This is a genomic window from Pseudomonas sp. FR229a (assembly GCF_030209115.1).
GTDB lineage: Bacteria > Pseudomonadota > Gammaproteobacteria > Pseudomonadales > Pseudomonadaceae > Aquipseudomonas > Aquipseudomonas moraviensis_A.
Map to the genome: position 1 here is coordinate 54,988 of NZ_JARVSP010000021.1, position 57,137 is coordinate 112,124.

Genomic DNA, 57,137 nt, shown 5'->3' on the forward strand with positions numbered 1-57,137 from the left:
CGGCTCCCGCTGACACGGCGGAAAAACCTGCCGAACCGGAACCGCTGGTGCAGGGCGGTCTGCTCGGGGCGATCAGTTCGAGCATTGACGACGTGCAGGAAAAACTCGACCTCAATGAACATCTGGTTGATGCCTGGCGCCTGCGTGCCGACCGCGCGGCGGATGAGGTCGATCGGCTGGTCAAGCAGCCGTCGAACCGTTCGGGCTGGAGCGTGGCCGGGGATTTCCTCACGCTGTCGGGTGTGTGGCTGGGCAGTTTCGCCCTGTTGACCGTGCTTGGCAGTCTGCTGGCCAAGCGTCTGCGCGAGGGGCGCTGGTTGCGCACTCGCCAGCGCAGTCAGGACCTGCTCGGCTATGTGCTGCCGTACACCGTGCCGGCACTGATCTGCCTGCCGCTGACGCTGTATGTCAGCCATTTTCTTCAAGGTTCGGTGGGGCGCGCGCTGGCGCTGTGTCTGGCCTACGCCACCAGCAGCGGTATCTTTTCCACGTCGATGTTGTTGTGCGTCGTGGTGATGTTCAACGTCGGCCACAAACGCACCGCCGCGCGAATCATCCGTGAATACTGTCCGCGACCGCTGTTCCTGATCGGCTTTCTCGCTGCTCTCAGTGATGCCCTGACCAGCCCGCAGATCGCCCGGCAACTGGGCGGCAATATCACCAGCAGTATCGCCGTGTTCACCGGGCTGATCGCCTCGGTGATTTTCGGTTTGCTGGTGATCCGCTTGCGCCGGCCGGTGGCCCATCTGATCCGCAATCGCCCGTTGGCCCAGCGTTTGAAACAACCGTCGCTGCAAGAGTCGCTGCGGATATTTTCCGGGTTGTGGTATTGGCCGATCGTGCTGATGGTGCTGGTCTCGGCGGTCAGTCTGATCGGCATCGGCGAGGACAATCAGAAAGCCCTGCGCTGCGCCTTGTTCACCACCGTGCTGCTGATCGCCACGGTATTTCTCAGCACCGTGTTGCAGCACCTGTTCAAGTCGCGCAAGGCCGAGGCGCTCCAGCGCAGCAGTGCCTACAAGGAACGCTTTCTCAGCCTGTTGCACGCGTTGCTGCGTATCGTCATGGCGATTGTGTTCATCGATATTCTCGGGCGGATCTGGGGCGTGTCATTGCTCGATTTCGCCCAGAGCAGCACGGTGGGCCGAGCGATCAGCAATGCCTTGAGCAGTATCGGCCTGATCTTCCTGGTGACGTGGTTGCTGTGGGTCGTGCTCGACACGGCGATTCAGGAAGCGCTGAAACCGCCGGTCAGCAAACGCGCGGCACGCCAGCCGAGCACGCGGGTGAAAACCATCCTGCCGTTGTTGCGCAATGCGATCAAAATCATCCTCGTGGTGATCTGCGCGATCACTACCATGGCCAATCTTGGCATCAACGTCGCGCCGCTTCTGGCTGGTGCCGGTGTGGTCGGTCTGGCCATCGGTTTCGGTTCGCAGCAACTGGTGCAGGATGTGATCACCGGGCTGTTCATCATCATCGAAGACACCCTGTCGATTGGCGACTGGGTGGTGCTGGATTCCGGCCATGCCGGCACTGTCGAAGGCTTGACCATCCGCACCCTGCGCCTGCGTGACGGCAAGGGTTTTGTGCACTCGGTGCCATTCGGTCAGATCAAGGCTGTGACCAACCAATCGCGGCAGTTCGCTTTTGCATTTTTCTCGGTGCAGTTCACTTACGACACCGACGTCGACAAGGCCATCGAGCTGATCCGCGAGGCCGGCGATTCGATCCGCGAAGACCCGTTCCTCAAGTACAACCTGCAAGGGCCGCTGGATGTGTTCGGGGTGGACAGGATGGATCTCAACGGCGTGGTACTGACGGCGCAATTTCGCACGGTATCCGGTGGGCAATATGCGGTGAGCCGGGCGTTCAACCAGCGCTTGAAGAAGCTTGTGGATAACACTGCAAATGTGCATTTTGCGCAGACTTATCCACAGCAGGTCTTTTTGCCGAAGCGGCAGCAGGAGGGGGCGGTGGTGGCGGCTGAGGTGCCGCAGGAGTCGCGGACCTGATCTGAGCTCTGCGTTGAATGTCCCGGCCTCATCGCGAGCAGGCTCACTCCTACAGGGGAATGCATTCCAGAATGTAGGAGTGAGCCTGCTCGCGATGGCGCTAGAACAGACACCCTCAATGCCGGATCAACTTCCGGCCTATCTGCTCCATGGCCACTTGATCCAGTTCCACCCAGATCTGCTGTTTGCCGGCAATCACCGCCGCCACGGGCACGCCATCGCGATACACCAGCCGATTACTCACCAGCGCCGGCACTTTCACCCCGGGCAACAGTGTCCCCGCCAGGTTCAGCGGATCAACTCCACATACCGCCACCAGGCTGCCGTCCTGCGGGCGCCGGCGCAATTCGCGCAATAGGGGAATCGCCTCCGGCAGCGCGAATTGCTCGCCCGCCAGACCACTGACAAAGCGCCCGCCACGAATCTCGCCCCGCGCTTCCAGTCGATGGAAGGTGCGCAGCAATTCGCGCCAGCTCGGCAGCCAGTCTGCTTCCCGTTCCAGCAAGCGCCACAACACCACGCCGTAGCGGCGCAGCAGGGTCATGGCCACATGTTCGAGCGTCTCGGCTGTGTCTGCTGACGAACCACGGCGCAGCAACGCCCAGCGCCCGGCATCGTCCATCCCGCCGATAAACGCGCCGCGCCCGCGTCGACTGCTGCGCTGCTGACGCTTGCTTGCCGGGGTGATCAGCGCGCGCAGGCCGGCGAAGCTGTCGGCATTCACCAGCCCGGCGGCGACCAGTTCCTGCAGGGCGATTTCCAGTTCGCTGCGCAGCAGGCGCGCTTCATGAATCAGCTCATCAAAAAACAGCGCGCCATGCTGACTCAGCGCCTCGAAGACTTTCTGCGTTTTCAGCGATAACTCACTCACTGGGGTTTGCTCAGCCAGCGCACTCCACAAACCCACCTGACTGCGCGGCAGCAGGACAATCGGCGTGCTGCGCAATGCCGAGCCGCTGACTTTCTGTCGCGCGCTGATCCGCGTCCACACCAGTTTGCCGTTGCGGCACAGCTCATCCAGCCAGCTCGGCGAATAGTCCTTGAGGCGTGCCGGCAGGATGTCGCTGTCCCACGCCGAAGCTGCCGCCGGGTAACCTTCGAACTGGCCGACAATCGCTGGCAACACTGCGCTGCCCTGACCTTGGGTGGTCGGTGACAAATGCTGCCAGTCGAATAGAAAGCGCGTGAAGTCCTGCAACGCCACCGGTTCGATTTCCCGACGCAGGCGCTTGACCGTGTAGCGATGGATGCGCGCGAGCAGATGGCGTTCGCACCATTCTTCAATCGCGCTTTTCGGCGTGAACTGCCCGCGCAAGACGTAACCTTCACGCTCCAGTCGGGCGAGGGCCTGACTCACTTGCGCGGCGGGCAGGGCGAGCGGCTCGGCAATGGCTGGCAAAGGGGTCGGCCCAAAGGCACCGAGGCGGGCGCGGATCACTTCGACCAGCGCTTCATCGAATGTCCACGCCTCGTCGAATCCGGGTAGCGCCACTGCTGCGCTCGCCAACGTCGCCTGTGGATAAAGTGCCTGCAGACAACTCAAGCGTTCGCGGGCCAGCCATAGCTGATGCTCGGCGTCGATCCGCAGCAGGCAGGCGCGCCCGCTGGCCATCAGCGCGTGCAACCAATCCAGCCAAGCCGTGTTGGCTCGCGCTTCGGCGTCACTGATGCAGGCAAGGCTCATCAGTGCTTCGTGCATTTCATCCATGGAATTGGGCGACGGCCAGGCTTCTTCGCGCACCGCCGTGATCGCATCGGCGTCCAGCGCGCCGAGGTCATCGGTCGATTGCGGATCGCTCCAGCGCCGGTTGATCACCGCTTGCGTGCGCCGTTCTTCCAGCGGCGCGTCATCAAGAAACGTGTACGGCCGGGCGCTGAGGATTTCCGCCGCCAGCGGCGACGGTGCCGGCAGGTCGCGGCTGATCAGCCGCACCTCGCCACGCTCCATGCGCCGCAGCAGGGTCAGCCAGCCTTCGCTGTCCATCGCTTCGTGCAGGCAATCGTCGAGGGTCTGTTCCACCAGCGGATGCTCGGGGACTTCGCGCTCGCCGGCGAGGTTTTCCAGGCAGGCGATCTGGTCGGGAAACACGCTGGCGATGAGGTCTTCGCTTTTCATCCGTTGCAGCTGCGGGGCGACTTTGCGTCCGCCGGTAAAGCGCGGCAGCGCCAGCGCCACCCCGGCATTCCAGCGCCAGCGCACGCCGAATAACGGCGCATCGAGCACGGCCTGAATGAGCGTGTGTTCGGCGCTATTACTGTGCAGATAACGCCAGACTTCATCGAGCTCGAAGCTGTGACTGGTGGACAGCGACAGCACGATCGCGTCTTCGCTGGCGGCGGCCTGCAACTCGAAGTTGAAGGTGCGGCAGAAACGCTTGCGCAGGGCCAGGCCCCAGGCGCGGTTGATGCGGCTGCCGAACGGCGTATGGATGATCAGTTGGGTGCCGCCGGACTCGTCGAAAAACCGCTCCATCAACAGCGTGTCCTGCGAGGGCAGGGCGCCGAGGGTTTGCCGGGCGCGAGCGAGATATTCGACCAGTTGCTCGGCGCTGGCGAGGTTGAGGCCAAGTGTCGTGGTCAGCCAGTCGAGCGCCGGTTGCAGATTACCGGGGCTGGCGCTGAGCAGCTCATCCAGATGCCCTTGCAGACGCGCGACGGCGGCCGACAGTTCATCGCTGCGCCCCGGGGCTTCGCCGAGCCAGAACGGAATGGTCGGTGGCATGCCCTGCGCATCCTCGACGCGGACCTTGCCGCTCTCCACCCGCAGGATGCGGTACGAGGTATTGCCGAGCTGAAACACGTCGCCAGCGATACTTTCCACGGCGAAATCTTCGTTGACGCTGCCGATGCTCAAGCCCTGCGGTTCGAGCAGCACGCTGTAGTCGGCGTTGTCCGGGATGGTGCCGCCACTGGTCACGGCGGTCAGTTGCGCGCCGCGCCGGCCGCGCAAAGTGCGATTGACGACGTCGCGATGCAGGTACGCGCTACGGATGCCCTGACGGCCGTTGTACCCTTCGGCGAGCATGCTCAGCAGGGCCTGATAGTGCTTTTCGTCGACATCGCGGTAAGGCCAGGCGCGACGGAACATCGCCAACAAGGCGTCCTCCGACCATTCCTGGCAACTGACTTCGGCAATGATCTGCTGCGCCAGCACGTCGAGCGGTTTTTCCGGGATGTGCAGCGTATCGAGCTCGCCCCGGCGCACGCAGTCGAGCAGAGCGGCGCACTCGATCAGGTCGTCGCGGGTGGTGGCGAACAGACGGCCCTTGGGCGTACCGCCGACCTGGTGGCCGGAGCGGCCAACCCGTTGCAGAAACGCGGCAATCGAACGCGGCGAGCTGATCTGGCAGACCAGGTCGACTTCACCGATATCGATGCCCAGCTCCAGCGACGCGGTGGCGATCAGTACCTGCAACTCACCGCGCTTGAGGCGCTGTTCGGCGTCGAGGCGAAACTCCTTGGCGAGGCTGCCGTGGTGCGCCGCCACCGCCTGCTTGCCGAGGCGTTCGCTCAGATGCCGGCTCAGGCGTTCGGCGAGGCGTCGGGTGTTGACGAAAATCAGCGTCGTGCGGTGCTCGCGAGCAAGTTCAGCGAGGCGGTCATACACCAGTCCCCAGACATCGGTGGCCATCACCGCCGACAACGGCACCGGTGGCACCTCGATGCCCAGGTCTCGTGGGCGGGCGTGGCCGATGTCGACGATTTCGCAGGGGCGTTCGTGACCGACCAGAAACTGCGCCACCGCCTCCACCGGTTTCTGTGTGGCGGACAGGCCGATCCGGGTCAGCGGCTCGGCGCAGAGTGCTTGCAAACGCTCCAGGCTCAACGACAGATGACTGCCGCGCTTGCCGGCGGCCATGGCATGGATTTCGTCGATGATCACCGTGCGCGTGGTGCCGAGCATCTTGCGCCCGGATTCCGAGCCGAGCAGCACGTACAGCGATTCCGGCGTGGTGACCAGAATGTGCGGTGCGTTCTTGCGCATGGCGGCGCGATCTTTTTGCGGCGTGTCGCCGGTGCGTACGGCGGTGGTGATCGTCAGCTCGGGCAGGCCCAGTTCGCGCAATTGCGCGGTAATGCCGGCCAGCGGATTCTGCAGGTTGATCTGGATGTCGTTGGACAGCGCTTTCAGCGGCGAGACATAGACCACCAGGGTTTCGGCGGGCAGGCCGTCGGGGTGTTCGAGGCCGCGGTGCACAAGCTCATCGAGCACGGCGAGAAACGCGGTCAGGGTTTTCCCCGAGCCGGTGGGCGCCGCGATCAGCGTCGACCGGCGCTGCTGGATCAACGGCCACGCACGGGCCTGAGCGGCGGTGACCGCCGGGAAAGTCTTGCTGAACCAGGCGCTGACGGCGGGGTGAAAGCCTGCCAGAGCGCTGTTGGCGGGGAGGGGCAGATTCATGACAGAAGTTATGCGGGCGGGGGCGGGAAGATGCAAGTACCGTTCGGACCCCTTCGCGAGCAGGCTCGCTCCCACCTTGGAATGCGGTCTCCTGTAGGAGTGAGCCTGCTCGCGATAGCACCAGTGGGGGCGATACAAATCCCGGCATCTACACTTTACGGGTGACGGTTGCGCACTAAACCCGCAAAATGCAACGATTCCGGCAATGATCGACCACGGCGCCACGCGTGCCGTCGTCAAAACCATCGTTCCAATCAGACTGGGCCTGCTGACTCTATGCGAATGCGCCTTATGTTACTGGGCGGCGGAAATGCCCTTGGGCAGGCGCTGATTCGCCTCGGTGCGGAAGAAGACATCGGTTTCCTCGCCCCCCGCCCGCCCGAAAACGGCTGGGATGCCGCGAGCCTCACACAATTGCTCGACGACACCCGTCCCGATGCGTTGATCAACCTCGCCTACTATTTCGACTGGTTCCAGGCCGAAAGCGTCAGCGAAAGCCGCATGACCGGCCAGGAACGCGCCATCGAGCGTCTGGCCGAACTGTGCCAGCACCACAACATTGTCCTCGTGCAGCCGTCGAGCTATCGCGTGTTCGACGGCTCGCGGGCCACGGCCTACAGCGAAAAAGACGAACCGGTGCCGCTGGGCCTGCGCGGTCAGGCTTTGTGGCGCATCGAACAAAGCGTGCGCGCGACCTGCCCGCAACATGTGCTGCTGCGCTTTGGCTGGCTGCTCGACGACAGCCCCGACGGCACCCTCGGGCGCTTTCTCGCCCGTGCGGAAAAACCGGAAGAATTGCTGCTGGCCGATGACCGTCGCGGCAACCCCACGCCGGTCGATGACGCGGCGCGGGTGATCATTTCCGTACTCAAGCAACTCGACTGCGCCGCGCCGCTGTGGGGCACTTACCATTACGCCGGCCACGAAGCGACCACGCCGCTGGCGCTGGGCCAGGCGATTCTGACCGAAGCACGCAGCCTGCACGCGCTGGCCATCGAAGCACCGACTGCGCAGGCACATGCCGCGCGCCCGGATGCTGCCGAAGAGCCACAACATGCAGTACTGGCCTGCAAGAAAATTCTCCACACTTTCGGGATCAAGCCGCGCGCCTGGCGTGCCGCCCTCCCGGGCTTACTGGACAGGTTCTACCGACATGGCTGAAGGAACGGTTTTAATCACTGGCGGAGCCGGATTCATCGGTTCGCACCTGACCGATGCCCTGCTCGCCAAGGGCTATTCGGTGCGCGTGCTCGACGACCTGTCGACCGGCAAACGCAGCAACCTGCCGCTGGACAATCCCAAGGTCGAATTGCTGGTTGGTGACGTTGCCGATGCCGCATCGGTGGCCCGCGCCATGCAGGGCTGCAGCGCTGTTGCGCATCTGGCTGCCGTGGCCTCGGTGCAGGCCTCGGTGGACGATCCGGTGAAAACCCACCAGAGCAATTTCATCGGCACCCTGAATGTCTGCGAAGCCATGCGTCTGGCCGGGGTCAAGCGTGTGGTGTACGCCTCCAGCGCGGCGGTGTACGGCAACAATGGCGAAGGCGAGTCGATCGACGAAGACACCCCGAAAGCCCCGCTGACGCCGTATGCGTCGGACAAACTGGCCGGTGAGCAGTACTTCGATTTTTACCGTCGCCAGCATGGCCTGGAGCCGGCGATTTTTCGCTTCTTCAACATCTTCGGCCCACGCCAGGATCCGTCCTCGCCGTACTCCGGGGTGATCAGCATCTTCAGCGAACGCGCCTCCAAAGGTTTGCCGATCACCGTGTTTGGCGATGGCGAGCAAACCCGCGATTTCCTGTATGTCGGCGATCTGGTCGATTTGCTGGTGCAGGCGATTGAAAAGCCCGAAGTGCAGGAAGGCGCGGTCAACGTTGGCTGGAATCAGGCGATGAGCCTCAAGCAGATGCTCGAAGCGTTGAAATCGGTAGTCGGCGAGCTGCCGCCCGTGAGTTACGGGCCGGCACGTTCGGGTGATATCCGCCACTCACGGGCTGACAACCGACGCTTGCTGCAGCGCTTTGAAATGCCGCCGCAGACGCCGATGAGTGTGGGCTTGGCGCGGCTGCTCGGGCGTGCCTGATAAAGCCCTCACCCTAACCCTCTCCCAAAGGGAGAGGGGACTGACCAGGGTGACTGGGCGAAATACGCCGAGCTGAAATACCGAGCCGAACTCAGGTTTTGAACAACACACAAATCGGCTCCCTCTCCCTCGGGAGAGGGCTGGGGGTCAGGGGCCCCGATCTCGAACCCACCACACGACTCAGCACCAAATGAAAAAGGCGCCCTGCAACAGGCGCCTTTTTCACGGCCGGAATATCGCTATCCCTGTGGCGAGGGAATCTTATCCCCCGATCGACTGCGTACGGTCGTCGTCAGGTCTGTGCCTGCCCGCCACCAAGCCTCATTCACCACCACGTGAACGTTCGGTCAAAGTCAGCCTAGAACTTATAGCCCAGACCGACCATGTAGATGAACGGATCGACGTCCACATTCACCCGTGCACGGGTGCCGGGTGCGACGGCGTTGTTCTCGACGGTCGCGCGGGTGTCGATATCGATGTAGCGCACCTGGGCGTTGAGCATGATGTTGTCGGTGATCATGTAGTCGGCGCCGACCTGCCAGGCCAGGCCCCAGGAATTTTTCGCCTTGAAGTTGCTGAAGCCGTTGGCGCTGGCTTCGCTGCCGACGTGTTCGTCGTAGATCCAGGTGTAGTTGATGCCGCCGCCGACATAAGGCTGAAACGCCGATTTCGAATCCAGCGGGTAGTAGACGACGCTAAGGGTCGGCGGCAGGTGTTTCAGGGTGCCGAGCTTGCCATTGGCAGCGGGCAGGGCGGTGCCCTTGAGCTTGACGTCATGCTCGAACGGCGTGGCTGCCAGCAGTTCGATGCCGATGTTATTGGTGAGCATGTAGGCGAAGTTCAGACCCAGTTGGGTGTCGCTGCTCATGGTCGCCTTGCCGCCCAGATTGGTGCCGCTCAGCGGACCCTGATCGACCTTGACGCTGGAGCTGTCGGCCTTCGGGTTGACGGTGATCGCGCCGGCGCGCACGAGAATGTCACCCGCCTCATGGGCGTGGGCGAGCGGGGCTGCGAGCGCAAGGGCAAACAGCGAGGCGCTGAGCAAGGACTTGTTCATGGGGGCTCCGAAAGACATGAAAATATTCGATGTCCAAGGGTACGAAGCCGTCTGATACGGTGTTTTGACTCAGCTCAATGAAACCGTGATACCCCCAAAAAGATCGCAGCCTTCGGCAGCTCCCACAGTTGAAATGCGATCCCATGTAGGAGCTGCCGAAGGCTGCGATCTTTTGATCTTGAAATCTACCGGAGTCTACTCCGGCAGCTCATACGCATAAATCTTCTCCGCCTCCATCTGATACCCGGCATCGGCCAGCTCACTGCTCGACGCTTTCACCTGTAACGGTCCTTCAACCCAGTACGGCTGATACAGCTCATCGAGCTTCACCCCCAGCTCGCTTTTCACATGAACGATCTGGTTCGACGGCGGTGGCGGTACGTGGATGCAGGCGCCGAAATACGGCACCAGCAAGAAGTCCGTGGTGCGTCCCTCTTCGCTGACTTCCAGTGGCACGATGTAACCCGGCAGGCGAATGTTCTGCCCGTCGAGGCTCTTCACCACCGGTGCGTTCGGCATGTCCTGCTTGGCCGCCGGCGCGGATTCGGCGGAGAGTGCGTCGCCCATCTTCGACAGGTCATGCAACGGCGTCATGTTCGGCACTTCCGGCGCAGCGTCCGGAGGGATCATTTCCGACCAGGTCAGGTCTTTCGGCGCCGCGGCCCACACGGGCAGGGCGACCAGCATCAGCAGCGCAAGCAGGGCGCGGGGCATGGTGAACATCCTCATAAACGGATCGACAGGCCATCGGCCAGGGATTGGCGATACGCGCGCCAGGCCGGCACGCTGCCCATCAGCAGCGCGGCCGCCAGAATGCCACCGAGCAGCGTCCATTCATACTCGCTCGGCCACGCCAGTGGCAGGTACAAGCCGTAGTTGGCCTGCACGTAACCTTGCGCAGCGGCGATGCCGATGTACAACAACGCCAGCCCGGCGATCACCCCGGTCAGCGCCAACGCAAAGGCTTCCAGCACCAAAAGGCTTGCGATGTGCCACGGTCGCGCGCCCACCGAGCGCAGAATCGCCATCTCGCGCCGACGCTCATTGAGGCTGGTGAGAATCGCCGTGAGCATGCCGATCAATCCGGTCAGCACAACAAACAGCGAAACCACGAACAGGGCTTTTTCAGCGGTGCTCATCAGGCTCCACAATTCCTGCAAGGCCACGCCCGGCAGGATCGCCAGCATCGGCTCGCCGCGGTATTCGTTGATCTCGCGTTGCAGCGCAAAGGTGGAAATCTTGCTGTTGAGACCGAGCATGAACGCGGTGATCGCTTGCGGCGTCAGGTCCATATTGCGTGCCTGATCGGCGCTGATCCGCCCGTTGCCGCGCGCCGGCACGCCGTTGTGCCAGTCGATGTGAATCGCCTCCATGCCGCCGAGGCTGATGTGCAGCGTGCGGTCTACCGGGGTGCCGGTGCGCTGGAGGATGCCGACCACGGTGAACGGTTTGTCGTCGTGCTTGACCAGGCTGATCGCCGCCACGCCGTGGGCCAGTACCAGTTTGTCGCCGAGCTTGTAATGCAGCGCTTCGGCGACTTCGGCGCCGAGCACCACTTCGAAAGGATCATTGGCAAACGCACGTCCGTCTGCCAGCGCCAGATGTTGCTGGCGCCCGTACTGGTAGTGCTCGAAATAGGCTTCGGTGGTGCCCATCACGCGATAGCCGCGATGGGAGTCACCGAGGGACATGGGGATCGCCCACTTCACTTTCGGGTTGCTGGCGAAATGTTCGAAGCTGTCCCAGCGAATGTTGTTGGTCGCATTGCCGATGCGGAACACCGAATACAGCAGCAGATTGACCGAGCCGGAGCGGGCGCCGACGATCAGGTCAGTGCCGCTGATGGTGCTGGCGAAACTGGCTTTGGCTTCGGTGCGTACGCGCTCGACGGCGAGCAGCAGGCATACCGAAAGAGCAATGGCGAAAGCGGTGAGCAGGGCAGTGAAACGGCGGTTGGCCAGGCTGGCCATGGCCAGACGAAACAGATACATCTCAGACCTCGGCAGACGTGGCGGCGCGGTTAAGCTCGGCCAGGGACAGGTGACGGTCGAACAGCGGCGCCAGGCTCTGATCGTGGCTGACGAACAACAGACTCGATCCGGCCTCGCGGCATTCGGCGAACAGCAGGCGAATGAAATTTTCGCGGGCGTCGTAATCCAGCGCCGAGGTCGGTTCGTCGGCGATCACCAGTTCCGGTTGGCCAATCAATGCGCGGGCGGCAGCGACCCGTTGTTGCTGGCCGATGGACAATGAATCGGCGCGGCGACTGAGCAGGCTTTGGTCTTTCAGACCCAAGTGGGCAAGCAACGTGGCGGCGGCTTGATCGACGCTGCCGTGGCGCTGTTTCGCTCGTTGCGCGCGCAGTTTCGAGAAGTGACAGGGCAACTCGACGTTCTCGCGCACCGAGAGAAACGGCAGCAGATTGAATTGCTGGAAAATGTAGCCAGTGTGATCGACACGAAACGTATCGCGCTTGCCGGCGGAGAGTTCGGTCAGCTCCTGGCCGAGCAGGCGAATGCTGCCGCGATTGGGCTTCTGCACCCCGCCAAGCAGGCCGAGCAGGGTGGTCTTGCCGCTGCCGCTGGGGCCTTTGAGAAACAGGGTTTCGCCGGCTTCCAGACGAAACGCCGGGATGTCCAGCAGCGTCGGGTGACCGGGCCAGTTGAAGCCAAGGTCGGAAAGTTCGATGAGTGCTTGGGTCATTTGAAACCGATCGGGTAGTTGCGTGGCCACTGTGTAGGAGCGAGCCTGCTCGCGATGGCGGTGGGTCAGTCAGCATAGATGCTGAATGTGCTGGCCTCATCGCGAGCAGGCTCACTCCTACAGGGCGTCTCTACAATATTCAGAATTTCAGCGCAGCCGATTTCGCCGTCACTTCCGTGCCTTGCTGGCCGCTGGCGCTGATCAGTTGTACCTGAATCTTCTGCGTCGCCGGGAAGGTCTTGAAGACGTTCGCCAGATCCAGCGTGTTCAGCGCGCCCGGTGTGGCGCAGTTGAACTGGTAATGCGCATGGATTTCGCTGTGGTCGTGGTGATGCTCGTGACCGTCCTTGTCCGCTTCATCTTCGTCGTGATCGTCGGCGTCCGGCTTGTCGCCGAACAGCGGGCTTTCCAGTTCCTGGCTGACCACTTTGCAACCGGCCGCAGCGGGCAGACTGAACAGCGCCAATGGTTTTTCCAGCTGCGCCCGGGCGGCAGCGACTTTGGCCTTGTCCGCGTCCGACGTGGCCGCATGTTCGAAACCGACCAGGTTCATCGCCGGGCTTTCCAGTTCCAGCTCCAGGGTCTGACCGTCGAGCGCGGCATTCAGGCGACCCACACCATGCTCATGGGCGCCGAGGCTGCCGTGCTCATGGTCGTGATCGTGCTCATCAACCGCATGGGCAGCGGCCAGCGGCAACAGGGCAAACGGCAAAGCGAGCAGCAAACGACGCATGGCGGACTCCGAAAAATGAAAAGTTTGTTATGTGATCTTATAACGAAAGTGCGCAGAGTGTGCCCGTGCGCTTGGCGTTGCACAAGTCCCGTGGGAGCATGCAGGTCAGAAAAATGCAGGAGCGAACTCGATGTTGCGGATACGCGGAACGGTCGGCGAGGTGCCGGTGGATTTGACGGTGGAGCTGGATGACAGCGATTGGGCGAGGCTCGGTTCGGCGCTGAGCGGGCAGGCGCCGGTTGCGCAGTCTGAGGCGGTTGCGCCAGCTCCGGCGGCGAACCCGGTGAATCAGGACGATGCGCTGTGGCAAGTGGCCAAAGACTTGCTGCGCAAGGCCGGGCAACTCAGTGGACCGGATCTGCTCGATCAACTGGAAGCGCTGACTGGCAGTGCGGCGGCGGGCAAGCGTTTGCTCGTGCGCTTGCGCCACAGTTCCGATGTGAAAGTGGCGAGCGGCGGGGATACGCCGCTCTACAGCTGGATCGAGTGAACCGCTAAAGATCGCAGCCTTCGGCAGCTCCTACAGAATCAGCGTTCCTCCGCAAAAACCGCGGTGAACACGATCCGATGTAGGAGCTGCCGCAGGCTGCGATCTTTTGCTCTCAATAAAGCGCAGCAAACATCTTGCGGCGATACACCGTCACCAACGGGTGATCATTGCCCAGCAGCTCGAACACCTGCAGCAAGGTCTTGTGCGGCAAGCCTTCGCCATAGTTGCGGTTGCGGATGAACAGTTTGAGCAGGGCGTCCAGCGCCGCTTCGTATTGCTGGCGTGCCAGTTGCTGGATCGCCAGTTGATACACCGCTTCATCGTCCTGCGGATTTTGCGCCAGGCGGCTCTTCAGGTCGGCGGCGTCCGGCAGGTCCCGGGCGAGGCCGAGAAACTGGATCTGCGCCTTGGCCCCAGCGAGTGCGGCTTTGTGCTCATCGCTCTTGACCGCGTCGAGCACGGTTTGCGCTTCGCCCAGCTCACCGCGTTCGGTCAGGCAGCGTGCGTAAAGGATCAGCGCCCTGGCGTTGGTATTGTCTTCATTGAGCAGGGCGACCAGCGCCGCTTCGGCCTCGGCGAAACGACCGTCGTCGAACATCGCCTGAGCCTGTTCGAACGGGTCGGCAGCAGCCGGTGGCGGCATTTGCACATGCGGTTCGAGCAGGGCGCGCACGGCAGATTCCGGTTGAGCGCCGGCAAAGCCATCGACCGGCTGACCGTCCTTGAACAGCACCACGGTCGGCAGGCTGCGAATGCCGAAGCGGGCGACGATGTCCTGCTCGATGTCGCAATTGACCTTGGCCAGCAGCAGCTCGCCCTGATAGCTCTCGGCAATGCCTTGCAGCATCGGCATCAACGCCTTGCACGGCGCACACCATTCGGCCCAGAAATCCACCAGCACCGGCTTGTTGAAGGAGGCTTCGATCACCGACTGGTCGAAATCGGCAGTCGTGGCGTCGAAGATGTACGGCGTTTGCTGACTCATGGGGGATCTCTCTAAGCGTCAATGAACGCACTATAAGGGGTGGCGCAAAAGATCGCAGCCTTCGGCAGCTCCTACATGGGAACGCTATCCAGAGTAGGAGCTGCCGAAGGCTGCGATCTTTTGGCGGCGTCAGTCACGCCGCGCATGGTAGAGGCTGACATGTCGGAATTCTTCCGGCTCCGCCAGATCCGGCAAGGTCATCGCCTCGAGCATTTCAATCCGCTCATACAGCGGATGACGAAAATCGCGCACCCGCGAATCCGCCACCAGCGCCTCGCGCCCTCGACTGAGAAACGCATCGAGCAGCGGCAGATTGGCCCGGTCGTACAACACGTCGGCGACCAGAATCAGATCGAAGCGATCGGCCTCGGCAAAGAAATCCGTCGAGTAGTTCATCTGCACATCATTGAGCTCGGCATTCGCCCGGCACGCGGCGATCGCCAACGGATCGAGATCGCAGGCCACCACTTCCAGCGCGCCGGCCTTCACCGCCGCGATCCCGGCAATCCCGGAACCGGCGCCGAAATCCAGCACGCGTTTGCCCCGCACCCAGTCGGGGAACCGCGCCAGATAGCGCGCCACCGCCAGACCGCTGGCCCAGCAAAAACTCCAATAGGGCGGTTCATGCAGGATGCGCTGGGTTTCTTCCTGGCTGAACTCGCGCGCCATGTTATCGCCGTCGATCAGCCACAGCTGCAAATCGGTGCCGGGCAACGCGCAGGCTTTCAGTCTGGCGTCGCCGAGCAATTCGCCCAAGGCCTGTTGCAGGTCGAGCGGTCCCTTCATGGCGCTTTGACGAATTGCAGCTGGCCCAAAGCCTGAGTGGTCGGTTGGGTGATGGTCTGCGACGGCAGGTGCAGAATCAGTTGCCCGGACTGGCTGGCGCGCCCACGCAGTTCAACCCGTGCGCCGGCCGGAAACGCCTCAGGGTTGAAGCGCAGGTGAAACGGCAGGATCTGGTTGTTGCCGATCAGGCTGGAACTGGCGAGCAGTTGCTGCGGGCGGTCCTTTTCGTCGATCACCAGCAGCGCCAGTTCGACTTCGGCGCCGGCCGGCAGGCCTTGCAGGGTGCCGCTCAGTTCGCGCTGATGCGCCGGCAGCGGGCCGAGTTCGGCGGCTTCCTTGGCTTTTTTCTGCGCCTGCTGCGGCGCAGGGCCTGGCGTCGGCGGTTGCGGCTTGGGTGCGTCGCTGCCACAGGCCACCAGCAGGCTGAAAAGACTGAGCAAAACGAGCGGACGTAACGGCATTGGAGGCTCCGGCAGAATGAATTCCATGGATCAGACGATCATGCCGTTCTGTATACCGTAAAGCCTATGGCTTGTCTTGCCACGGGGATGCGCTACCATGGCCCTCCCATTTTTTGTTGCCAGCCACCATGCACTGTCCCTTCTGCGGTGCCAACGACACCAAGGTCATCGACTCGCGTCTGGTCGCCGAGGGCGAACAGGTGCGCCGCCGGCGTGAATGCCTGGCCTGCGGCGAACGTTTCACGACGTTCGAGACGGCCGAACTGGTGTTGCCGCGCCTGATCAAAACCGACGGCAGCCGCCAACCGTTCGACGAAGAAAAACTCCGCGCCGGCATGCAGCGCGCGCTGGAGAAACGTCCGGTGAGCGTCGAGCGCCTCGAATCCTCTCTGGTCCACATCAAGCACAAATTGCGCGCCACCGGCGAGCGCGAGGTCAAATCCCTCGTGGTCGGCGAACTGGTGATGGCCGAGCTGCAAAAACTCGATGAGGTCGCGTATATCCGTTTTGCCTCGGTGTACCGGCGCTTTCAGGACCTCAATGAATTCCGCGAAGAGATCGACCGCCTCGCCCGCGAACCGGTGAAAGAATGACCACCGCCGCCGAGCAGGCGATCCTCGACGCGCATTTCATGGCGCGCGCGCTGGAACTGGCGCGCAAGGGCCACTACACCACTCATCCCAATCCACGGGTCGGTTGTGTGCTGGTGCGCGACGGGCAGATTGTCGGCGAAGGCTGGCATGAGCGCGCAGGCGAACCCCATGCCGAAGTCCACGCCCTGCGCGCCGCCGGCGAGCAGTCCCGCGGCGCCACGGCGTACGTGACTCTCGAACCCTGCAGCCACCACGGGCGCACGCCGCCGTGCGCCGATGCCTTGGTGACCGCCGGCGTTGCCCGGGTCGTGGCGGCGATGCGTGATCCCAATCCACAGGTCGCCGGACGCGGTTTGCAGCGCTTGGCCGAGGCCGGTATCGCCACGCAAAGTGGTGTGCTGGAAGCGGAAGCGCGCAAGCTCAATCAAGGTTTTCTGAAACGCATGGAACACGGCTTGCCGTTCGTGCGGGTCAAGTTGGCCATGAGCCTCGACGGTCGCACAGCGATGGAAAGCGGCGAGAGCCAGTGGATCACCGGCCCGGCGGCGCGTTCTGCGGTGCAGCGGTTGCGTGCAGAAGCGGCGGTGGTGCTGACCGGCGCCGACACGGTGCTGGCCGATGGCGCACGGCTGACCGTGCGCGCTGACGAACTCGGTCTCGACAGCGAACAAACTGCGCTGGCCACGAGTCGTCCGCCGCTGCGCGTGCTCATTGACGGCCGCCTGCGGGTGCCGCTGGATGCGCCGTTCTTCAAGGCCGGGCCGGCGCTGGTCGCCACCTGTGTTGCGGTCGAAGAGCAATACGCCAACGGCCCGGAATGCCTGATCGTGCCGGGTGAAGACGGCCAGGTCGATCTGCATCGGTTGCTCATCGAACTGGCCAATCGTGGCACCAACGAGGTGCTGGTCGAGGCTGGTCCGCGTCTGGCCGGCGCCTTTGCGCAACTCGGTCTGGTCGACGAATTCGTGATCTTCATCGCCGGCAAGTTTCTCGGCTCCACGGCGCGTCCATTGCTCGACTGGCCGCTGGCGCAGATGAAGGACGCGCCGGAGCTGAAAATCACTGAAATTCGCGCGGTGGGCGATGACTGGCGAGTCACTGCAATCCCTGTCCCATCAGCCCGCGTATAATTCCCGGCCATCGCGTTAGCGCTGGCCCCCGTTCTCAAGGAGAACCCCATGTTCACCGGCATCATCGAATCCATCGGCAGTATCCGCGCACTGACCCCAAAGGGTGGTGATGTGCGGGTGCACGTCGCAACCGGCAAACTCGACCTGAGCGACGTCAAACTGGGCGACAGCATCGCGGTCAACGGCGTTTGCCTGACCGCCGTCGAGTTGCCCGGTGACGGCTTTGCCGCCGACGTCAGCCGCGAAACCCTCGATTGCACCGCCATGAATGACCTGAAAAGCGGCAGCCCGGTCAATCTTGAAAAAGCCCTGACCCCGACCACTCGTCTCGGCGGGCATCTGGTCAGCGGTCACGTCGATGGTGTCGGCGAAGTGGTCTCGCGCAGTGACAATGCCCGCGCCGTGGAATTTCGCATCCGCGCGCCGAAGGAACTGGCCAAGTACATCGCCCATAAAGGCTCGATCACCGTCGACGGCACCAGCCTGACCGTGAACGAAGTCGATGGCGCCGAATTCATGCTGACGATCATTCCGCACACCTTGAGCGAAACCATCATGGCTGCGTACAAGCCGGGCCGCCGGGTGAACCTGGAAGTCGACCTGCTGGCGCGTTATCTGGAGCGTTTGCTGCTGGGCGACAAAGCCGCTGAGAAGACCGCCGGCAGCACCATCACCGAAAGCTTTCTGGCCCAAAACGGCTACCTCAAATAATTTAAAAGAAGGGGGTGCCTTGTGGCGCTCAATAGCATCGAAGAACTGGTTGAAGACATCCGCCAAGGCAAGATGGTCATCCTCATGGATGACGAAGACCGCGAGAACGAAGGCGATCTGATCATGGCCGCCGAATGCTGCCAGGCCGAACACATCAACTTCATGGCCAAGCACGCCCGTGGCCTGATCTGCATGCCGATGAGCCGCGAGCGTTGCGAATTGTTGAAGCTGCCGCTGATGGCGCCGCGCAACGGTTCCGGTTTCGGCACCAAGTTCACCGTATCGATCGAAGCCGCCGAGGGCGTGACTACCGGTATTTCCGCTGCGGATCGCGCGCGCACCGTGCAAGCGGCTGCCGCCAAAGACGCCAAGGCTGAAGACATCGTCAGCCCGGGCCACATTTTTCCGCTGATGGCCCAGGCCGGCGGCACCCTCGCGCGCGCCGGCCACACTGAAGCCGCTTGCGACCTGGCGCGCATGGCCGGTTTCGAGCCGAGCGGAGTGATCTGCGAAGTGATGAACGACGACGGCACCATGTCCCGTCGCGCTGAACTTGAAGCATTCGCCGCTGAACACAACATCAAGATCGGCACCATCGCCGACCTGATTCACTACCGGATGATCCACGAACGTACCGTTCAGCGGATTGCCGAGCAGCCGCTGGACAGCGAACTGGGCCAATTCAACCTGGTGACCTATCGTGATTCGGTGGAAGGCGACGTGCACATGGCCCTGACGCTGGGCACTGTCTGCGCCGAAGAGCCGACCCTGGTTCGCGTGCACAACATGGACCCGCTGCGCGACCTGTTGATGGTCAAGCAACCGGGCCGCTGGAGCCTGCGCGCCGCCATGGCTGCGGTCGCCGAGGCCGGCAGCGGTGTGGTGCTGTTGCTCGGTCACCCGCTCGATGGCGACGTGTTGCTGGCGCATATCCGTGAAACCGGTGAGCAGGCAGCGCCGAAAAAACCGACCACCTACAGCATTGTCGGTGCCGGTTCGCAGATCCTGCGTGACCTCGGCGTGCGCAAAATGCGCTTGATGTCGGCACCGATGAAGTTCAATGCGATATCCGGTTTCGATCTGGAAGTTGTAGAATACGTGCCCTCCGAATAATGACCCGGTGAATTCGGCATTGTTGACGTAGATCGATTGTGGCGAGGGAGATTGCTCGCCACAGGTTCATCATCGAGCAGCAATGCGGTGTTTCCGGCCATGAAATCGCGGCTTATATCACTGAGGGATGCGTACGAGACGCGTCCCGGCTCTTTAAGAGAACTGACGAATGACCCTGAAGACCATCGAAGGTACCTTCATCGCCCCTAAAGGCCGCTACGCTCTGGTAGTGGGCCGTTTCAACAGCTTCGTGGTTGAAAGCCTGGTCAGCGGTGCCGTTGATGCCCTGGTTCGCCACGGCGTGAGCGAAGGCGACATCACCATCATCCGCGCACCGGGCGCCTTCGAAATCCCGCTGGTTGCGCAGAAAGTCGCCCAGAAAGGCGAGTTCGCAGCCATCATCGCCCTCGGCGCGGTCATTCGTGGCGGTACTCCGCACTTCGAATACGTGGCTGGCGAGTGCACCAAAGGCCTGGCCCAGGTCTCCATGGAGTTCGGCGTACCGGTCGCGTTTGGCGTACTGACCGTTGATTCCATCGAGCAAGCCATCGAGCGTTCCGGCACCAAGGCCGGTAACAAAGGTGCCGAAGCTGCCCTGTCCGCTCTGGAAATGGTCAGCCTGCTGGCGCAGTTGGAGGCCAAGTGATTAGCGACGAAAGCGATCGTTTCAACCCGCGCGATCCGAAACCTGCGGATGCCGGCAAGCCGTCGAAAAGCGCCAAGCGTCGCGAAGCCCGTCAGCTCGCGACTCAGGCGCTGTACCAATGGCACATGGCCAAGCAATCGCTGAACGAGATCGAAGCGCAGTTTCGCGTTGATAACGATTTCACCGATGTCGACGGTGCCTACTTCCGCGAAATCCTTCACGGGGTTCCGCAGTTCAAGACCGAAATCGACACCGCCCTGACGCCGTGCCTGGATCTGACGATCGAAGAGCTGGACCCGGTTGAACTGGCGGTTCTGCGCCTGTCGACCTGGGAGCTGCTCAAGCGTGTCGACGTGCCGTACCGCGTTGTGATCAACGAAGGTATCGAGCTGGCCAAAGTGTTCGGTTCGACCGACGGCCACAAGTTCGTCAACGGCGTGCTCGACAAGCTGGCCCCGCGCCTGCGTGAAGCTGAAGTGAAGGCGTTCAAGCGCTGATCGGCGCTTGAATACTTTTTCTCGGCCATGGGCGAGTTTGAGCTGATCCGCAATTTCTTCGCCGCCGCGCCTTGTGCGCAGGGCGGCGAGGGCGTTGCTTTGGGGATCGGCGACGACTGCGCCTTGCTGGCAGTTCCCGCAGGGGAACAGCTGGCCGTTTCCACCGATACGCTGGTGGCCGGTGTGCATTTCGCCGACCCCTGCGATCCGTTTCTGCTCGGTCAGCGTTCGCTGGCCGTCGCGGTCAGCGATCTGGCCGCCATGGGTGCCGCGCCCGTTGCCTTTACTCTTGCCCTGACTTTACCGACGGTGACTGCCGATTGGCTGCAAGCCTACGCCCGTGGTTTGAACCAGATGGCGCAAGGCTGCGGCTTGGCACTGGTCGGCGGTGATACTACGCGCGGGCCGTTGAGCCTGACGGTCACCGTGTTCGGCCGCGTACCTGCAGGGCAGGCGTTGACCCGCAGCGGCGCGCAGTCCGGTGATCTGCTCTGTGTCGGTGGCGAACTGGGCAATGCGGCCGGCGCCTTGCCGTTGGTGCTGGGCCAGCGTGATGCCGCGCCCGAGGTCGGCCAGCCGCTGCTCGATCATTACTGGTCACCACAGCCGCAACTGGCGCTCGGTCAGGCTCTGCGCGGCAAGGCCACGGCGGCGCTGGACATCTCCGACGGCCTGCTCGCCGATTGCGGGCATATCGCGCTGGCCTCCGGGGTGCGACTTGAAATTGAACGCGAGCGCGTACCGTTGTCGGATGCTTTAGTCGCGTTTCTCGGTCAGCGCGGTGCCGAGCGCGCGGCATTGAGCGGGGGCGACGACTACGTGCTGGCCTTCACCTTGCCGTCCGCCGCGTTGCCGGCACTGCTGGGCGATGGCTGGCCGATCCATGTGATCGGGCGCGTGGCGTCGGGCCAGGGCGTGGTCCTGCTGGATCGCGACGGGCGCGACATCACTCCGCAAATCCGCGGCTACCAACACTTTCAGGAGACACCGTGACAGATCACCCGAAACAGGTCCCTGCCGAATTCGTGCCTCCTTCGGTCTGGCGCAATCCGTGGCATTTCCTCGCGTTCGGCTTCGGCTCCGGCACCTTGCCCAAAGCGCCGGGCACGTGGGGCTCGCTGGTGGCGCTGCCGTTCATTCCGTTGTGGCAGATGCTGCCCGACTGGGGTTACTGGCTGATGCTCGGCATCACCATGCTGTTCGGCTTCTGGCTGTGCGGCAAAGTCGCTGACGACCTGCGCGTGCATGACCACGAAGGCATCGTCTGGGACGAAATGGTCGGCATGTGGATCACCCTGTGGCTGGTGCCGGAAGGCTGGTACTGGTTGCTCGCGGGTTTTCTGGTATTCCGCTTCTTCGATATTCTCAAGCCGTGGCCGATCCGCTGGATCGACAAGCATGTGCATGGCGGCGTCGGCATCATGCTCGACGACGTGCTCGCCGGTGTCTTCGCCTGGCTGGCGATGCAAGGGCTGGTCTGGGTATTCGCCTGATTCGATTCACGTGAGGAAACAAGCAATGCTGCGACGCGGGTTGGCCCTGCTGGTTCTGGCTCTGCTGGGCACGTTCGCCCATGCGCACGCCGCCTCGCCTGTACCCGCGGTCATCCATCTGGCCAGCGAAGACTGGGAAGACTACACCGCCGCCGATGGCCATGGTCTGGCCTGGGACGTGCTGCGCAAAGTCTTCGAGCCGGCCGGGGTGAAGCTGGATATCCGGACGGTGCCGTACACCCGTTCGATCGGGCTGGTGCAGTTGAAGGAAGTCGACGCGCAGGTCGGCTCCTACCGCGACGAAGCCGAGCACGTGTTGTACCCGCAATGGAATTTCGACTCCGATCACGTTTACGCACTTGGCCTGGCCAGCAGCCCGCCACCGACTCAGGCAACCTTGGGCAAATACCGCCTGGCCTGGGTGCGCGGCTACCGCTACGACAACTACCTGCCGAACATCAAACGCTTCAACCAGATCGAACGGCGCACCGGCATTCTGCTGATGCTCAAGCAGGGGCGGGCCGACTACTACATCGACGCGCTGACCGAGATTCAGGCGGTCATGCGCGATGCGGCGGATCCGGCGCAGTACCGTTATTCGCATCTGGCTGAATTGCCGCTGTTTCTCGGTTTCGCCGATACCCCACAGGCCCGGACGTTGATGGCGCTGTATGACCGGCGCATGGCGGAGCTGGTGAAGAGCGGAGAGTTGAAGGCGATCTTCGCGAAGTGGAAACAGCCGTATCCGTTCAACCCGAACTGAGGCCCAACACAAACCCCCTGTAGGAGTGAGCCTGCTCGCGATAGCGGACTGACATTCAGCAATGATGTCGTCTGATCAACCGCTATCGCGAGCAGGCTCACTCCTACAAGGAACCGATGCAGGGCAGTCTGTCATCAAACTTTTTGATCGTTATGCCCGATAATTCAGCCTAAGCGTCCACAGGAATCTGCTGTTACAATGCCGGCCTGCGAATTTTCAGTCTTCTAGATCAGGAGCACATCGGTGCCTGTCGTCTTCGTCGCCGCTTCCAAGCTGCCAACGCCTTTTGCGCAATTCACCATGCACGGCTTTCTCGATGAGAGCACCGGGCGTGAGCACGTCGTGCTGAGCCTCGGTGAAATTGCCGATGGCGCCCCGGTACTTGGCCGCCTGCACTCCGAATGCCTGACCGGCGATGCCTTGTTCAGCCAGCGCTGCGACTGCGGCTCGCAACTGGAAGCCGCGTTGCAGGCGATCGCCCGCGAAGGCCGTGGCGTGCTGCTGTATCTGCGTCAGGAAGGCCGCGGCATCGGGCTGCTGAACAAGATTCGCGCCTACGAGTTGCAGGACGGCGGCGCCGACACCGTGGAAGCCAACGAGCGTCTGGGCTTTGCCGCCGATCAGCGTGATTACGCCATGTGCCTGCCGATGCTCGAGCATTTGGGCGTGAAATCCCTGCGTTTGATGACCAACAACCCGCGCAAGGTCAAAGCGCTGACCGACATGGGCATCGTCGTCGCCGAACGCGTGCCGCTGCACACCGGCCACAATCCGCACAACAAACTCTACCTGGCCACCAAGGCCAGCAAGCTCGACCACATGATGGGCAACGAGCATCAGGGCGAGGTCGACCGAGCGTGACTCGCGGCCAGGTGCGACGTCGGCTGTCGGTGGCCTGGTGGCAATACCTGGCGTTGGCCCTGTTGCCGCTGTTCGTGCTCAACGCGCTGTTTGGCGAAGGCCAGGGCCTGTTGCCAGTGTTGGCGATGCCCTTGTTCATCGCTGGCGTCGCCTCGATGTTTGTCAGTCTGAAATATTTCGCTCGCTACAAACACGCGCTGATCGCCACGCAAAAAGCCCTCGATACTGCCGATGAACCCGCTGCGTGGATCGCCTTGGCGGCGCGTCGGCGCGCAGCGTTGCTGGTGGCATCTTTGCCGGCGTGGATCGGCGCACTGGCGGTATTCGTCGGCCTCGAAGCCGTGCCGTTGATGCTGCTGGCGCTGTCCACCGCCGTGCTGTTCTACCTCTACCGAATCCCGCGTCAACTCGGTTGATGCGTCGCCTGTGGCTGGCGGTTCTGCTGCTCGCCCTGAGTAGCCCGGCGCTGGCCGGATTGCGGGTAGTCAGCCTCGCGCCGTCGCTGACTGAAATTGTCGTTGAACTGGATTCCGCCGATCTGCTGGTCGGCGTGCTGGATGCGGGCGAGCGTCCGGCGGCGATTGCTGATGTTCCGTCCGTGGGCCGCTATGGCCAGCTCGACATGGAGCGCTTGCTCAGTCTCAAACCGGATCTGCTCTTGCTCTGGCCCGGCAGCGTTGGCGCAGGGCAGCGCGATCAGCTCAAGCGCCTGAACATTCCCACCTTCATCGCCGAGCCGCATACGTTGACGCAACTCGCCGCGCAGATCGAAGCCATTGCCGAACAGCTCGGGCGTCCTGAACGTGGGGCGAAACGGGCGGCCGAATTGCGCGCGCAGCTGGAGGGTATGCGTCAGCGTTATCAGCGTGATGTACCGTTGCGTGTGTTCTATCAGGTCTGGGACAAGCCGCTGTACACCGTCGGAGGCGGACAGATCATCAGCGATGCACTTGAAGTGTGCGGCGCACGCAATGTGTTCGCCGACTTGAATCTGCCGGCGCCGCAGGTGAGCATCGAGGCAGTGTTGCAGCGAGATCCCGAGGTGATTGTTGCCAGTGATCAGGCCCAGCTAGGGGCGTGGAGGGTCTGGCCGCAGGTGGCGGCGGTCAGGCAGGGGAGGCTGCTATTGGTCACTGACAAAGGCCTCGAACGACCGAGCGGGCAGATGATCAGCGCGACTGCCACGCTTTGCCAATTGATCGCGCCGGATCGGTAGATCGTATCGCCTGTATTCGCGAGCAGGCTCGCTCCCACACTGGACTTGCGGTGAAAGCAAAATGTGGCCGCACTCAATCTACTGTGGGAGCGAGCCTGCTCGCGAAGGGGCCAGCCCGCCAATAAAAATCTCAGCTCAGAGTTCAGGGGTCCAGGTCACCCCGAACATCCACGCCCGACCTTCTTCGCGATAGCCATACTGCGCGCCGTCATAGCTGTAATTCGCCCGGCTGTAACCCTTGTCCAGCAGGTTGTCGACCTTCAGATCCAGCTTGATCTCACGGTTCAACGCCCAACTGCTGCGCAGCCCGAGCGTGCCGTAGCCGCCCAGCGATTGGGTGTTGTTCAGATCATCGTAACTGCCGCTGACCAATTGCCAACTGGCGCCGAGCCCCAAACGATCGAACTGCCGATCCACATCCCAACTGGCTGTGCGCCGCGCCCGTCGCGCCAGGGTGTGGCCGGTATCGCGATCGCGCGGATCAATGATCGCCACGCCAAGATTGCTCTGCCAGCCGAACAGCTCATGCTTGAGCGTCGCTTCGAAGCCATTGATCCGCGCCGACGCAACGTTCTGCGGGCGTGAGTTGCTGCCGAAGATGATCGCGTCTTCCAGATCGGTGCGGTAAATCGAGGCTTCCAGCCGCGCGCTGTCGCTCAACTGGCTACGCCATTGCAGTTCGTAGCTTTTCGAGGTCTCCGGTTTCAGGTCGGGATTGCTGAAATTCGGGTAGTACAGGTCGTTGAAGGTCGGCGCGCGGAAACCTTCGCTGTAGCTCAGCAGCAAATCGTTATCCGAATTCAGGGGGAGGGTGAAGGTGCCGCTCCAGGTGTTCTGGGTACCGAACTGTTGGTTGTCGTCGTGGCGCAGGCCGATCTCGGTGGAGAAACTGTCCGCCTGATAACGATGCTGGATAAAGGCTGCGCGGTTCCAGCGGCTGTCCTCGTCAAACGCAGTGCTGCTGTTGATCCGGTCTTCGTACCAGTCACCACCGAGGATCAGGCTGTTGCGCGCGTCGAGCGTCAGGTCGTTCTGCCAGTTCACTGAGTCGCGATAGGTGTTGAACACCGTGCGCTCGTCGCTGAGCTTGTCGAAAGTCTTCTCGCGGTTTTCGCTGTGGCCGAATTCGACGCGGGTTTTCCAGGTTTCGTTGACCCGCGCATCGATGTAACTGCTTACGCTACTGATATTGAAGTCGCTGTACGGCTGCTGTTGCACAGACTCGAACGTGTCCATATCGAAGCGGCCGAACGGGTTGTCGAATTCGCTCCTGCCACGGTTATCCAGCAGATTGGCGCCGACTTCGATGTCCTCGTTCAGCGCGTGGCTGAGGCTCAGGCTGAGGGATTTGTTGCGGTAGGCGTCATGATCGCCATCGCTTGGAAACGAGTCGTGCGTGCGGTCGATCCCGGCGCTTTCGTCGAGGCTGGCACCGAGGTTGAAACGGGTTTTGTCGTCACCGCCGGACAAACCGAGGCTGCGCTGCCAAGTCTGCTGGCTGCCGAAGCCGAGGTGCAGGCGTGGCTGCAAGCCTTGCCCAGTGCCGCGCCGGGTGAAAATCTGGATCACCCCGCCAATTGCATCGCTGCCATAAATCACCGAGCGCGAGCCGCGCAGCACTTCGACGCGCTCGATCTGCTCGATGTTCAGGTGCTGCAGATTGCTGTCGCCGGAAGTCGAGTTGCCGATGCGCTGGCCATCGACCAGCACCAGACTCTGCGCCGACTGCGTGCCGCGGATGTAGATCCCCGGCAGACTGCCGCGCCCGCCGGTCTGCGCCACTTGCACGCCGGGCACGCGACGCAGCAGATCCGGCACGTCGCTTGGTTGCAGGCGATCAATGTCTTCACGGGTGAACACGGTGTTGGCGGCGCTGCTGTCGTTGCGCGCCTCGACCTGACGATTGGCGCTGATCAGTGTGTCCGGCAGCTTCAGCGCCTGATCACGTTCGAAGGTGTCGGCGACAGCGCTGGCGCTGGGTAGTAGGAGAAAGGGCAGGGCGAGGCGCGAGAGGTTCATGGCAATCTATGGTCTTTGCAAAACCATGTAGGAGCTGCCGAAGGCTGCGATCTTTTGATTTTGCTTTTTAAAGGTTCCGGAGCTGCCGAAGAGCAAGATCAAAAGATCGCAGCCTTCGGCAGCTCCTACAAGGGATTGCGTCAGCTGTTGAGCAATGCCAGTCGCTGGCGAATCGACGCTTCGATCCCGGCCTCATCCAGCCCGCACTCGGCGAGCATCTGCGCCGGTTTCGCATGCTCGACGTAGATATCCGGCAAGCCCAGATGCAGCATCGACTTGAGGATGTTCTCGCGGGCGAGAAACTCGCTGACCGCGCCACCGGCGCCGCCCATGATCGCGTTCTCTTCGATGGTCACGATCAGTTCGTGGCTACCGGCGATCTCGCGCACAAGCGCTTCATCCAGCGGTTTGACGAAACGCATGTCGACCACGGTAGCGTCGAGCTTCTCGGCGACTTTCAAGGCTTCGCTCAGTTGCACACCGAACACCAGCATGGCGACTTTGCTGCCTTGGCGACGGACGATGCCCTTGCCGATTTCGATTGCTTCGAGATCTTTTTCGATGACCGCATTCGGGCCGCTGCCGCGCGGATAACGCACCGCCGCCGGGCCGTTGTAGAGGTGGCCGGTGGTGAGCATTTTGCGCAGTTCGTTTTCATCGCTCGGGGTCATGATGAGCATGCCCGGGATGCAGCGCAGGTACGACAGGTCGAAGCTGCCGGCATGGGTCGGGCCGTCTTCGCCGACCAGACCGGCGCGGTCGATGGCGAACAGCACATCGAGGTTCTGCACCGCGACGTCGTGCACCAACTGGTCGTAACCGCGCTGCAGGAACGTCGAGTAGATTGCGACCACCGGTTTCGCGCCTTCGCAGGCCATGCCGGCGGCGAACGTCACCGCGTGTTGCTCGGCAATCGCCACGTCGAAATAACGCTCGGGGAAACGCTCGCTGAACGCCACCAGATCCGAGCCTTCCTTCATCGCCGGAGTGATGCCGACCAGGCGCGCGTCGGCCGCGGCCATGTCGCACAGCCACTCGCCGAACACCGCCGAATACTTCGGCCCGCTGGTGGCTTTTGGCGCGGCGGCCGGGGCGTCCAGTGGTTCGAGTTTGGTGATCGCGTGGTAACCGATCGGGTCGACTTCCGCCGGGGCGAAGCCTTTGCCTTTCTTGGTGACGATGTGCAGGAATTGCGGGCCTTTGAGATCGCGCATGTTGCGCAGGGTGGCGATCAAGGTTGGCAGATCGTGGCCGTCGATCGGGCCGATGTAGTTCCAGCCCAGCTCTTCGAACAGGGTGCCGGGGACCAGCATGCCCTTGGCATATTCTTCGGTGCGACGGGCGATTTCCCAGGCGCCGGGCAGGCGCGACAGGACTTTCTTGCTGCCCTCGCGCATGCTTGCGTAGGTGCGGCTGGAAAGGATCTTCGCCAGATAATTCGACAGCCCGCCGACGTTGCGCGAGATCGACATATCGTTGTCGTTGAGGATCACCAGCATGTTGGCGTTGACTTCCGGCGCATGGTTGAGCGCCTCGAACGCCATGCCGGCGGTCAGCGCACCGTCGCCGATCACCGCAATGGCCTTGCGATCGCTGTCCTGCAGGCGGGCGGCAATGGCCATGCCCAGCGCGGCGCTGATCGAGGTGCTGGAGTGGCCGACGCCAAAGGTGTCGTACTCGCTCTCGGAGCGACGCGGGAAAGCGGCGATGCCGTCTTTCTGACGCAGGCTGGCCATGCGCTCGCGGCGACCGGTGAGGATCTTGTGCGGATACGCCTGATGCCCGACGTCCCACAGCAGACGGTCGTCCGGAGTGTCGAAGACGTAATGCAGCGCGATGGTCAGCTCGATCACGCCCAGGCCGGCACCGAAATGCCCACCGGTCTGGCCGACCGTGTAGAGCAATTCCAGGCGCAACTCATCGGCCAGGGTTTCCAGCTCGGCTTCGCCTAACCGGCGCAGGCCGTCCGGCGTGTTCGCGCGGTCGAGCAGGGGCGTGGTCGGGCGCTTGCGGGGAATCTCATGAAACGTCGTGGGCATCAGGCGAATCGTTATAGGTATAAAAGATGCGGCAGTTTACCTGATGCATCGCCCCCTGCCCACGCGTTGGTATTTTTTGGCCGATACGCCGTCAGTTGCGTCGCTCGACGATATACCGGGCCAGCTCGCGCAACGGCTCGGCTGCCGCGTCAAACGGTCGCAGTGCCTGCAGGGCCTGGTCGCGCAGTTCCAAAGCGTAGGCCTTGGCAGCATCGAGGCCGAGCAGCGCCGGGTAGGTCGGCTTGTCCCGGGCAATGTCGGCGCCCTGGCGTTTGCCGAGGGTGGCGGTATCGCTTTCCACGTCGAGGATGTCGTCCTGCACCTGAAACGCCAAACCGATGGCCTGTGCATAAGTTTGCAAGGCCTGTAGCTGATCGGGCTGGGCGCGGCCGCTGGCCAGGGCGCCGAGCTTGACGCTGACTTCAATCAGCGCGCCGGTCTTGTGCCGGTGCATCTGTTCGAGGGCCTTCTGATCGAGTTTGAGACCGACCGAACCAAGATCGATGGCCTGGCCACCGACCATGCCCGCTGGACCGGCGGCCTGGGCCAGCGCGGTGACCATCTGCAGACGGATTTCGCTGCTGCAATCGCTCAGGCGCGGATCGAGCAGGGCGCTGAAGGCCAGGCTCTGCAGGCCGTCACCGGCGAGGATCGCGCAGGCTTCGTCGAATTTCTTGTGGGTGGTCGGCTGGCCGCGACGCAGATCGTCATCGTCCATGGCCGGCAGATCGTCATGCACCAGCGAGTAGGCATGGATCAACTCGACCGCACACGCCGCGCCGCTGGCCTGTTCGGCCTGACCACCGAGGGCTTCGCACGCGGCGTAAGCCAGCAACGGACGGACGCGTTTGCCGCCGTTCATCACGCTGTAGCGCATCGCTTCGTAGAGCCGCGCCAGTTCCGGCAACGGCGCGTTGAACAGGGTCTCCAGCGCCGCATTGACCCGGGCCTGACTGCTCGCCGAATAAGCCGCAATCATTCTGGCTCATCCGCGTCGAAGGGTTCCTCGGCGAGCTCGCCATCGCGCTCCAGCAGCACCTGCACTTTCTGCTCGGCCTGGGCCAGCGCCGCCTGGCAGTCCCGGGTCAGCCCGATGCCCTGCTCAAAAGCGGTCAGCGAGTCTTCCAGCGACAATTCACCGTTCTCCAGCCGCTCGACCAGTGTTTGCAGGTCGGCGAGGGATTGTTCGAAATCCAGTGCAGCTTTTTTGCGGGCCATGGCGGCAATTTCCGGTAGACGTTAAACCGGCGCGACACTAGCAGATAGGGGGGGTATGGGCAAATGAGGGGGCTGCGCAGACACCGCCAAGACCCGGATAGACGCTGTGGCGAGGGAGCTTGCTCCCGCTGGGTTGCGCAGCAACCCCAAAATCAGCCACCGCGATCAACAGGTGAACCGTGGTTGGCGGTCGGGGCCTGCTGCGCAGTCCAGCGGGAGCAAGCTCCCTCGCCACATGATTTTTGGTGACTCAGGACCATATAGGCTTATTCGGCTCATTTTGTGAGCCGAATAACTTCGCTATTCGGCTCACGCCCTCTCGAAAGCGCAATTCCTACAGCAATCACACATGTATCCGATTGTTAAAAAACTGCCGAATCGCTAATCTTCGCGGCTTCTACGGCCCGACAGTTGCGGGTCATTCAGACGAAACGCAGTTCACCGCTGTGAAGTACCGAGGATCGGGTGCAAGGTTTCGTTCAAGGCATGGCAGGAGGCGTCACATGCGTTCATTTCTTTTGCTGCTGATGGGCCTCGCCTGCGCGCCTGCGCTGTGGGCGGCGCCGACTGCAGAGTTGTCCGAGCCGGTCGGCGGCTGGCGTTATCACGGCTTGCTCGATCGCTCGGAAAATCCGCAGGTCGCCTACCCGACGCCGCCGATCGATCGCGGCATCCAGCGCAATCGCACGATGATCCAGGGCCAGCTCAAGGCCCTGGGGCACATGCGCCCGCCGCACAGCCTCGCCGTCAACGGCAATCCATTGAATCTGTACACCGACGATCAGGGGCGTTTCGCCCGGCCTTACGCATTCGGCGCCGGTTCCAACAGCGTCGAAGTGATCAGCGCCGAAGGCCAGTCGCTCAAGCGCGTGCAATTTTATGAAGCAAATAATCTGCGCACGCCGGCGCGGATTCGTCTTGTCTTGGGATGGGACGACCCGAAAGCCGAGCTGGATCTGCACATTGTCACACCCGACGGTCAGCATGCGTTCTGGTCGCGGCCAGCACTGAGCAATGGCGGCGGCCTCGACCCCGATGGCGTCGACGGCCCCGGCCCGGAAATGTTCACCATGACCGCGCCGCTGCACGGCACCTATCTGGTCTACGTCAACTATTGGGGCAACTACGGCGATGGCGGCTATAACTTCGAGGAGACCAGCAACCAGAACGAGGTGATCACCTCGCAGATCACTCTGGTGCTGAACGAAAACACCGTCGACGAAAAACGCGAAACCTTCATCGTGCCGCTGCGGGCGATCGGTGATCTGTTGCTGGTCAAGACTTTCAACTATTAAGCATCCCGCCACGGATGAACTCGGATGTTGTGAACATGAGCGATAACACTGTGACTCCAGCTGCCGCGACACCGGCGGCCAAACCTTCGCGGCGCTGGCCGCTGGTCGTGCTCGGGCTGTGCCTGGTGGCCGGTGTGGCGGGCGGTTTCGGCTGGCTGCTGCTCAAGCCCAAAGCGCCGCCGGCGACACTTGCCAGTGACAAGCTCGGCCTTGGCCGTCCGGACGCCTTGCTCGAAACCCGTTCACTGAGCCAGTTGCCCAAGGATCTGCTGACGGTGCCGTTTCTCAAGGCGACGCTGACTGAAGATTTCGTCTTCTATTACGAAACCCACGCCGACCGCCTCGGCCTGATCGGCAGCCTGCGCCGGATCATCTACGAGCATGACCTCAAATTGCAGGACAGCCTGATCGAGCAGCTTTTCGATCAACCGGCCGACGTTGCGCTATGGCGTGGCGCCGATGGTCGCTTGAAGGATTTCCTGCTGGTAATGGATCGTGGCGGCCTGGCCAAGTTGCTCGAGCCGTTGGCCAAGGTCGCGCTGGATGACACCCAGCTCAGCGTCTTCGGCAATCTCAAAGTCGGCAGCGACGAAGTGCCGCTGTATCAGCTCACCTACAACGCGAGCAAATCGCTGCTGTTCGCGTCCCGCGGCGACAAACTGGTGGTGTTGTCCAATCCAGCCAAGTACTACGACCCGGAAAGCGGCGTCTCGGAAGAATCGGGCCGCGTCTCCGCGCAAGCGCTGGCGGCATTGCTCAATGGCGAAAAGCTCTTCCCGGAAGCGTTCGGCCTGCCAGAGAAAAGCCCGGAAACCAAACAGCGTCTGTCCGTCAATTCCAGTGTCCTCGCCATGGGCTATCAGCGCTTCATCCCGAATTTCGCCGGGCTGCGTTTTGACATGGATGACAAGGGCTGGCACAGCTATCTGGCCATGGATGAGCTGGAAAATCAGCCGGAGTTCGATTTCAAACCGGTCTGGCAAGCGATGCCGCTGGGGGCGAGCGCTTGCGTGACCCTGCCGGTGGCCGCCGAACCGCAGAAGCCGATCCTGATCAAACTCGGCGCCGACGAAGCGGTGGCGCAAACCCTCACCGAACACGTCGCTGGCGCGGCGGGCCTGTGCTGGTACGCCGACTCGCGGCTGTACACGCCATTGCTGGTTGCCAGCCTCAAAGACGAAGACAGTAGCAAGCTTGATGGTGATCTCGGCAAACTGTTCGGTTCGATGGTCGGCGCGTTCGAAGCCAACGTCGCCGAGAAAGTATTCCCGGTGATCGACAAGCAGGAAGGCCAGAGCCATATGTGGCAGCGTCAGGTCAGTTCCAGTTTCGGTCCGTACGCGGCGAAGACCGCTGAAAACCCGGAGGCGATTTCCGGCAAGGCGTTCATGAAAGTCAGCCTCGCCCGTCATGGTTCGACGCTGCTGTTTTCTCTCGACGACAAACTCGTCGACAAAGCCCTCGGCACCCTCGACAAGCGTTTCCCGCCGATGGCCGACGTGCTGCCCAAGGATGTGCTGATGCCGATCTACTTCGGCCCCGATGCGATGGCGCAACTGATGCAGCGCGAAACCCTCGACAGCCTGCCGCAGGACATGGAACCGGTGTTCTTCAACGCTGCGCAAACCTACCTGATGCCGAAACTGCGCACCCTGGGTGGCTACGGCAAATATGCCCTGACCTTACCTGAAGGCAGCGAGCCTGACGGCCACTGGCAATGGCTGCCGCTGGAATGGAAAGCGCTGTGAGCGCACTGATCCGCAGCCTTGGCCTGCTCGCGCTGTTTCTGAGCGCAGGTGCGCGCGCAGTTGATGCGCCGGCGCTCGATCCGGCGCAATCGCAGATCTTTCGCGCCTGGTTTGTACGTATTGCTCAAGAGCAATTGAGCCAAGGCCCAAGCCCGCGCTGGTATCAGCAGGACTGTGCCGGGCTGGTGCGCTTTGCCGCCAACGAAGCGCTGAAAGTCCATGACGACAAATGGCTGCGCAGCAACGGTCTGTCCAATCGTTATCTACCGCCGGAGCTGGCGCTGAGCGACGAGCAGCGCAAGCTCGCGCAAAAGTGGCAGCAGGGCGGCGGCAAGGTCGGGCCGTACGTCAACGCGATCAAACTGATTCAGTTCAACAGCCACCTGATCAGCCGCGATGTGTCGCAGGCGCGGCCCGGTGACCTGATGTTTTTCGATCAGGGCGACGACCAGCACCTGATGATGTGGATGGGCCGCTACATCGCCTATCACACCGGCACCACCACCCCCACTGACAACGGCATGCGTTCGGCAAGCCTGCAGCAACTCATGACATGGAAGGACACCCGATGGATACCCGACGCAGCCAACCCCAACTTCATCGGCGTCTATCGACTGAACTTTCTCTCCCAATGACCGGTGCCCGCATGTTGCGTATCTGTTCGCGAATTTCCTTGCTGTTGGCGTTGCTGCTGCCGTTGACCAGCGCCAATGCCGAAGACTCGGTGGAGCCGAGCAATTACACGCCGGTGGCCGGTGAGAGTTTCTTTCTGCTGGCCGACAGCAGTTTTGCCAGCGACGAGCAGGCGATGGTCCGCCTCGAAGCACCGGGTCGTGACTACCGGCGTTTTCGCATGGAGCCGTACGGTGGCGCCGACATTCGCGTGTATCGCATCGACAAGCCGCTGGACTTCCTCAAGCGCCAGAAGAACCTGCACCGCGTCGTCAGTGACGGCCAGTTCAAGGGCGAAGGCCTGTCCAACACCCTCGCGTATCTGTGGGACAACTGGTATCGCAAATCCCGCCGGGTGATGCAGCGTGCGTTCTCTTACGAGTCGCGCAAACAGGTCACCGAAGAAGTGCCGGAGCTGAAGATGGGCGAGGCCATGGTTGCGCCGACGCCTTACGACGCGCAGCCGCAATTTGCCTTGATCCCGGGCCTGCCGGTGGTCAGCCAGTTCCGTTATCCGCTGTGGCAGGCCAAGCCGATTCAGCCGCCAGCCGGGGTCAATCTGGCCGGCTCGTCCAGCGACTTCGTCAGCGTCGCACCGGGCAACGTCTACATTCCGCTGGGTAATCTGAAGCCCGGGCTGTATCTGGTCGAAGCGTTGATCGGCAAATACCGCGCGACCACCATGGTTTTCGTCTCCAACACCGTCGCGGTGAGCAAGATTGCCGGTGATGAACTGCTGGTCTGGGCCGCCCGCAAGCATGAAGGCAGCTCGGTGGCGAAGGTCAATGTGTTGTGGACCGACGGCCTCGGCGTGATGAGCAGCGGCGCCACCGATGCCGACGGTTTGCTGCGTCTGAAACACGTCAGCCCGGAGCGTTCGTTCGTTATCGGCGAGGACGAAGAGGGCGGCGTGTTCGTCTCGGAAAACTTCTACTACGACAGCGAAATCTACGACACCAAACTCTACGCCTTCACCGACCGGCCGCTGTATCGTCCGGGCGATTGGGTGTCGCTGAAAATCGTCGGTCGCGAGTTCAAGAATGCACGGGACTCGGTGTTGCCGGGTGCGGCGGATGTCAGCGTCAGCGTGCTCGATGCCACGGGTACCGAGCTGCAGACCCTCGACCTGAAACTGGATTCCAAGGCTGGAACCCAGGGCCGCTTCCAGTTGCCGGACAACGCCGTCGCCGGCGGCTACGAGATCCGTTTCAACTACAAGGATCAGGCCTACAGCAGTGCCTTCCGTGTGGCTGAGTACATCAAACCGCACTTCGAAATTTCGCTGAATCTGGCCAAGCAGGACTACCGCACTGGCGAGCCGGTGAAAGGCAGTCTGGTGTTGCTTTATCCGGATGGTAAACCGGTGGCCAACGCCAAATTGAACCTGAGCCTGCGCGCCCAGCAACTGTCGATGGTCGACAACGAGCTGCAATACCTCGGGCAATTCCCGGTGGAGCTGACCAGTACCGAACTGACCACCGACAGCAAGGGCAACGCGACCCTCGATCTTCCGGCCGCCGACAAGCCGAGCCGCTACATGCTCACGGTGTTTGCCAGCGACGGCGCGGCGTATCGGGTCAAGACCACCAAGGAAATCCTGATCGATCGTGGCGCGGCAACTTTTCGCCTGAGTGCGCCGCAGCGTTTCAGCGCGGTCGGTGACAAGGTCGCATTCAGCTATGCCAACGAGGGGGGTGCCGAGCAAAGCAAAGCTGTGACGCCGAGCAGCTACGCCTGGGTACGCCTGGAAGACCAAAGCAGCGGCGAAGGCAAACTCGCTGCAGCTGACAAAGGTTTCAGCCTCGCTTTCGAGCGTCCGGGCACTTACAACCTGACGCTCAAGGATCAACACGGTCGCGTCCTCGGCGCCACCGGCCATTCGGTCACTGGCGACGGTGTCAAAGCGGTGCCGGGCACGGTGGAAATCGTCCTCGACAAGCCCGAGTACAAGGCCGGCGAAGAAGCGCTGGCGCTGATCACCTTTCCCGAACCGGTCACCGATGCATTGCTGTCGCTGGAGCGCGACAAGGTCGAAGCCACCGCGCTGCTGGCCAAGGGCGGTGACTGGCTGAAGCTGGAAAAACTCAGCGACACCCAATACCGCGCGCGCATTGCGGTGAAGGACAACTTCGCCCCTAACCTGACCTTCTCCGTGCTCTACACCAAGGGCGGTCAGTACAGCTTCCAGAATGCCGGGATCAAAGTGGTCGCGCCGCAAATCGACGTGGCGATCAGCACCGACAAAGCGGTGTACCTGCCGGGCGATACGGTCACGGTCGACCTGACCACGCAGTTCGCCGGCAAAGCCGTCCCGGCACACTTGACGGTCAGCGTGGTCGACGAAATGGTCTACGCGCTGCAACCAGAAGTCGCGCCGAGCATCGATCAGTTCTTCTACCACCCACGGCGCAACAATGTGCGCACCAGTGCCAGCCTGTCATTCATCAGCTATGACGTGGCGTTGCCGGGCAGCCCCGGCGCACCGGGCAAGGCCAACCGCAGCGAACGCGGCGTGAAAGTGCTGGAACGTCCACGCCGTGAAGACGTTGACACCGCGGCATGGCAGCCGGAGCTTTTGACCGGCACCGACGGCAAAACCCGTTTCACCTTCAAGATGCCGGACTCGCTGACCCGCTGGCGCATTACCGCCCGCGCCATCGCCGATGACGGTCAGGTCGGGCAGAAGAAGCAGTTTGTCCGTTCGGAAAAACCGCTGTACCTGAAGTGGAGCGGGCCGAGCAAATTCCGCAAGGGCGATCAGCCGCAACTGGGTGTGTTTGCGTTCAGTCAGGCAGAGAAACCGGTCAAGGCTGAACTGGTCACGCACTATGCCGGCGCCGAACAGCGCTTACCGGTGACCCTGAACAGCGGCATCAATTATTTGCCGCTGCCGGCGTTTGCCTTGGCCTCGGGCGAGTGGATGGCGGAGCTGGTGCAGGACGGCAAAGTCGCCGATGCCCTGGCTGTACGCTTGAGTGCAACCGGTGAAGGCTGGCAAGTCACGCAGACGCAAAGCCTCAATGTGGTCAGCGGTGACACTCCGTTGAGTTTGCCCGCTGATGCCACGGATATTCGTCTGCGGCTGGATGACAGTCCGCAAGCGCTGTTCCGTTCGGCCCTCGACGATCTGCTCAGCTACCCGTACGGCGGCGTCGAGCAGACCGCCAGTCGCCTGTTGCCGCTAAGCATCGCTTATCCATCGCTGGCCTCGAACCCGCAGACTCGCGATCGCTTGCGGCTGATCATGCAGAACAGCCGCCTGCGTCTGGTGCAAATGGCCGGGCCGTCGGCGAGCTTCACTTGGTGGGGCTACGACGGCGAGCCGGATGCATTCCTCACCGCCTATGCCTATTACGCCGACTGGAATGCCAGCCGCGTACTCGACCTGACCCTGCCGCCGGAGCACTGGCAGCGGGTGCTGGAGGTTTACGCCAAGCAGGCACCGAACACGCCGTTGTTGCAACGCGCGTTGATTCTGTCGTTCGCCAGGCAGATGCAGTTGCCGGTGACCACGCTGCTCAGCGGTTTGATCGACGATCTGGCCAGGGCGGGTGAAGGCCGTGCCGAAACCTTGCTCGACGACGGCGAGGACAGTCTGGTGATGAGCGATCCGGATTCGGCGCTGGGTCTGGCAGCGGCGCGGGTGCTCGCCGCATCGTTGGCCACACAGTCGAAAGTCGCTTTGCCGGAGGCGTTCAATCGTCAACTGGGCGCGGCGCAACAACGTCTGGCGACCAGGTCGCAGCCTTTTGTAGAAGCACTGAACCTGTCACTGCAGCCGTTCGATCAAGCTCGCGCGACGGCGTTGCTGCAACGCTTGCTGACACAGCAATCGACGCTGGAACGTGCACTGGCGCTGACCTGGCTGCAACGCAGCATCGCCCAGGCGTCACCGACCATCGCGTTGATGCCCGGTGAAGGCTGGAAGAAAAACTACGGCGCCAGCGGCGAGATGTACTGGACATGGCAAGGCGCGACGCCGCTGCCGAGTGTGCTGAGCGTGTCCGGCACGCAAGAGCGGCCGTTGCGTGCCGCGCTGAGTTTCCAGACTCAGCAGCCGCAGGTCGATCCGATGGCCGTGACCATCACCCGGCGCCTGTCACGACTGGTGCCGGGCGACGAAGCGTTCACCTTCAAACTTGAGCCGGTCGGCACGAAGCCTCTGTCCAGCGCCAGCCTCTATCTGGACGAGGTGATTCTCACCAGTAAAGCGCCGAAACCGCTGCGCTACGGCATGCTTGAAGTGCCGCTGCCACCGGGCGCCGATGTGGAACGCACGACGTGGGGCATCAAGTTGCAGGGCCAGGACGGCACCGAGCCGACCGCGCTGGAGAAGGCGCGCTTTGAACCGGGTCAGTTGGCTTATGCGGTGCCGGTCGATGCATTGAGCGGCGAGTTGCGCCTGCGTCATCTGGTGCGCTTCTCGCAGAAGGGCCAGTTCAACCTGCCGCCGGTACGCTTCAAGCAAGTCTATGCGCCGCAGCATCAGGCCCAGGAAGCGAAAGCCGCCCTCGGTCAGGTCACGGTCAACTGACATGCCCCGGCCGCTGCTGTGGCTGCTGATGTGTGTGATGCCTGCGCTGGCAACGGCGCAGGACGAGCCGTTGCGCGTGGCGTACAAGGGCGAGTTGTTGTCGTTGAGTCAGACGCAACTGATCAAGCGCGAACCGTTGCCGTCATCGCTGGATACGCCGTTGGGCAGTCTGTGGAAATTGTTCGTCTACGCGTGGCTGGTGGACACCGGCGCGCGGGAACCAGCGTATGAATGTCGCGGGCAGTTGAAGGAAGAGGTTTATTGCTGTGCGGCGGGCGGCAGGATCGAGCGGGATCAGGCGCTGGTGAAATCCTGCGGATTGTATTTCGAACCCGCACGGTTGGGCATTGCAGCGGCGGATTGGCGTGAGTATTGGCAGGCTCGGCAGGCGCCGTCGTGGTTGCTCGACTTGCCATCGGTGCAACCGGCGCAGCGGGTTTACGTGGCTGAATTGCTGAAAGTTCTGGCCGCTTTGCCTGCTCAGGATCAGATGCGCCGGGTGTTGCTCGATGTCGTGCTGAACGCGGCGGACGGCAATGTCGTCGGCGAGTTGGGCGGGCGTCTGCGGGTGAAAACCTGGAGCTGGCTCGGCGACCAGGATGCGCAATCGCGACAAGGCGGATTCGCTGGCTGGACCACCGATGGTGCGCCGGTCTGGGCGGGTGGGCGCGGCACCAGTCAGATGGTCCTACGTCACTACGGCCAAGCGTTGGCCAGCGTATTGCCGACGGCTTGGCCGGTGGACGCAGGCCGTTGTGTGGAAGTCGGGCTGTTTTCGAAATACCCGGTTTCGAAAGTTCTGGCGGGGGATCGCGTTGCCACGTCCGGGCCATTGCGCGGCGACTACCGCGTCGAATTCGCCAACGGCAACGCACTGGATATCCACAGCGACGGCGAACTGTTTCTGCTCAATGACAAACTCGTCGCAAGGCTTGATCGCGAAGAATATGTCGCCCGTGTCCTTGAGCGCGAAGCCAGACCGGAACCTGCCGAAGCCGCCAAGGCGCTGGCCGTAGCGATCCGCACTTATCTGCTGCAAAACGCCACGCGCAACGGCGACTGCCTGAGCATCGACGATAGCAGCAATCGCCAGCGCGTCGCCCCGCGTCCAGCCTCTGCCGAATCACGCAACATCGCGGCGTGGACGGCGGATCTGGTACTGGCCGGCAGCACCGTCACCTATCACTCCGACCAGCCCGGCCCGGACAAGCTCGCCTGGCAGCAAGCCGTCGAGCAAGCGAACGCCGGCCAGCGCTACGACGCGATTCTGCTGCACGCCTATCCACGCGCCAGTCTCAGCCGCTGGGACAACCCGGTCGCCTCCTGCGAAGCATTACCCGCCGCGCAAAACTGGCTGCAAAAGCAGCGACGCGGCTGGCGTCCGAGGCTCGAAAGCGAAACCGGCTACAACGAAGTCAGCACTTTCGCCGTTTGCAAACTCGCCTTCGGCCGGCCCTTCGTCGACCGCGAACGCCAGCGCATCTACGTTCGCGGCGTACTGACCTTGCAGGATCGTCTCGACCTGACCCACGAATATCTGCACCTGGCCTTCGAAGCACACCCAAACGGCCAGGACGAAACCTACATCGAAGGGCTCGCCCGTCACCTTTTGCTGGAATAGACCATGACACTCCGTTATCCACAGGTCTTGCTGCTGCTCTGTGCCCTCAATGTGCTGCCGCAGGCCTACGCCGCCGATGGCGTGAAACTCGACACCCCGGTCGGCGGCTGGCGCAGCGGCGCACCGCAAGGCGAGGGCGAAAGCTTCCGCCAGACCGTCAACTACCCGGCCTCATCGGTCAACACACCGCTTGGCCAGGCCAATACCGCCAGAATCAGCGGCCAGATCAAAGCCGTGCCGAAGAACAACGAACCCGGACGCCTGATCGTCAATGGCGTCAGCATGCCACTGAAAATCGACCCGACCGGCGGCTTCGACCGCCCGTTCTCCTTCCCCAACGGCAGCAACAGCGTCGAAGTCCGCAGCGCCGACGGCCAGCAACGCCGCCGCACGCAATTCCTCAATGCCCGCGGCGGCGCCACCCCGGCGAAACTGCGCGTGCTGCTGGCCTGGGACAGCGACGGCACCGACCTCGACCTGCACCTGATCACCCCCGATGGCGCCCACATCTGGTACGGCAATCGCACTGCCGCCAACGGCGCCACCCTCGACGTTGACGTCACCACCGGCTACGGCCCGGAAATCGCCGCCATGCCCGCGCCGATCAAAGGGCAATATCTGGTCTACGTGAATTATTACGGCGGCGGGTATCGCGGGGATGACGAGGGCGGGGATGAAGCGGTGCAGGCGCTGACGACCGCGCAGGTGACGGTGATTACTGAAGAAGGCACGCCGAGCGAGAAGATGGAAACGTTTGTAGTGCCGATGCGGACGGCGGGGGAGTTGACGTTGGTGAAGTCGTTTAGTTATCCCTGAGGGTGCCGAGCTGTTTTGAACCGTGGGTTAACGAAACGCAGCACTGAATTTCTGAGTTGGGGTGATCCTGATAGTTTTAAAAAAAGCTCGACCACTAAGGATTTCTTAGTAGTTCGCCGAGGAGGTTCACGCCAGGTAGAGCGCAACCTCAAGCACTAGGTGTCCTCACGACTTTCTGTTGCTCTCCATGCTGACTGCGCTGGCGCCGGCTAATGCCGCCGGCAGCAAAGGTTCAGTAATCCATGAGCCTCGGCTAATTGGGAAAAACGCCACAAAGCGCATTGCCCTGATAACCATGAACAAGCGGCCCCAGCATCATGAACGGGCCGCAGGCGTAGAACGGCGACGGCACCGTTTGTTTTGAATAGAGCAAAACGATTTCATTGCCCGACTCGTCACTGCCTAAAGACTGCTCGGAGTACGACGCACACACAGGCAAATTCAACGGAACAGGGATGATCAACGCCCAAACTGTGATGCCACACCATTCACGGGTAGGCGCTGATTGTGCGGTTCGGGTAATCGCTGGCGTGAGCGAACGAGCGCTTAGAGCTTTGTACTCGTCAGTTCTGAGTGTGGTTTTCTCAGGCAAAGCCACGATGGCACCGACGCAGCCGGATAGGCACAGGCCTAAAACAGCGATGAGGATGATCGACTCAAAAGGGGCCTGGCGAGATGCGAAACGCATGTTTTGACTTCCTTGTACGCGTTGTGACTTTCTACAATGATCAACGCTTTGCACCTCGGCGGCGTGCGTCCGGCAAATGGGAGGTTTCGAAATCAGGTCCGGGATGTCAAGCGATCTTGCGCAACCTCGTAGGCTGCCTCCCGCTCACGTTTGCCTATGGCGACCACGAACACCAGGATTTCGTGATCAAGTACCTGATAGATCAAGCGATAACCGGCGCTTTTCAATTTCACTTTATAGCAGTCTGGTAGCTCGCGAAGCCGATTGGCTTCGATTCGAGGGTTCTCCAAGACCTCAGCCAGTTTTTTTTTGAACTGTTGGCGGACCGTATCGCCCAGCTTGTTCCACTCTTTTAACGCACGTCGATCAAACTCAAGCTCATAAGTCATCCAGACTCACCTTGATCCGCTGAGGGGATGCGAGGCGTTCGGTGACCACGGCAATCAGCGCTTCATCTTCTTCACTGAGCAGCGCCGCTTTGAAGGGTAACTTGCCCCGCTCTGCTACATATTGGAGGGTTTGGCGCAGAAGCTCCGACGGCGTGACGCCGAGCTTTTCGAGTTCGGCGAAGGAGCGCTGTTTCAGATCATCATCGATGCGGATGTTGATGGAAGCCATGATGGGATACCTGTAATGACGGTTGTCGTTACGGTAACAAGAGGATCGCGTTCTCGACAAGTGAGAATTCAAGTTCCGGACGGTAGGCGTAGCCTTTTCGCAGACATTAAAAAGCCGGCTTGTGGCCGGCTTCTCGGGGACTGGCTTGGTTTATTTTTGGTAAACCGCGCCAGCCTTCAAAACGTACATCCGGATCTGCGTCCGGCTGTGGGACTTGGTCAGACGTTGGTCTGCTGCGTCGGGCGTCATCCGAGCCGCTGGGCGGGTCGATGCGCGAATGTGGGGCGCAGGATACTGAGTTTTGCTTGGGATTCCCAGCCTCAAGTGCCGTTTAGAGCGATTGAAGCGGTACAAACTCGGGATTTGTACCGGTTATCAGGGCCCTCTTCGCGAGCAGGCTCGCTCCCACAGGTTCTGCGTAAAAATCGAGATCGGCGCACGCATCACAGAAACGGCACCACCGGCCTGCGCTTGCCCAATGTCGACCACCAGAATACCCAGCCAAGAATGTGAATCCGCTGCTCTTCGATCTGCGCCGGCCGGAAAACCTCGTCGGGGTATTCGGCGCTGTTGTGGCTACGCATGCGCAGGCCGTTGCCGGGCATGCGGTGCAGGTATTTGATGCGCAGCATGCCGTCGTGTTCGATGGCGTAGATTTCGCCGTCGACGACCTGGGTCAGGCCGCGGTCGATGGCGACAATGGAGCCGTCTTCGATGCGTTCGGCCATGCTGTTGCCGATCATGTGCGCGCAGATGGCGTTGGCGTGCTCGATGTCGAGTTGATCGAGGTGGGCGCGGGGCAGGCGCAGGGATTGATCGGGGTCGAGGATGACGTGGGTTTTGCCGTCGCCATTGGCGATCGGAGTTTCCTTGAAAAACGCCAGGTCGATGTCGCTGGGATTGATGACGGTGTAGACGCCGCAGATCGACTGGGCATCGAACGTGTCGCCATTGCTGGCGGGCGGGTGCAGGCGTGGGACCTCCTTGACGCCTTCCCCGGTTTTCAGCCATTCACTATTGACCGACAACAGGCGTGAGACTTCTTCCATGCGATACGCCGGGACGCCCCGGGTGTACCAGTTATGAACGTTTTGGGCTTCCGTGCCCCAGAACCTTGCGAAATCCGTGGTGCTGATGTTCGCTGCTTCCAGGAGTGCCTTGAATCGTGGACCGCTAGTGTTCTTTCTCATAAACACGGAGTCTACGGCCGGACTAGAGCGGTTTGAATAAACCGGGCGTTCAAAAAAAGCCTGTATTTTGCGACGGGATGTAAGACGCGCTTGTGGGAAATTAAACAGATTAAAACTGCATGTAGGAATTTAAACGGTTTGTTTAATCTGGCTTTTTCAAGAGCCCCTCACCCCAGCCCTCTCCCGGAGGGAGAGGGGGCCGACCAGAGTGTATTTCGAGTTACATCGACTTGAAGAACCGAGTCGATTATGCAGACGCCGATAACCAAAAACCCCGGAAGTCCGGGGTTTTTTTCAAGCTTCACGCAAAGCGCAATGGCTTAGCCCTTGTAGGCGGCAACCGACTTGGTGATCGCTTCGCGGGCGGCGTCTGCGCCGGCCCAGCCTTCGATCTTGACCCACTTGCCTTTCTCGAGATCCTTGTAGTTCGCGAAGAAGTGCTCGATCTGCTGGATCAGCAGGGGTGGCAGGTCAGTGTATTCCTTCACGTCGACGTACAGCTGCGACAGCTTGTCGTGTGGCACTGCGATGACTTTGGCATCGCCGCCGCCGTCGTCGGTCATGTTCAGGATGCCGACCGGACGGGCGCGGATGACCGAGCCTGGCGCTACCGGGTAAGGAGTCACGACCAGCACGTCGAGGGGGTCACCGTCGTCAGCCAGGGTGTTCGGGATGTAACCGTAGTTGGCCGGGTAGAACATTGGGGTGGCCATGAAACGGTCAACGAACAGGCAATCGCTGTCTTTGTCGATTTCGTACTTGATCGGCGCGTGGTTGGCCGGGATCTCGATCGCGACGTAGATGTCGTTCGGCAGGTCTTTGCCAGCCGGAATCTTGCTGTAGCTCATTGGGCGTTGCCCCCGTAGTTGACCAAAAACACTTGGCCGGATTGACCAAAAAGTGGCGGCGATTATAGGCACATTCCTACGCCGACGCCACGTACCAGAAGTCGTGCAGAGCTTAGTCGTGCGCCTGATAGACCGGGTCCGTGGCCTGAAGTTGCCGCAGTCTGCCCAACGGATCCTGCCGGTAGAAAAGCTGCAGCTGCAAGTAGACCTGTGGATAAGCCTCGTGGAGCAGATCCGGGGCGCTGAAGAAGTATTCGCTGGTGACGGCGAAGAACTCCGCCGGGTTCTCGGCGGCATAGGGATCGATGGCGGTTTCGGCGTCGGGATCGTGGTCGAGCTGGCGGTTGAGGTCGTCGTAAGCGGCCTGCATCACCGCGGCCCAGTCGCTGACGCGCATATCGGCATGCAACGGCGGCAGGCCGTTGGCGTCGCCGTTGAGCATATCGAGCTTGTGCGCCAGTTCGTGGATCACCAGGTTGTAGCCTTCCCAGCCACCGCTGGCCTGTACGCCGGGCCAGGCGAGAATTACCGGCCCCTGCTGCCAGGCTTCACCGCTGTGTTCGCCGTCCCACTCATGCTCGACGCCGCTGGCATCGCGATGGCGTTGCGGGCTGAGGAAGTCGTCCGGGTACAGCACGATCTCGTGAAACCCCTGATACCAGTTCAGGTCACCGAGATGCAGCAGCGGCAACTGTGCTTGCGCGGCGAGCAGCAGGCGTTGCTCCTGATGCAGTTCGACACCGGGCAGGGCGGTCAGGCGTTTGTCGTCGAGAAACAGCACGCAGGCTTCGCGCAACCACTGGTCTTCAGCAGCGCTGATGCCGTCGAGAAAGGAGAGCTGATGGCGCACCCGTTGCCACAGGTCGTTGGCAATCGGGTGCCTGGCGAGGATGCGCCGGCGACGCCAGGCGCTCAGTGACCACATCGGATCAGTGTGATTGCACTTTGGTGCCGCCGAAACGGCTGCGCACCACGCCGATGATCATCGGCACCAGCGACAGCAGGATGATGGCCACCACCAGCAACGAGAGATTTTTCTTGATGAACGGCACGTTGCCGAAGAAGTAACCGAGCGTGACCAGACCGCCGACCCAGAGGATGGTGCCGAGCACGCTGAAGCCGAAGAACCGCGGGTACGGCATCCGCGCCACACCGGCCACGAACGGCGCGAAGGTGCGGATGATCGGCAGGAAGCGCGCCATGGTCACGGTCTTGCCGCCGTGCTTGTCGTAGAAATCGTGGGTTTTTTGCAGGTAATCGCGGCGGAAGATCTTCGAATTGGGGTTGCTGAACAACTTCTCCCCAGCCGTGCGTCCGATCACATAGTTGGTGCTGTCGCCCATGATCGCCGCCAGCATCAGCAGGCCGCCAAGCAACACCGGATCCATGCCGCCGCCGGCTGCCACCGCGCCAGCGATGAACAGCAGCGAGTCGCCCGGCAGGAACGGCATCACCACCAACCCGGTTTCACAGAAGATCACCAGAAACAGGATGGCGTAGATCCATGGCCCATAGTTGTTCACCAGCAAATCGAGGTACACATCGAGATGCAGGATAAGGTCGAGCGGGTTGAAATCCATGGGGGCACCTGTATGACGGCCCGACTCGGCAGGCCTGTGCGGTTGACTTCGTGTAAGCCTACAGCGGGGTGTAGTTTTTCTTACAAGCCGGAAAGATCGGGATTATACGGTCTGACCGCTGAAAAGCGCGCCGGTTTTGTAGCGGGGAGTGTCGTGGTGTGAACAATTGTCAGCCCTGAAAAGATCGCAGCCTTCGGCAGATCCTGCAATTGGAGCGCGTTGCGCTGCAGGAGCTGCCGAAGGCTGCGATCTTTTGCGGTCAGAGCTCGTCGCTGATCGGCAGCACGTAGTTCTTGAACTCGGTGTCTTCCTTGAAACCGATGGATTCGTAGGTTTTCTGCGCCACTTCGTTGTCTGCGCTGGTCGAGACGCGCATGCGCACGGCCTGGGTTTCCTTGGCCATTTTCTTCGCGGTGCGGATCAGGTTGTCGGCCACCAGTTGCCGGCGCGCGTCTTCAGCGACGTAGATATCGTTGAGAATCCACACGCGTTTGAGCGACAGCGACGAGAAGCTCGGATAGAGCTGGCAGAAACCCATGAGTTTCCTGTCGTCATCGTCGGCCAGGGCCAGATAGATCACCGACTCTTTGCGGCGCAGGCGTTTTTCGAGAAACGCCCGGGAGGAATCCGGGTAAGGCAGGGAGCCGTAGAACTCGCGATATTTGACGAACAAAGGAGTCAGCAAATCCAGATGTTCGAGGGTCGCTTGAATTATCCGCATGATAGGTCTCGTCTTCAAGTGGCTGTCTTCAACTGCTCTGACGGCGATGGGAAACCCGCGCGGCCGTGCGTCGATCCTGCCTGAAAGCAGCGCAGAATGGCAATGCGGAAACGGTTCAGGCTGGCGGCGGATCGAGCAGGAAATTACCTTTCATTTCGACAGTGTCATCCGTCTCCAATGTATGAAGCTGGGCTTCGTCCTTCAAATTGACTCCCGATAGCTGCCGACGGCAGGCTTCGCGCATCAGATACAGCAAGCGATGCGCCGCCATGCCGTAGCTCAAGCCTTCAAGACGAACATTGGAAATGCAATTGCGATACGCGTCGGTCAGACCGACCTTCGGCGCGTAGGTGAAATACAGCCCAAGGCTGTCCGGCGAACTCAGGCCCGGGCGCTCGCCGATCAGCATCACCAGCATTTTCGCCCCGAGCAACTGGCCGATCTCGTCTCCGATGGCGACGCGACCCTGTTCGACCAGCACCACGGGGGCCACCGACCAGCCGTCGCCGCTCATCTGTTCTTCCAGCCGCGTCAGAAATGGAAGCGTGTGCCGATGCACCGCCAGCGCCGACAGGCCATCCGCGACGACTATCACCAGATCGACGCCGCCCGGGTGAGCGCTGGCGTAACCGCGTAAGGCTTGCGCTGATTCATCGTTGAGTTTGCGTCCCAGATCCGGGCGTTGCAGGTAACTGTCACGATCGGGCGCGGCGCTGTGCAGCAGCAGGGTTTCCCGCCCGCGCTCGCTGAGCTGGCTGCTGATCTCGGCATGGTCGAAGGCCAGATGCACGGCATCACGGGCCTGTGCGTGGGCAAACTGAAAATCCAGTTGCGCCCGCGTCGGCAGGCTGGTGCCGGTGCGGCCCAAGGCAATCCGCGCCGGGGTCAGGCGACGCAGTTCCAGCCAGGGGTTTTGCGGATCGACCGGTGGTTTTTCCATAAGATTCATCCCAAGTGCGCCAAGGCTTGGCGGAAGGCCGGCGGCAGGTTGTTGCCGAAGCGAACCTTGCCGTCCGCCTGGGTGAAGATGCCCATGTTGGCCAGCCATTGCTCGAACTCCGGCGCCGGTTTCAGGCCCAGGGTCTGGCGGGCGTACAAGGCGTCGTGAAACGAAGTGGTCTGGTAATTGAGCATGATGTCGTCGGAGCCGGGGATGCCCATGATGAAGTTGATCCCGGCGACGCCGAGCAACGTCAGCAGGGTGTCCATGTCGTCCTGATCGGCTTCGGCATGGTTGGTGTAGCAGATGTCGCAGCCCATCGGCACGCCGAGCAACTTGCCGCAGAAGTGATCTTCGAGGCCGGCGCGGATGATCTGTTTGCCGTTGTACAGATATTCCGGGCCGATAAATCCTACGACGGTGTTCACCAGGAACGGCTTGAAATGTCGCGCCACGGCGTAGGCTCTCGTCTCGCAGGTCTGTTGATCGACGCCGTGATGGGCATTGGCTGACAGCGCGCTGCCCTGACCGGTTTCGAAATACATCAGGTTCTGCCCGAGGGTGCCGCGCTTGAGGCTCAGGCCAGCATCGTAGCCTTCCTGCAAGACGTTGAGGTTGATGCCGAAACTGGCATTGGCGGCTTCGGTGCCGGCAATCGACTGGAACACCAGATCCAATGGCACGCCACGATTGATCGCCTCGATCGAGGTGGTGACGTGGGTCAGTACGCAGGCCTGGGTCGGGATGTCGTAGCGCTGGATGATCGCGTCGAGCATCTCCAGCATCGCGCAGATCGAAGCGATGCTGTCGGTGGCCGGGTTGACGCCGATCATCGCATCGCCGTTGCCGTAGAGCAGACCGTCGAGAATGCTCGCGGCGATACCGGACGGCTCGTCAGTCGGGTGGTTGGGTTGCAGGCGGGTCGACAAGCGCCCGCGCAAACCGAGGGTGCCGCGAAATTTCGTCACCACACGGATTTTCTGCGCCACCAGCACCAGGTCCTGCACGCGCATGATTTTCGACACGGCGGCGACCATCTCCGGGGTCAGGCCGGGGGCGAGGGCGCGCAGGCTGGTTTCGTCAGCGGCATCGCTGAGCAGCCAGTCGCGAAAGCCGCCGACGGTGAGGTGGCTGACCACGGCGAAGGCCTGTGCGTCGTGGGTGTCGATGATCAGCCGGGTGACTTCATCGGCTTCGTAAGGAATCAGCGCTTCCTGCAGAAAGTGCGTGAGCGGGATGTCCGCCAGCGCCATTTGCGCGGCCACCCGTTCGCCGTCGTTGAGCGCGGCGATCTCGGCAAGGAAATCCCCCGAGCGGGCGGGGCTGGCCTTCGCCATGACGTCTTTGAGGCTGTCGAAGCGGTAAGTCTGCGCGCCGACCGTGTGAGCAAAACTGGCCATTCAGCGTTCTCCGTGACGGCGCAGAACAGCTCTGCGCCGTGGTTTTCGACAATCAGTGCAAGGCTTGTTCAGCTTTTTGAATCGCCGCGAATTCTTCTTCCGGCGTGCCTGCTACCAAGTGATGCCGACTGTAGAAAGCAAAGTAAGCAATTAACACTCCATAGATGATCGCCGCGCCGATCACCACACGTGGATCGACGAGGAACCCCGCCACCACGGCGAGGCAGGCCAGCATCAGCGCGACACCCGAGGTGAAAATGCCGCCCGGCGTACGGTACGGTCGGTCCATTTTGGGGCGGCGGATGCGCAAGGTGATGTGCGCGGCCATCATCAGCACATAGGAAATGGTAGCGCCGAACACCGCGACCAGAATCAGCAGGTCGCCCTGACCGGTCAGCGACAGACCAAAGCCGATGATGCCGGGAATCACCAGCGCCAGCACCGGCGCTTTGCTCTTGTTGGTCTGCGACAGTTTGCGCGGCAGGTAACCGGCCCGCGACAGCGCGAAGATCTGCCGCGAGTAGGCGTAGATGATCGAGAAGAAACTGGCGATCAGCCCGGCCAGACCGACGAGATTGACGAAGCTGCCCATCCAGGTCGAGCCGCCGTAGGCTCTACTCAGCGCCTCGACCAGCGGGTTGCCTGAGGTCAGCAACGAGTTGGCACCCGCGCCGCCGGGGCCGACGATCAGGATCAGCAGAGCGAACATCAGCAACACCAGCATCGCCCCGATCAGACCGCGCGGCAGGTCGCGCTTGGGATTTTTGGTTTCTTCGGCTGCCAGCGGCACGCCTTCGACAGCGAGGAAAAACCAGATTGCATAGGGAATCGCCGCCCACACGCCGACATAACCGAACGGCAGAAACGGACTGGCACCGACCGCGGTGGTCACCGGGATGTCGAGTAGGTTGGCAACGTCGAAGTGCGGCACCATCGCCACCAGAAACACCCCCAGCGCCAACGCGGCGACGGCGGTGATGATGAACATCAGTTTGAGCGCTTCACCGACCCCGAAAATATGGATGGCGATGAAGATGATGTAGAACGCCAGATAGATCATCCAGCCGCCAATGCCGAACAGCGACTCGCAGTAGGCACCGATAAACACCGCGATGGCGGCGGGGGCGATGGCGTATTCGATAAGGATCGCCGTGCCGGTGAGAAATCCGCCCCATGGCCCGAACGCACTGCGGGCGAAACCGTAGCCGCCGCCGGCGGTAGGAATCATCGAGGACAGTTCGGCCAGGGAAAAGCACATGCACAGGTACATGGTCGCCATCAGCAGTGTGGCGAGAAACATGCCGCCCCAGCCACCCTGGGCAAGGCCGAAGTTCCAGCCGGCGTAGTCGCCGGAAATCACATAGGCGACGCCGAGGCCGACGAGCAGGACCCAGCCGGCGGCGCCTTGTTTCAGTTCGCGTTGTTGGAAATAGTCGGAGCCGACTTTTTCGAAGTCGACGGAGGAGCCGGTCGCCGGAGCGCCGGTCGGGGATTCGCTTGGCATAGGGTTCACCTTTCTTATTGTTTTATAGGCCCGGCTACAGCCAAGCCATTGGGTTGAATGGCACAACGCTTTCGCGAGCAGGCTCGCTCCCACAGGGGATTGCGTACGACCATAAATCACCTGTGGGAGCGAGCCTGCTCGCGAAGACAATCCAGAGGGCGAAGCAGGAACACCTGCCTCACCCCGTCTGGATCAGAAGAACCCCAACGGATTGATGTCGTAGCTCACCAGCAGGTTTTTGGTCTGCTGGTAATGGTCGAGCATCATCTTGTGGGTTTCACGCCCGACGCCGGATTTCTTGTAGCCACCAAACGCAGCATGCGCCGGGTACAGGTGGTAGCAGTTGGTCCACACGCGACCGGCCTTGATCGCCCGGCCCATGCGGTAGGCGCGGTTGATGTCGCGGGTCCACAGGCCGGCACCGAGGCCGAACTCGGTGTCGTTGGCGATCGCCAGGGCTTCGGCTTCGTCCTTGAAGGTGGTGATGCTCACCACCGGGCCGAAGATTTCTTCCTGGAACACGCGCATTTTGTTGGTGCCCTTGAGCAGAGTCGGCTGGATGTAATAACCGGTCGCCAGGCTGCCTTCGAGTTTTTCCACCTTGCCGCCGGTCAGCAGTTCAGCGCCTTCGCCCTTGGCGATTTCCAGGTACGAGAGGATCTTGTCGAATTGCTGCTCCGACGCCTGGGCGCCGACCATGGTGTCGGTGTCGAGCGGATCGCCGCGTTTGATCTGGCTGACTTTCTTCATTACGGCCTGCATGAATTCGTCGTAGATCGATTCCTGCACCAGCGCGCGGGAAGGGCAGGTGCACACTTCGCCCTGGTTGAAGAACGCCAGTACCAGACCTTCGGCGGCTTTTTCGATGAAGCTCGGCTCGGCCTGCATAATGTCTTCGAAGAAGATGTTCGGCGACTTGCCGCCTAGCTCCACGGTGGACGGAATGATGTTTTCCGCTGCGCATTTCATGATGTGCGAGCCGACCGGGGTCGAACCGGTGAAGGCGATCTTGGCGATGCGCTTGCTGGTCGCCAAGGCTTCGCCGGCTTCTTTGCCGAAGCCTTGCACGACGTTGAGCACGCCCGGCGGCAGCAGGTCGCCGATCAGTTCCATCAGCACGCAGATGCCCAGCGGGGTTTGCTCGGCAGGTTTGAGCACCACGCAGTTACCGGCGGCCAGTGCTGGCGCGAGTTTCCACGCGGCCATCAGCAGCGGGAAGTTCCACGGGATGATCTGGCCGACCACGCCCAGCGGTTCATGGATGTGATAGGCCACGGTGTTGCCGTCGATTTCCGCAGCGCTGCCTTCCTGAGCGCGCAGGCACCCGGCGAAGTAGCGGAAGTGGTCAGCAGCCAGCGGGATATCGGCGTTGAGGGTTTCGCGGATGGCTTTGCCGTTGTCCCAGGTTTCGGTGATCGCCAGCAGTTCGAGGTTTTCTTCGATACGGTCGGCGATTTTCAGCAGGATCAGTGAGCGTGCCTGCACGGAAGTGGCGCCCCACGCATCGGCGGCGGCATGTGCAGCGTCCAGCGCCTTGTCGATGTCTTCGGCGGTGGAGCGGGGGAATTCGGCGATGGGCTGGCCATTGACTGGCGAGGTGTTGGTGAAGTACTGACCTTTGACCGGCGCGACGAACTCGCCGCCGATGTAGTTACCGTACTTGCTCTTGAACGAGACTTTGGCGCCGTCAGTACCGGGGTGGGCGTAACGCATGATGATGTTCTCCTTGGCTTTGTACTTATTAGAGAAACGCGCAAGTGCGCTTGCTATAAGCGTAGAGCAAGGGGCGGGCCACTGCCGTGCAGGTCAGGCAAATCAAGGGCTTGGCCAGTTTGTCTCGGACGAATGGAGGGGCGCTGTGACGGTTTCGGTACAGCGCGCGTGACAATTTGTACCGCTTGCGGCACAGCCCGTGACCGAGCGGTCTTGCCAGCATTGCAATGCCGGAGCCGCTGGAGGATCCTCAGCCAACAGAAATCCGGTAGGAGCTGCCGAAGGCTGCGATCTTTTGCTTTTGTTTTTCAAGATCAAGATCAGAAGATCGCAGCCTGCGGCAGCTCCTACACAGGAATGCGTCGACCTTTCGGGGAGAACAATAAGAAATGCACGACAACCATTTGAGTCGCCATGCCCGCCAGGTTCTCACCGTCACCCAGGGCAAACCGCACCTGCACGGCCCCGGAGCCGATCCGTCGATCGCCCGTTCGTGGCTGCGCTGTCTTGAGGACTATCACCTCGATCCTTCTGTGACCATGGCCCCGACCGTGCTCGAGCATGGCCGGGTGCTGGAAAGTCGCGAACGTCTGCAGCAAGTGCTGCAGATCGCCGGTACCGAAATGAGCAGCTTGCATCAACAGCTCTCCGGGGCCGGTCACGCGGTGCTGCTGACTGACGCGCGTGGGGTGATCCTCAATTGCGTCACCGCGCCGGCCGAACGCAAGATTTTCGAGCGCGCCGGGCTCTGGCTTGGCGCCGACTGGAGCGAAGCCTGCGAAGGCACCAACGGCATCGGCACCTGCCTGGTCGAGCGTCAGGCGCTGACCATTCACCAGGACGAACACTTTCGCGGCCGCCACACCGGGCTGACCTGCTCGGCGAGCCCGGTGTTCGATCCGCAGGGTGAGCTGCTGGCGGTACTCGACGTGTCTTCGGCCCGGCCGGACGTCTCGCGGCAAAGCCAGTTCCACACCATGGCGCTGGTCAATCTGTCGGCGAAGATGATCGAGAGCTGCTACTTCCTGCGCTGTTTCGACAATCAGTGGTTGCTGCGTTTTCACCTGCAGGCCGAGTCCGTCGGCTTGTTCAGCGAAGGACTATTGGCGTTCGACGGCGAAGGGCGGATCAGCGCGGTCAACCAGAGCGCGCTGAACCTGCTCGGGCATGGTCGCGGTGGTCTGCTCGGGCAACCGGTGGAAGCGTTTTTCGATTGCTCGCTGGACGAATTGCTTGGCCGTGCCAGCGCCAATGCCAGCGCCAGTTGGCCGCTGCGTACCTGTGATGGGCGGCATTTGTTTGCCGTGTTGCGCGGCGAATCGCGCAAGCCGACAGCGATTGTCCCAACGCCCATCGCAGCGCCGGCACCACGCCTGCCCGGCATTTGCCTCGGCGACGAAGCGTTGCAGGCCGAGTTCCGCAAAGCCCTGCGCGTGTTCGAGCGTGACGTGCCGCTGTTGATCAACGGCGAAACCGGTTCGGGCAAAGAGGCGTTCGCCAAGGCAGTGCATCAGGCCAGCCAACGCTGCGGCAATGGCTTCGTCGCACTCAATTGCGCAGCCATTCCGGAAAGCCTGATCGAGAGCGAACTGTTCGGCTATCGCGGGGGCAGCTTCACTGGCGCGCGCAAGGACGGCATGCGCGGCAAACTGCAACAGGCCGATGGCGGCACGTTGTTCCTCGATGAAATCGGCGACATGCCACTGGCCTTGCAGACGCGCTTGCTGCGTGTGCTGGAGGATCGGCAAGTGGTGCCGATTGGCGGCGAACCGCAGACGGTGGACGTGCGGATCATCAGCGCGACGCACCGCAATCTGCTGGAGCGGGTCGAGGATGGCAGTTTTCGCGAGGATCTGTATTACCGCTTGAACGGACTGGAAGTGGCGTTGCCAGCATTGCGTGAACGCAGTGATAAATCGCAGTTGCTGGATTTTCTATTGGCCGAGGAGGCGGTAGGCGAAACGATCCTGATCGACGAACCGGCGCGGCAGTCGTTGCTGGCGTTCAACTGGCCGGGGAACGTGCGGCAACTCCGCAATGTCCTGCGCACGCTGGCGGCGTTGTGTGATGGCGGGCGGGTCGGGGTTGAGGATTTACCGGTGATGATTCGGCAGGCGCGGCCGGCGGTTGTGGCGGCGCAGATCGCCGCCCAGCCACTGGACGACGCCGAGCGTCTTGCATTGCTCAATGCGCTGGAGCAGACGCGCTGGCACATGACCCATACAGCGCAGCAACTGGGCGTAAGCCGCAACACCCTTTATAGAAAACTGCGTAAACACGGAATTGAGCGGCGTGTCAGCTGAAAGCCCTCACCCTAACCCTCTCCCAGAGGGAGAGGGGACTGACCGAGGTGTTTTGGCGATTTACGCCGACCTGAAATATCGAGCCGAACTCAGGATTTGAAGGCGACCGAGATCGGCTTCCTCTCCCTGGGGAGAGGGGCTGCGATCGAAAGCCGGGCCGATTTACGCCGACCTGAAATATCGAGCCGAACTCAGGATTTGAAGGCGACCGAGATCGGCTCCCTCTCCCTGGGGAGAGGGCTGGGGTGAGGGGCTGCGGTCTTAAACCGTGCGCAGATGTAGCCGCCAACCCGTCTCCATCCTTCAGCTAAAGAGTGCCATTTCCCCCTCCCTACGCTAACCTGCGGCCATGTTTTACGAGGTCGACTATGCACATTCATATTCTGGGTATCTGCGGGACTTTCATGGGCTCGATGGCGGTGTTGGCCAAAGAGCTGGGCCATCACGTGACCGGCTCCGACGCCAACGTCTATCCGCCGATGAGCACGCAGCTCGAGGCCCAGGGCATTCAGCTGACGCAGGGTTATGACCCGGCGCAGCTCGATCCGGCGCCGGATCTGGTGGTGATCGGCAATGCCATGTCCCGTGGCAACCCGGCGGTGGAATATGTACTGAACAAAGGCCTGCCGTACGTCTCCGGCCCGCAATGGCTGGCCGATCATGTCCTGCAAGGGCGCTGGGTACTGGCCGTTGCCGGTACCCACGGCAAGACCACCACCAGCAGCATGCTCGCCTGGGTGCTGGAACACGCCGGCATGAGCCCGGGTTTCCTCATCGGCGGCGTGCCGCAGAATTTCTCGGTGTCGGCGCGCCTGGGCGGCACACCATTTTTTGTGATCGAGGCTGACGAATACGACAGCGCCTTTTTCGACAAGCGCTCGAAGTTCGTCCACTACCGCCCGCGTACCGCGATCCTCAACAACCTTGAATTCGATCACGCCGACATCTTCCCCGATCTGCCGGCGATCGAGCGACAGTTCCACCACTTGGTCCGCACCATCCCGAGCGAAGGCCTGGTGATCCATCCGACCACCGAGCCGGCCTTGCAGCGCGTGATTGAAATGGGCTGCTGGACCCCGGTGCAAACCACCGGTGCCGGCGGTCAGTGGCAGGTCAAGTTGCTCAGCGAAGACGGCTCGGCATTCGAAGTGATGTTCGAAGGTGTGTCGCAAGGCACCGTCGAGTGGGAATTGACCGGTCAGCACAACGTCGCCAATGCCCTGGCTGCTCTGGCTGCGGCGCGGCATGTCGGTGTGGTGCCATCGATGGGCATTGCCGGGTTGAGCGCGTTCAAGAACGTCAAACGCCGTATGGAGAAAGTCGCTGAGGTGCGCGGCATCACCATTTACGACGATTTCGCTCACCACCCGACCGCCATCGCCACCACGCTTGATGGCCTACGTAAACGCATCGGCGACGCGCCACTGATTGCGATCATCGAGCCGCGCTCCAATTCGATGAAACTCGGCGCCCACCGTGACGGCTTGCCGGACAGCGTGGTCGATGCCGATCAGGTGATCTGGTACGCCCCGGCCAACCTTGGCTGGGACTTGGCTGCAACCGCTGCGTTGTGCACGGTGCCGTCGATCGTCAGCGATTCGCTGGAAGGCATCATCGAGCGCGTGAAGAGCCAGGCGCAGCCGGGCACCCACGTAGTGATCATGAGCAACGGTGGCTTCGGCGGCCTGCACGGCAAACTCGCCGAGGCGCTGCAATGAACACTTTTTCCCAGGCCGGCGGCCCGGAACGCATCACCCTGGCGATGACCGGCGCCTCGGGCGCGCAGTACGGTTTGCGCCTGCTTGATTGTCTGGTACGCGAAGATCGCGAAGTGCACTTCCTGATCTCCAAGGCTGCGCAACTGGTGATGGCTACCGAGACCGACGTGTCCCTGCCGAACAAACCACAGATGATGCAGGCCTTCCTCACCGAGTACACCGGCGCCGCCGCCGGGCAGATTCGGGTGTATGGCAAGGAAGACTGGATGTCCCCGGTGGCCTCCGGCTCCGGTGCGCCGGCGGCAATGGTGGTGGTGCCGTGCTCGACCGGCACGCTGTCGGCAATTGCCACCGGTGCCTGCAACAACCTCATCGAACGCGCGGCCGATGTCACGCTGAAAGAGCGTCGCCAGTTGATTCTGGTGCCGCGGGAGGCGCCGTACTCGAGCATTCATCTGGAGCACATGCTCAAGCTGTCGAACCTGGGCGTGACCATTTTGCCGGCGTCGCCGGGCTTCTATCACCAGCCGCAGACCATCGATGATTTGATCGACTTCGTCGTGGCACGGATTCTCAATCTGCTCGGCATCCCGCAGGACATGTTGCCGCGTTGGGGTGAGCATCATCTGAGCAGCGATGAATAAGCTGCCGGTGCTCGTGCTGGCGGTGCTGCTGACCGGGTGTGCCACCGCGCGCACGCTGGATGCGGCGAAACCCGGCGCGCCGGTGGTGTATGCCGGGACGCGGCTGGATTTGTATGCGTTGAATGGCGGCTGCTGTGCGATGGATCGGTTTGGTGCCGAGGCGCCGAGTTACCCGGGCGTGGACCTGCCGGCCAGCGCGTTGCTCGACACGCTGTTGTTGCCGCTGTCTTTGCTGACTGTGATCGGCGTGGGATTCCAGGCGACTGGCGGATTGTAAAGGTCAAAAGATCGCAGCCTTCGGCAGCTCCTACAGGGGAATGGGGTCTTCTGTAGGAGCTGCCGAAGGCTGCGATCTTTTGGTTCTGAAAGTCCTAGAGTTATTTGCCTAACTTGCGCAGCTCATCCGATTCGATCACCCGCACCCCATCCTGTTCTTCCAGCGCCAGGCGCCACATCGCCCGCGCTAGTTGGCAGGCTTCGATGCCGTGGTATTTCCCCGGAATCAGCTTCGATAACGGCCCGGCCAGTTGCTCGGCCAGACGCGGTTCAATGCGTTCGCCGAGCAGC

General features: G+C 61.9%; 52 protein-coding genes (2 of these 52 only partly in view). 26 read left to right on the forward strand and 26 right to left on the reverse strand.

Translation table 11 applies throughout. The annotated features are described in order from the left end of the window. Positions 1-2,015, forward strand: partial view of a mechanosensitive ion channel family protein gene (locus tag QRN33_RS16680; protein ID WP_227973163.1) — the 3' portion only. Its footprint begins 88 nt before the window's first position; only the last 2,015 of its 2,103 coding nucleotides appear in the window; its start codon lies off the left edge, out of view; it ends in the stop codon at positions 2,013-2,015. Between the two features lie 115 nt (positions 2,016-2,130). On the opposite strand, the gene QRN33_RS16685 is transcribed toward QRN33_RS16680, so the two are convergent. Beyond that, positions 2,131-6,417 carry a DEAD/DEAH box helicase gene (locus QRN33_RS16685; RefSeq protein WP_285409381.1) on the reverse strand — a complete coding sequence of 1,429 codons (4,287 nt, stop codon included), beginning with the start codon at positions 6,415-6,417 and terminating at the stop codon, positions 2,131-2,133. A 276-nt stretch (positions 6,418-6,693) separates the two neighbouring features. Here QRN33_RS16685 and QRN33_RS16690 point away from each other — a divergent pair, with 276 nt between their 5' ends. Next, a complete protein-coding gene (locus QRN33_RS16690; protein ID WP_042610634.1) occupies positions 6,694-7,578 on the forward strand; it encodes a sugar nucleotide-binding protein in 885 nt (294 codons plus the stop codon). Further along, positions 7,571-8,503, forward strand: a complete 933-nt coding sequence (pgnE, locus tag QRN33_RS16695) for a UDP-N-acetylglucosamine epimerase PgnE (protein ID WP_042610633.1) — start codon at positions 7,571-7,573, stop codon at positions 8,501-8,503. The genes QRN33_RS16690 and pgnE overlap by 8 nt, the downstream gene beginning before the upstream one ends. Positions 8,504-8,861: 358 nt before the next feature. On the opposite strand, the gene QRN33_RS16700 is transcribed toward pgnE, so the two are convergent. The 5 genes from QRN33_RS16700 to QRN33_RS16720 all read right to left on the reverse strand — a co-directional run bounded on the left by QRN33_RS16700 (position 8,862) and on the right by QRN33_RS16720 (position 12,996). Next, a complete protein-coding gene (locus QRN33_RS16700) occupies positions 8,862-9,560 on the reverse strand; it encodes an OmpW/AlkL family protein (RefSeq protein ID WP_016772968.1) in 699 nt (232 codons plus the stop codon). Positions 9,561-9,755: 195 nt separating this feature from the next. Next, entirely contained in the window at positions 9,756-10,274 is a 519-nt protein-coding gene (locus QRN33_RS16705) for a DUF3299 domain-containing protein (protein WP_024014502.1), read from the reverse strand. 11 nt (positions 10,275-10,285) lie between these two features. After that, positions 10,286-11,551, reverse strand: a complete 1,266-nt coding sequence (locus QRN33_RS16710) for an ABC transporter permease (RefSeq protein WP_083353661.1) — start codon at positions 11,549-11,551, stop codon at positions 10,286-10,288. Between the two features lies 1 nt (position 11,552). Continuing rightward, complete coding sequence (locus QRN33_RS16715) at positions 11,553-12,263, reverse strand: ABC transporter ATP-binding protein (RefSeq protein WP_042610630.1); 711 nt, start codon at positions 12,261-12,263, stop codon at positions 11,553-11,555. Positions 12,264-12,402: 139 nt separating this feature from the next. After that, entirely contained in the window at positions 12,403-12,996 is a 594-nt protein-coding gene (locus tag QRN33_RS16720) for a DUF2796 domain-containing protein (protein WP_065615587.1), read from the reverse strand. 130 nt (positions 12,997-13,126) lie between these two features. Here QRN33_RS16720 and QRN33_RS16725 point away from each other — a divergent pair, with 130 nt between their 5' ends. Next, complete coding sequence (locus tag QRN33_RS16725; protein ID WP_285409382.1) at positions 13,127-13,486, forward strand: hypothetical protein; 360 nt, start codon at positions 13,127-13,129, stop codon at positions 13,484-13,486. Between the two features lie 112 nt (positions 13,487-13,598). Here QRN33_RS16725 and trxA read toward each other — a convergent pair whose 3' ends face one another. The 3 genes from trxA to QRN33_RS16740 all read right to left on the reverse strand — a co-directional run bounded on the left by trxA (position 13,599) and on the right by QRN33_RS16740 (position 15,718). Further along, positions 13,599-14,471 carry a thioredoxin gene (gene trxA, locus QRN33_RS16730; RefSeq protein ID WP_042610625.1) on the reverse strand — a complete coding sequence of 291 codons (873 nt, stop codon included), beginning with the start codon at positions 14,469-14,471 and terminating at the stop codon, positions 13,599-13,601. A 129-nt stretch (positions 14,472-14,600) separates the two neighbouring features. Further along, on the reverse strand, positions 14,601-15,257 hold the full coding sequence (locus tag QRN33_RS16735; protein ID WP_252875180.1) for a class I SAM-dependent methyltransferase: 657 nt from the start codon (positions 15,255-15,257) through the stop codon (positions 14,601-14,603). Continuing rightward, positions 15,254-15,718, reverse strand: a complete 465-nt coding sequence (locus QRN33_RS16740) for a YbaY family lipoprotein (protein WP_285409383.1) — start codon at positions 15,716-15,718, stop codon at positions 15,254-15,256. The genes QRN33_RS16735 and QRN33_RS16740 overlap by 4 nt, the downstream gene beginning before the upstream one ends. A 128-nt stretch (positions 15,719-15,846) precedes the next feature. Here QRN33_RS16740 and nrdR point away from each other — a divergent pair, with 128 nt between their 5' ends. From nrdR to QRN33_RS16800, 12 genes are all read left to right on the forward strand, one after another. Continuing rightward, the gene (nrdR, locus tag QRN33_RS16745; protein ID WP_003228656.1) at positions 15,847-16,311 is read left to right on the forward strand and encodes a transcriptional regulator NrdR; all 465 of its coding nucleotides are present in this window, start codon (positions 15,847-15,849) and stop codon (positions 16,309-16,311) included. Beyond that, a complete protein-coding gene (gene ribD, locus QRN33_RS16750) occupies positions 16,308-17,441 on the forward strand; it encodes a bifunctional diaminohydroxyphosphoribosylaminopyrimidine deaminase/5-amino-6-(5-phosphoribosylamino)uracil reductase RibD (RefSeq protein WP_285409384.1) in 1,134 nt (377 codons plus the stop codon). Before nrdR ends, ribD begins: the two co-directional genes overlap by 4 nt. Before the next feature lie 48 nt (positions 17,442-17,489). Then, on the forward strand, positions 17,490-18,152 hold the full coding sequence (locus QRN33_RS16755) for a riboflavin synthase (protein ID WP_039761896.1): 663 nt from the start codon (positions 17,490-17,492) through the stop codon (positions 18,150-18,152). 21 nt (positions 18,153-18,173) lie between these two features. Beyond that, a complete protein-coding gene (gene ribBA, locus QRN33_RS16760) occupies positions 18,174-19,265 on the forward strand; it encodes a bifunctional 3,4-dihydroxy-2-butanone-4-phosphate synthase/GTP cyclohydrolase II (RefSeq protein WP_039761895.1) in 1,092 nt (363 codons plus the stop codon). 169 nt (positions 19,266-19,434) lie between these two features. After that, positions 19,435-19,911 (forward strand): 6,7-dimethyl-8-ribityllumazine synthase, encoded by a 477-nt coding sequence (gene ribH / locus QRN33_RS16765; RefSeq protein WP_042610620.1) that lies wholly within the window; start codon positions 19,435-19,437, stop codon positions 19,909-19,911. Further along, a complete protein-coding gene (gene nusB / locus QRN33_RS16770) occupies positions 19,908-20,408 on the forward strand; it encodes a transcription antitermination factor NusB (RefSeq protein ID WP_042610619.1) in 501 nt (166 codons plus the stop codon). The genes ribH and nusB overlap by 4 nt, the downstream gene beginning before the upstream one ends. A 27-nt stretch (positions 20,409-20,435) precedes the next feature. Continuing rightward, the gene (gene thiL, locus QRN33_RS16775; protein ID WP_285409385.1) at positions 20,436-21,401 is read left to right on the forward strand and encodes a thiamine-phosphate kinase; all 966 of its coding nucleotides are present in this window, start codon (positions 20,436-20,438) and stop codon (positions 21,399-21,401) included. Continuing rightward, a complete protein-coding gene (locus QRN33_RS16780) occupies positions 21,398-21,901 on the forward strand; it encodes a phosphatidylglycerophosphatase A family protein (RefSeq protein WP_039761886.1) in 504 nt (167 codons plus the stop codon). The genes thiL and QRN33_RS16780 overlap by 4 nt, the downstream gene beginning before the upstream one ends. A 25-nt stretch (positions 21,902-21,926) precedes the next feature. After that, positions 21,927-22,664 (forward strand): substrate-binding periplasmic protein, encoded by a 738-nt coding sequence (locus QRN33_RS16785; RefSeq protein ID WP_285409386.1) that lies wholly within the window; start codon positions 21,927-21,929, stop codon positions 22,662-22,664. A gap of 243 nt (positions 22,665-22,907) precedes the next feature. After that, positions 22,908-23,525: a GTP cyclohydrolase II gene (ribA, locus tag QRN33_RS16790; protein ID WP_024014485.1), complete on the forward strand. Its 618-nt coding sequence runs from the start codon at positions 22,908-22,910 to the stop codon at positions 23,523-23,525. Next, on the forward strand, positions 23,522-23,941 hold the full coding sequence (locus tag QRN33_RS16795; protein WP_042610615.1) for a hypothetical protein: 420 nt from the start codon (positions 23,522-23,524) through the stop codon (positions 23,939-23,941). The genes ribA and QRN33_RS16795 overlap by 4 nt, the downstream gene beginning before the upstream one ends. Continuing rightward, a complete protein-coding gene (locus QRN33_RS16800) occupies positions 23,941-24,741 on the forward strand; it encodes a cobalamin-binding protein (protein ID WP_285409387.1) in 801 nt (266 codons plus the stop codon). Before QRN33_RS16795 ends, QRN33_RS16800 begins: the two co-directional genes overlap by 1 nt. A 135-nt stretch (positions 24,742-24,876) precedes the next feature. Here QRN33_RS16800 and QRN33_RS16805 read toward each other — a convergent pair whose 3' ends face one another. The 4 genes from QRN33_RS16805 to QRN33_RS16820 all read right to left on the reverse strand — a co-directional run bounded on the left by QRN33_RS16805 (position 24,877) and on the right by QRN33_RS16820 (position 30,017). After that, the gene (locus QRN33_RS16805) at positions 24,877-26,760 is read right to left on the reverse strand and encodes a TonB-dependent receptor domain-containing protein (protein WP_285409388.1); all 1,884 of its coding nucleotides are present in this window, start codon (positions 26,758-26,760) and stop codon (positions 24,877-24,879) included. A gap of 140 nt (positions 26,761-26,900) precedes the next feature. After that, positions 26,901-28,799 carry a 1-deoxy-D-xylulose-5-phosphate synthase gene (gene dxs / locus QRN33_RS16810; protein WP_123420063.1) on the reverse strand — a complete coding sequence of 633 codons (1,899 nt, stop codon included), beginning with the start codon at positions 28,797-28,799 and terminating at the stop codon, positions 26,901-26,903. 91 nt (positions 28,800-28,890) lie between these two features. Beyond that, positions 28,891-29,778 (reverse strand): (2E,6E)-farnesyl diphosphate synthase, encoded by an 888-nt coding sequence (gene ispA / locus QRN33_RS16815; protein ID WP_064364018.1) that lies wholly within the window; start codon positions 29,776-29,778, stop codon positions 28,891-28,893. Further along, positions 29,775-30,017 carry an exodeoxyribonuclease VII small subunit gene (locus QRN33_RS16820; protein ID WP_016772991.1) on the reverse strand — a complete coding sequence of 81 codons (243 nt, stop codon included), beginning with the start codon at positions 30,015-30,017 and terminating at the stop codon, positions 29,775-29,777. The genes ispA and QRN33_RS16820 overlap by 4 nt, the downstream gene beginning before the upstream one ends. A 503-nt stretch (positions 30,018-30,520) precedes the next feature. Here QRN33_RS16820 and QRN33_RS16825 point away from each other — a divergent pair. The 6 genes from QRN33_RS16825 to QRN33_RS16850 are packed head-to-tail and all read left to right on the forward strand — an operon-like array spanning position 30,521 to position 40,703. After that, on the forward strand, positions 30,521-31,312 hold the full coding sequence (locus tag QRN33_RS16825) for a YfaP family protein (RefSeq protein WP_064364019.1): 792 nt from the start codon (positions 30,521-30,523) through the stop codon (positions 31,310-31,312). A 35-nt stretch (positions 31,313-31,347) separates the two neighbouring features. Then, complete coding sequence (locus tag QRN33_RS16830; protein ID WP_285409389.1) at positions 31,348-33,060, forward strand: DUF2138 domain-containing protein; 1,713 nt, start codon at positions 31,348-31,350, stop codon at positions 33,058-33,060. Beyond that, positions 33,045-33,695 (forward strand): DUF1175 domain-containing protein, encoded by a 651-nt coding sequence (locus tag QRN33_RS16835; RefSeq protein WP_285409390.1) that lies wholly within the window; start codon positions 33,045-33,047, stop codon positions 33,693-33,695. The genes QRN33_RS16830 and QRN33_RS16835 overlap by 16 nt, the downstream gene beginning before the upstream one ends. Then, on the forward strand, positions 33,692-38,266 hold the full coding sequence (locus QRN33_RS16840) for an alpha-2-macroglobulin family protein (protein ID WP_285409391.1): 4,575 nt from the start codon (positions 33,692-33,694) through the stop codon (positions 38,264-38,266). Before QRN33_RS16835 ends, QRN33_RS16840 begins: the two co-directional genes overlap by 4 nt. A gap of 1 nt (position 38,267) precedes the next feature. Further along, positions 38,268-39,887 carry a DUF2300 domain-containing protein gene (locus QRN33_RS16845; RefSeq protein ID WP_285409392.1) on the forward strand — a complete coding sequence of 540 codons (1,620 nt, stop codon included), beginning with the start codon at positions 38,268-38,270 and terminating at the stop codon, positions 39,885-39,887. Positions 39,888-39,890: 3 nt separating this feature from the next. Continuing rightward, positions 39,891-40,703, forward strand: a complete 813-nt coding sequence (locus QRN33_RS16850; protein WP_285409393.1) for a YfaP family protein — start codon at positions 39,891-39,893, stop codon at positions 40,701-40,703. A gap of 253 nt (positions 40,704-40,956) precedes the next feature. On the opposite strand, the gene QRN33_RS16855 is transcribed toward QRN33_RS16850, so the two are convergent. The 12 genes from QRN33_RS16855 to exaC all read right to left on the reverse strand — a co-directional run bounded on the left by QRN33_RS16855 (position 40,957) and on the right by exaC (position 51,905). After that, positions 40,957-41,391: a hypothetical protein gene (locus QRN33_RS16855; RefSeq protein WP_285409394.1), complete on the reverse strand. Its 435-nt coding sequence runs from the start codon at positions 41,389-41,391 to the stop codon at positions 40,957-40,959. Positions 41,392-41,483: 92 nt separating this feature from the next. Next, a complete protein-coding gene (locus QRN33_RS16860; RefSeq protein ID WP_123420056.1) occupies positions 41,484-41,780 on the reverse strand; it encodes a type II toxin-antitoxin system RelE family toxin in 297 nt (98 codons plus the stop codon). After that, complete coding sequence (locus QRN33_RS16865) at positions 41,770-42,009, reverse strand: type II toxin-antitoxin system RelB/DinJ family antitoxin (RefSeq protein ID WP_116658435.1); 240 nt, start codon at positions 42,007-42,009, stop codon at positions 41,770-41,772. The genes QRN33_RS16860 and QRN33_RS16865 overlap by 11 nt, the downstream gene beginning before the upstream one ends. Positions 42,010-42,452: 443 nt before the next feature. Continuing rightward, positions 42,453-43,199: a S24 family peptidase gene (locus QRN33_RS16870; protein ID WP_285409395.1), complete on the reverse strand. Its 747-nt coding sequence runs from the start codon at positions 43,197-43,199 to the stop codon at positions 42,453-42,455. Positions 43,200-43,519: 320 nt separating this feature from the next. Beyond that, positions 43,520-44,047: an inorganic diphosphatase gene (gene ppa / locus QRN33_RS16875; RefSeq protein ID WP_003205933.1), complete on the reverse strand. Its 528-nt coding sequence runs from the start codon at positions 44,045-44,047 to the stop codon at positions 43,520-43,522. A gap of 112 nt (positions 44,048-44,159) precedes the next feature. Beyond that, on the reverse strand, positions 44,160-44,972 hold the full coding sequence (locus QRN33_RS16880) for a M90 family metallopeptidase (RefSeq protein WP_042610603.1): 813 nt from the start codon (positions 44,970-44,972) through the stop codon (positions 44,160-44,162). 4 nt (positions 44,973-44,976) lie between these two features. Next, positions 44,977-45,627, reverse strand: a complete 651-nt coding sequence (locus QRN33_RS16885) for a DedA family protein (RefSeq protein ID WP_016773001.1) — start codon at positions 45,625-45,627, stop codon at positions 44,977-44,979. Positions 45,628-45,886: 259 nt separating this feature from the next. After that, positions 45,887-46,348, reverse strand: a complete 462-nt coding sequence (locus QRN33_RS16890) for a GNAT family N-acetyltransferase (protein WP_042610602.1) — start codon at positions 46,346-46,348, stop codon at positions 45,887-45,889. A gap of 115 nt (positions 46,349-46,463) precedes the next feature. After that, positions 46,464-47,297: an ethanolamine ammonia-lyase subunit EutC gene (eutC, locus tag QRN33_RS16895; protein WP_502944991.1), complete on the reverse strand. Its 834-nt coding sequence runs from the start codon at positions 47,295-47,297 to the stop codon at positions 46,464-46,466. Continuing rightward, a complete protein-coding gene (locus QRN33_RS16900; protein WP_123420054.1) occupies positions 47,294-48,688 on the reverse strand; it encodes an ethanolamine ammonia-lyase subunit EutB in 1,395 nt (464 codons plus the stop codon). The genes eutC and QRN33_RS16900 overlap by 4 nt, the downstream gene beginning before the upstream one ends. 52 nt (positions 48,689-48,740) lie before the next feature. Then, complete coding sequence (gene eat / locus QRN33_RS16905) at positions 48,741-50,192, reverse strand: ethanolamine permease (protein ID WP_285409397.1); 1,452 nt, start codon at positions 50,190-50,192, stop codon at positions 48,741-48,743. A gap of 192 nt (positions 50,193-50,384) precedes the next feature. After that, positions 50,385-51,905 carry an acetaldehyde dehydrogenase ExaC gene (gene exaC / locus QRN33_RS16910; RefSeq protein ID WP_024014465.1) on the reverse strand — a complete coding sequence of 507 codons (1,521 nt, stop codon included), beginning with the start codon at positions 51,903-51,905 and terminating at the stop codon, positions 50,385-50,387. Positions 51,906-52,294: 389 nt separating this feature from the next. On the opposite strand from exaC, the gene QRN33_RS16915 reads away from it, so the two are divergent. From QRN33_RS16915 to QRN33_RS16930, 4 genes are all read left to right on the forward strand, one after another. Further along, positions 52,295-54,208 (forward strand): sigma-54-dependent Fis family transcriptional regulator, encoded by a 1,914-nt coding sequence (locus tag QRN33_RS16915; RefSeq protein WP_285409398.1) that lies wholly within the window; start codon positions 52,295-52,297, stop codon positions 54,206-54,208. A 368-nt stretch (positions 54,209-54,576) separates the two neighbouring features. Beyond that, positions 54,577-55,926 carry a UDP-N-acetylmuramate:L-alanyl-gamma-D-glutamyl-meso-diaminopimelate ligase gene (mpl, locus tag QRN33_RS16920; protein WP_064364045.1) on the forward strand — a complete coding sequence of 450 codons (1,350 nt, stop codon included), beginning with the start codon at positions 54,577-54,579 and terminating at the stop codon, positions 55,924-55,926. After that, positions 55,923-56,570 carry a flavin prenyltransferase UbiX gene (gene ubiX / locus QRN33_RS16925; protein ID WP_024014462.1) on the forward strand — a complete coding sequence of 216 codons (648 nt, stop codon included), beginning with the start codon at positions 55,923-55,925 and terminating at the stop codon, positions 56,568-56,570. The genes mpl and ubiX overlap by 4 nt, the downstream gene beginning before the upstream one ends. Then, complete coding sequence (locus QRN33_RS16930) at positions 56,563-56,847, forward strand: YceK/YidQ family lipoprotein (protein WP_064364047.1); 285 nt, start codon at positions 56,563-56,565, stop codon at positions 56,845-56,847. The genes ubiX and QRN33_RS16930 overlap by 8 nt, the downstream gene beginning before the upstream one ends. 100 nt (positions 56,848-56,947) lie before the next feature. Here the strand turns inward: QRN33_RS16930 and QRN33_RS16935 are convergent, their stop codons facing one another. Next, positions 56,948-57,137: the final stretch of an oxidoreductase gene (locus QRN33_RS16935; protein WP_064364048.1), read on the reverse strand. 452 nt of this gene lie beyond the right edge of the window; only the last 190 of its 642 coding nucleotides appear in the window; the start codon falls outside the window, past its right edge; the stop codon is at positions 56,948-56,950.

Bases quoted from the DNA above. Each gene is read 5' to 3' on its own strand.
- QRN33_RS16685 (WP_285409381.1), bottom strand. From the start codon at position 6,417: ATGAATCTGCCCCTCCCCGCCAACAGCGCTCTGGCAGGCTTTCACCCC.
- QRN33_RS16690 (WP_042610634.1), top strand. From the start codon at position 6,694: ATGCGAATGCGCCTTATGTTACTGGGCGGCGGAAATGCCCTTGGGCAG.
- pgnE (WP_042610633.1), top strand. From the start codon at position 7,571: ATGGCTGAAGGAACGGTTTTAATCACTGGCGGAGCCGGATTCATCGGT.
- QRN33_RS16700 (WP_016772968.1), bottom strand. From the start codon at position 9,560: ATGAACAAGTCCTTGCTCAGCGCCTCGCTGTTTGCCCTTGCGCTCGCA.
- QRN33_RS16705 (WP_024014502.1), bottom strand. From the start codon at position 10,274: ATGCCCCGCGCCCTGCTTGCGCTGCTGATGCTGGTCGCCCTGCCCGTG.
- QRN33_RS16710 (WP_083353661.1), bottom strand. From the start codon at position 11,551: ATGTATCTGTTTCGTCTGGCCATGGCCAGCCTGGCCAACCGCCGTTTC.
- QRN33_RS16715 (WP_042610630.1), bottom strand. From the start codon at position 12,263: ATGACCCAAGCACTCATCGAACTTTCCGACCTTGGCTTCAACTGGCCC.
- QRN33_RS16720 (WP_065615587.1), bottom strand. From the start codon at position 12,996: ATGCGTCGTTTGCTGCTCGCTTTGCCGTTTGCCCTGTTGCCGCTGGCC.
- QRN33_RS16725 (WP_285409382.1), top strand. From the start codon at position 13,127: ATGTTGCGGATACGCGGAACGGTCGGCGAGGTGCCGGTGGATTTGACG.
- trxA (WP_042610625.1), bottom strand. From the start codon at position 14,471: ATGAGTCAGCAAACGCCGTACATCTTCGACGCCACGACTGCCGATTTC.
- QRN33_RS16735 (WP_252875180.1), bottom strand. From the start codon at position 15,257: ATGAAGGGACCGCTCGACCTGCAACAGGCCTTGGGCGAATTGCTCGGC.
- QRN33_RS16740 (WP_285409383.1), bottom strand. From the start codon at position 15,718: ATGCCGTTACGTCCGCTCGTTTTGCTCAGTCTTTTCAGCCTGCTGGTG.
- nrdR (WP_003228656.1), top strand. From the start codon at position 15,847: ATGCACTGTCCCTTCTGCGGTGCCAACGACACCAAGGTCATCGACTCG.
- ribD (WP_285409384.1), top strand. From the start codon at position 16,308: ATGACCACCGCCGCCGAGCAGGCGATCCTCGACGCGCATTTCATGGCG.
- QRN33_RS16755 (WP_039761896.1), top strand. From the start codon at position 17,490: ATGTTCACCGGCATCATCGAATCCATCGGCAGTATCCGCGCACTGACC.
- ribH (WP_042610620.1), top strand. From the start codon at position 19,435: ATGACCCTGAAGACCATCGAAGGTACCTTCATCGCCCCTAAAGGCCGC.
- thiL (WP_285409385.1), top strand. From the start codon at position 20,436: ATGGGCGAGTTTGAGCTGATCCGCAATTTCTTCGCCGCCGCGCCTTGT.
- QRN33_RS16785 (WP_285409386.1), top strand. From the start codon at position 21,927: ATGCTGCGACGCGGGTTGGCCCTGCTGGTTCTGGCTCTGCTGGGCACG.
- QRN33_RS16800 (WP_285409387.1), top strand. From the start codon at position 23,941: ATGCGTCGCCTGTGGCTGGCGGTTCTGCTGCTCGCCCTGAGTAGCCCG.
- QRN33_RS16805 (WP_285409388.1), bottom strand. From the start codon at position 26,760: ATGAACCTCTCGCGCCTCGCCCTGCCCTTTCTCCTACTACCCAGCGCC.
- dxs (WP_123420063.1), bottom strand. From the start codon at position 28,799: ATGCCCACGACGTTTCATGAGATTCCCCGCAAGCGCCCGACCACGCCC.
- ispA (WP_064364018.1), bottom strand. From the start codon at position 29,778: ATGATTGCGGCTTATTCGGCGAGCAGTCAGGCCCGGGTCAATGCGGCG.
- QRN33_RS16820 (WP_016772991.1), bottom strand. From the start codon at position 30,017: ATGGCCCGCAAAAAAGCTGCACTGGATTTCGAACAATCCCTCGCCGAC.
- QRN33_RS16825 (WP_064364019.1), top strand. From the start codon at position 30,521: ATGCGTTCATTTCTTTTGCTGCTGATGGGCCTCGCCTGCGCGCCTGCG.
- QRN33_RS16830 (WP_285409389.1), top strand. From the start codon at position 31,348: ATGAGCGATAACACTGTGACTCCAGCTGCCGCGACACCGGCGGCCAAA.
- QRN33_RS16835 (WP_285409390.1), top strand. From the start codon at position 33,045: ATGGAAAGCGCTGTGAGCGCACTGATCCGCAGCCTTGGCCTGCTCGCG.
- QRN33_RS16840 (WP_285409391.1), top strand. From the start codon at position 33,692: ATGACCGGTGCCCGCATGTTGCGTATCTGTTCGCGAATTTCCTTGCTG.
- QRN33_RS16845 (WP_285409392.1), top strand. From the start codon at position 38,268: ATGCCCCGGCCGCTGCTGTGGCTGCTGATGTGTGTGATGCCTGCGCTG.
- QRN33_RS16850 (WP_285409393.1), top strand. From the start codon at position 39,891: ATGACACTCCGTTATCCACAGGTCTTGCTGCTGCTCTGTGCCCTCAAT.
- QRN33_RS16855 (WP_285409394.1), bottom strand. From the start codon at position 41,391: ATGCGTTTCGCATCTCGCCAGGCCCCTTTTGAGTCGATCATCCTCATC.
- QRN33_RS16860 (WP_123420056.1), bottom strand. From the start codon at position 41,780: ATGACTTATGAGCTTGAGTTTGATCGACGTGCGTTAAAAGAGTGGAAC.
- QRN33_RS16865 (WP_116658435.1), bottom strand. From the start codon at position 42,009: ATGGCTTCCATCAACATCCGCATCGATGATGATCTGAAACAGCGCTCC.
- QRN33_RS16870 (WP_285409395.1), bottom strand. From the start codon at position 43,199: ATGAGAAAGAACACTAGCGGTCCACGATTCAAGGCACTCCTGGAAGCA.
- ppa (WP_003205933.1), bottom strand. From the start codon at position 44,047: ATGAGCTACAGCAAGATTCCGGCTGGCAAAGACCTGCCGAACGACATC.
- QRN33_RS16880 (WP_042610603.1), bottom strand. From the start codon at position 44,972: ATGTGGTCACTGAGCGCCTGGCGTCGCCGGCGCATCCTCGCCAGGCAC.
- QRN33_RS16885 (WP_016773001.1), bottom strand. From the start codon at position 45,627: ATGGATTTCAACCCGCTCGACCTTATCCTGCATCTCGATGTGTACCTC.
- QRN33_RS16890 (WP_042610602.1), bottom strand. From the start codon at position 46,348: ATGCGGATAATTCAAGCGACCCTCGAACATCTGGATTTGCTGACTCCT.
- eutC (WP_502944991.1), bottom strand. From the start codon at position 47,297: ATGAATCTTATGGAAAAACCACCGGTCGATCCGCAAAACCCCTGGCTG.
- QRN33_RS16900 (WP_123420054.1), bottom strand. From the start codon at position 48,688: ATGGCCAGTTTTGCTCACACGGTCGGCGCGCAGACTTACCGCTTCGAC.
- eat (WP_285409397.1), bottom strand. From the start codon at position 50,192: ATGCCAAGCGAATCCCCGACCGGCGCTCCGGCGACCGGCTCCTCCGTC.
- exaC (WP_024014465.1), bottom strand. From the start codon at position 51,905: ATGCGTTACGCCCACCCCGGTACTGACGGCGCCAAAGTCTCGTTCAAG.
- QRN33_RS16915 (WP_285409398.1), top strand. From the start codon at position 52,295: ATGCACGACAACCATTTGAGTCGCCATGCCCGCCAGGTTCTCACCGTC.
- mpl (WP_064364045.1), top strand. From the start codon at position 54,577: ATGCACATTCATATTCTGGGTATCTGCGGGACTTTCATGGGCTCGATG.
- ubiX (WP_024014462.1), top strand. From the start codon at position 55,923: ATGAACACTTTTTCCCAGGCCGGCGGCCCGGAACGCATCACCCTGGCG.
- QRN33_RS16930 (WP_064364047.1), top strand. From the start codon at position 56,563: ATGAATAAGCTGCCGGTGCTCGTGCTGGCGGTGCTGCTGACCGGGTGT.